This window comes from Tenacibaculum sp. SZ-18, assembly GCF_002813915.1.
Lineage (GTDB): Bacteria > Bacteroidota > Bacteroidia > Flavobacteriales > Flavobacteriaceae > Polaribacter.
In genome coordinates this window covers 950,417-1,008,087 of sequence record NZ_CP019335.1, presented here as the reverse complement: position 1 = coordinate 1,008,087, position 57,671 = coordinate 950,417, and the positions used below count along the sequence as shown (strand labels likewise).

Genomic DNA, 57,671 nt, shown 5'->3' with positions numbered 1-57,671 from the left:
ACGCAACCACAAGTTGGTTTTTCTTTAGGATTTATTTGAGGTTTATCGAAACCTAAACCTCTTCTATTTCTCAAATGAGAATAATATCTTTTGTTGAATTTATCAATAGTTTCTGGCTTTAAATATTGTACTCCACCATAATATCCATTTTGAAGATACATTTGCATGATTTTAGCGATATCATTTGCGTTTGCAAATAAACCTGCATGACCTCCAACTCCACCTTGCATTGCTGCTCCCATGTCATGCACATATCCACGTAATAATTGATTTCTATAATAATCATCTTTCTCAGTCGGTACAACTTCAGTCCAGCGAAACTTTTTCAATGGCAAATATGATGTTCTATTAAGTCCTAATGATCTATAAAACTCCTCTTCCACTATCTTATTTAAAGGTTTCTTATACTTCTCTTCAATAATTTCTTTCATAATATAATAGCCTAAATCACTATACTTATACCCAATTCTTTCTCGTAAATCAGAGTCTTTTATAAAAGATTTAATAGAATCTTTATAAGAGGTTTTTAAATATATATTTTTAGCCACTTTGATACTATAAGCCTTAGACTTTTTCTTACGATATAAATCTTTAGAAATTTTTCCAGTTACTGAATCTAATGTTTGAATATAAAATGGAATCCATGCTTTTAACTGACCACAGTGAGAAAGAATCTTTTTTAGATTTAAACCATCCTTATTACTCTTTTTATAATGTGGTAATAGATTGTCTAAATCAGAAAATAAAGAAAGTTTTTTATCTTCCTCTAGCTTCATCACTACAGGTAAAGTTGCTAGAATTTTTGTTAAAGATGCTAAATCATAAATATCAGAGTCTTTAATTTCTCTTCTTTTTAAATCAGTTTGATAACCAAAACTTCTTTGATAAACTACTTTTCCATGACGAGCAACAAGTACTTGCCCTCCCGGAGCCATTTTTTGATTCAAAATCGTGTCAATATAACGATCTATAGATTTTAGTTTTACTGATGACAATCCAACTTCTTCAGGAATTGAATATTCTAATCTTTTTAAAGACTTTAAACTAATTCCGTCTTCGGCTTCGAAATCCTCATTAATTGAAACCGGTAGTTTACCTTTAATATCAAAAGCCCCAAATAAAGCCTGAGCAGATAAATTCTGAGATAATTTACTATTTTGATAAGAAACAATTACACCATCTATATTTTTAAAGGTTTTAATTTGAAGCAAGCTATACGGACTCGCAAATACGTCTAAAATAATCTCATTATTCCTAGCTATCTCTTGTAACCAAACTAAATCTTTATTAGAAAATTTATAGTCTTTCCATGGGTTTTTATTTGATTTATGAAAACCCACTATTACTAAATTGTATTTCTTGAGTTTCTTTAACAACCCGCCTAAATTTTCCTCAGAAACTACGTCAACCTTCATATACTTTTTAAGAGTAGCGGCAAAATATTCTCCTTTATCATCCCCTAAACGAACATAAGCAACCTTCTTTTGTTCCAAGTGTTTCAAAGGAATAGTATTGAAATTGTTTTTAACTACAGTTATCGAATTTCTAATAAGTTTACGATGTAAAATATCGTCATAAATAGAATTTAAATCCTCTAATAAATTTTCTTCTTTTATTGGCTCAAAACTTTTTAATCCAACTAAATATTTAGCCTTTAAAATTTTACGAACAGAAAAATTCAAACGTTCTAGGGTTAATTCTCCATTCTCTAAAGAAGATTTAAACAATTCAACTGTCGTCGGGATATCTTGTGGAATTAATAAAATATCGTTTCCTGCTTTAAAAGCAGCTAGATTAATCTCTGCTGGAGTGGCATAATTCGCAGCTCCTTTCATATTTAAGCCATCTGTAAAAATCAATCCTTGGAAACCTAACTTGCCTTTTAATAAATCTGTAACTACCTTTTCTGATAATGAAGAAGGTAATTCTGAGTTTGTTTCTAGTGACGGAATACTCAAATGTGCTGTCATTACACTCGCAACCCCTGAGTTAAATTGTTTTTTAAAAGGATATAACTCTATCGAATCTATTCTTTTCTCAGAAAAGTTTATCGTAGGTAAAGTTAAATGTGAATCTGTAGCTGTATCTCCATGACCAGGGAAATGCTTTGCATTCGCAAGCACTCCAGCTTCTTGCATCCCTTTCGTGAATGCGATAGATTTATCTGCAACACTTTGTTTTGATTCTCCGAAAGATCTATTTCCAATAATTGGATTATTCGGATTTGTATTAATGTCTACAACTGGTGCAAAATTCACATGAATTCCAACTCTCTTACATTGTTCTCCAATACGTTTACCAACTTCCTCCAATAATTTATTGTCCTCAATAGCTCCCAAAGTCATATTCCAAGGAAAACGATAGGTGTTTTTCAAGCGCATATCTAATCCCCATTCACCATCAAAACCAATCATTAATGGAACTTTTGAGGTTAAATATTGATACTTATTTGTAAGTTGAACTTGTTTATTCGGTGTGCCTTTCATAAAAATTAAATTACCAACGTGATACTTGGTAATCATTTCTGAAATAAATTTTTCGTGTGAAGCATCTTTATTTGAATAAGCTTGAATCATGAATAACTGTCCGATTTTTTCTTCAGTACTCATGGAATCGATCAAACTATCTACCCATTCATTCTGAAGTAAATATTGCTCTGCTTTTAATGGATCAACTTCTTGAGCTTTCCCTACTATGACGAATAACGAAGCCAATAAAAATAGTAGTCTTTTATTCATAAAAATTTTACACACGTTTTTTTAAGAGAAACTTTCTCTAATTATTAAATTAAAATAGTAGGGATTATAATAAATAAAGCAATACTTACACCAAAAATCGGTTATGCCAACTTTCTTTAGCAGAAACTTCCCATTTGTTTTCAAAATCGTCTTTGGTACTTACCATATTATTGAAAACAATAGTTTCTGAATTAATTTTTTCAGCCTTTGCAAACTCTTGGAAATCGGATAATTTAACGATATTAATTCTTTCTCCATCTTTAAAAGATACATTCATTTTATCCATTAAATCAATAGAAAGTTCCTCTTCTATAGACTTAATAAAACGAACGGATGCATCAATTGAACATCCTGAAGCATTATTGAAACTTTCATCTAAAGCAATTACAAGAAACTGATTATACTTAATCATAAAAGATCCTCTCAAATCATCTCCATGTCTTGTCCATTGATCAATAAATATAATAGCTTTTGCTGAAATAGATTCTACTTCTTCTTGGGTAAATTCTCTATCAGACTGATATACCCAAACTCTTGAAGAATTTGGTAATTCGTTATATGATACGTACATATTATCTTATTATCTTAAATTAAATTTTTGTTGTAAAGCTTTTAGCTTTTCCTCATCTGTCATCGTGTCTGTTGCACTTTTTGCTCCAGACATTCTTTCTTTAATTTGGCGTAATACTTTTTTGGTATACAAAGGAAAATCAGCTTGTTGAATCCATGAATTATATCCAGGATTCTCCTTTAATACCTCTTCTACTTTTCTTCCTTTATACTTTCCAAAAGAGAAAATCTCATTTTGTTCGTCATCAAATAAAATGAATCCAGCAAAATCTGCTCTTTTTGTATGTGCTGAATACTCACTTAACGCATCAACAGAATTTTCAATATCATCATATTTGTCTAATTGCGCTTTTAAAATTTCATAAGTCGCCATGGTATCAGCTTCCGCAGAATGCGCATCTTCTAAATCTTTACCACAATAAAACTTATATCCTGCGCCTAACGTTCTTTGTTCTTTTTTATGGAAAATTACCTGTACATCTACAGCTTTTCTGTTTTCCATATCAAAATCAATTCCCGCTCTTAATAATTCCTCAGCTAAAAGTGGAATATCAAACCTATTGGAATTAAAACCGGCTAAATCAGCATCACCAATCATATTATGAATAGTTATTGCTAATTCTTTAAATGTTGGTTCATTCACTACTTTTTCATTTGTAATTCCGTGCACTTCAGTAACATGTGGTGGAATTTCAATTTCAGGATTCACTAACCAAGTTTTACTTTCTTGCGTTCCGTTAGGAAATATTTTTAAAATTGAGATCTCTACAATACGATCGTTTGCAATATTGATTCCCGTAGTTTCAAGATCAAAGAACACTAAAGGTTTTGTTAAGTTTAATTCCATTTAGGTAATTTATTCATTATTTAATTGAGCCTTAAACTCATCTATTTTCGACATCAATTTCGGTTCTAGAATCGGCTCTTGAAAATTATACTTTTTGAATTCCTCAAAAATGGTATTTGCTACAATAAATCGGGCAGTCGGTTTATCATCTGCCGGTACAACAAACCAAGGTGCATGTTCTGTAGAAGTTCTATTAATTGCATCTTCGTAACATTTTTGATATTCTTCCCAAAGTTTTCGTTCTTTCAAATCTCCTGCCGAAAATTTCCAGTTTTTCTCTGGAATATTTAATCTTCTCAACAATCTATTCTTTTGTTCATCTTTTGAAAGGTGCAAAAAGAACTTTAGGATAATCATTCCATTTGTTGCCAAATGTTTTTCAAACTGATTTATCCTATCCATTCTGTCATGATAAAACTCATCATTTAAGTCTTCTAAACTCTTAACACTAGGAATATTTTCTGAAAAAATATATTCTGGATGAACTCTAGTTACAAGAACATTTTCATAATGTGTTCTATTGAAAACCCCAACTTTTCCTTTTGCTGGAAGAGCAATATAATGCCTCCACAAAAAATCATGACTTAATTCCAGTTCAGTTGGAACCTTAAAACTATGAACCTCTACTCCACGAGCGTTGAATTGTTTAAACACCTCTCGAATTAAACTATCTTTACCGGAAGTATCCATTCCTTGTAAACAGATTAATGCACTGTATTTACCTTCAGCATACATAGTATTTTGTAAATCAGCGATTTTCTTTCTAACCTTCTTTAATTTCTTCTCTGCGTCTGCAATTGGTTCTTGCGTAGGAATTTTATGAAGTTCAACAGGTTGAGTAACCTTGTATTTATGTTTATCCATCTGCATTTTCAAATTATAGGACTAATGTAACAAAAATATTACTGAATTTCGAGAGTTTTGTAAGTCTTTAACAAGCATTCCTACTTACTATAAAAATAAATACATTATAGTTTGAATCGCATATTATTAATCGCCTTATTCACATCGTTTTCATTATTCTCTCAACATAAATCTGTTGTTGTTTTAGAACTTTTTACCTCTCAAGGATGTTCTAGTTGTCCACCAGCTGATATAGTTCTTAAAAAAATAAACGACAATATGGATTCTGAGTATGTAATCCCTATTGCCTATCATGTTGATTATTGGAATTACATTGGTTGGAAGGATCCTTTTTCAACTAAGGAGTTTACGGATATTCAGCGTTATTATGGTCAAAAGTTTAGAAGTAACTCAATTTATACTCCTCAATTAGTTATTAATGGAAACGAACACGTAGTAGGATCAAATGAAGTAACCATTCACAAAAAAATTAAAAGATATTTAAAGAAATCTTCAAATTTCAAATTAGATATTTCTGAAACAATCAAGGAAGAAAATGGTTTTACCATTTCATTTAACATTAATGGTAAAGTAAACAATTCCATCTTGGAAGCATTAATAGTGTTAGATGAAAAAACAACCAATGTTAAACGAGGAGAAAATAGAAACAGAACTATCGTCAATTCGAATATTGCTATTGCCAGAACTATTAAAAACATCAATAAAACCAGTGGAAGTATTCATATAAAAAGACCTAAAATCATTAGTAAAGACGATAAACTTAGATTAGTTTTAGTTTTAAAAGATGAAGATTTAACCGTTCAGACTGCCACACAAATTAAATTATAAACCAAGAAAAATTCATTGTTTTTTTCTTGTGCTTAATCGACTTTTAGAATGATTATTTTAAATCTTGAAATGATAATAAGTGTAACTTTCCGTGTAAAACATAACAAATGAAATCTACCGTAATTATAAAAGGAAGTTCTAATAAAGTTGGAAACACACAAAAAGTAATCGATTTTATAAACGAAAATAATCAGTTTGATGTGATAGAATTATTGGATTATAACATTGGTCATTTCGACTATAATTTCAAAAATGCAGAAGACGATTTTCTTCCGTTAATGGAAAGAATAATTGAAACTTACGATACCATAATTTTTGTAACGCCAGTTTACTGGTATACCATGAGTGGTTTAATGAAAGTTTTTTTTGATCGAATGTCTGACTTGCTACATTACAGGAAAGAATTAGGAAGGAAATTAAGAGGTAAAAATATGGCCATGATGAGCAATTCTGGTGAAAATGATCGTAGAATCGGATTTGAAATGCCCTTTATAGAAAGTGCGAAGTATTTAAGCATGAATTACCTTGGAGATTCGCACGCTTTTTTCTCTGGAAATGAACTGGCTGAAGATGCTAAAATCAAAATAAATGAATTTAAAAATAGTTTGATTTAATTATTAATCGTAATATTGCAATATATAAATTATTAAATGGGATTAACAAAGTCTGAAATATTTACAACAGAGCAGAATGAAATTGCCAGTATCGCTAAGGTTCTTGGTCATCCTGCTCGTATTGCAATTTTGGAATATTTAGCCGCCGCTAAAATCTGTATTTGTGGTGATTTAGTAAATGAAATTGGTTTAGCTCAACCAACAATATCACAACATTTAAAAGAGCTTAAAAAAATGGAAATTATAAAAGGAACCATTGAAGGAACAAGTATTTGCTACTGTTTAAATGAAGAAAAATGGAGTGAGATCAATTCCGTTTTAAAACAATTCCTTTCAATATTTTCCGACGCAAATAGTAATTGCTGCTAAAAAAATTTAAATTATTCAATCGTAATATTACAATGAACCAAAGATTAGAACAAACCATAAAAAACATTTCATCCTTACCTATTTCCGAAGAAAGAAAAGAAATATTGAAACCACTTCTCTCCTATTTACAAAAAAAGAGGAATAACGATGAGTCTATTCGTATCAATTATATATGCACTCATAATTCCAGAAGAAGTCATTTGGGACAAATTTGGATGCAAACACTTGCTAGTCATTTCAACATCGATACCATTACCACTTATTCAGGAGGAACTGAAGCTACTGCAATGGCAAAACCTATTGTTGAAACTTTAAAAAATCAAGGATTCGAAATTCAACAATTAAGTCAAGAACAAAATCCGGTTTACGCTATTAAATACGATCTTGAATCATTACCGGTAATTGGTTTTTCAAAAAAATATGATAACGAATTCAATCCAAATTCAGGTTTTGCTGCAATAATGACTTGTTCTGAAGCTGACGGAGGTTGTCCTTTTGTAGCCGGTTCAGAAATTAGAGTTCCTATTACGTATGAAGATCCAAAAATATCAGATAACACAGATAAACAAAGCGAAGTTTATTTAACAAGAAGTAATCAAATCGCATCAGAAATGTATTACGTTTTATCTCAATTAAATTAATTCATCATGAAATTATCAGAAATAAAAAAACATCTTACACAACTTAAGACTATTGAATTTAAATTGCCTAATGGTGATTTAGTTCCAGAACATTTCCATGTAACAGAAGTAGGTAAAGTTACCAAACACTTTATTGATTGTGGCGGCGTTTTAAGAAAAGAAGAAAGAGTCAACTTTCAATTGTGGAATGCAAATGATTACAATCATAGATTACATCCTGAAAAATTAGTTCATATAATTGAACTTTCGGAGAAAACGTTAAATCCTAAAGATGCTGAAATTGAAGTCGAATATCAAGGTGAAACTATTGGAAAATATAATTTAGATTTCGACGGAACATCTTTTTTACTTATAAATACAGCTACGGCTTGTTTAGCAATGGATCAATGCGGAGTTACACCTCAAGAAAAACCAAAAATCCGTCTTTCCAATTTACAAAGCCAAGGAACATCTTGTGAGCCGGGTTCTGGATGTTGCTAATTAACATCTAGATAAGCGCGTTAAAATTAATGATTCCATAAAAAATTACTTAAAAAACAACTATATTCGCGCTCAAATAACCCCTAAACAATACATATGAAAATGTATAAAAAGTTCTTTTTCTTTTTATGTTTAATCTCATCCACCCTATTTTTCTCTTGTGACGAATGTGATAATGAAAATCCAAGAGCACGAGTTTCAAATATGGGCTCTGACGACGTAAGTGTTCAAGTTAAGACAACTGGAGGAAACACAGAAAATATCAACAATATAGAACCTGGAAAAGCATCAGAATTTAAAAGTTACGCACCAGGAGAAGTAACATATACCATTGTTTTAAAAAGCAACGATGAAATTACAGAAACTGTTGAAATGGGATTCTGTGCTGATTATGAGATTATCATAACTGAAGACAATGAAATTATAACGACTTCCACGAATCGAGATTAATCCTCGTGTTAGTTAATAAAATAAAAAGCGCCAATTATGGCGCTTTTTTTATACTTCATTCTCAAATGAATATTCATTTTTTTTCTTAAACGGACGAATAATCAAACGAGTTTCTCTATCAAAACGAATATAATTATACACCCAATTTAAAAACACGACAGCTTTATTTCTAAAACCAATTAGTGAAAACAAGTGTACGAACATCCAAACAAACCAAGCAAACACTCCTTGAAATTTGAACTTTGGTAAGTCAACCACCGCCTTATTTCTTCCTATTGTTGCCATCGAACCTTTGTCATTATAAACAAAAGCTTCCATCTTCTTTCCTTTTAGTTCAGCTAAAATATTCTTTGCTAATAACTTTCCTTGTTGAATAGCTGGTTGCGCCATCATTGGATGACCATATGGATACTTCTCATTATTCATACAAGCAACGTCACCAATTGCAAAAATATTTTCATGAGGTAAAACTCTATTAAAATCATCAACTTTATAACGAGCTGCTCTTTCAACAATACACTCTTGCTCTAATCCATTAATAGCTTCTCCTTTTACACCAGCAGCCCAAATAACCGTGGATGATTGAAAATTATCTTCTCCATTCGTCGAAACCGTTTCTCCATCATAATCTAGAACACGAAGATTCTTCCATACATCAACTCCCAATTTTATCAAGAAATCTTCAGCTTTCTTTGAAGCCTCTTCACTCATTCCTTTCAATATACAATCAGCACTTTGAATCAGATTAATCTTCATTAATCTAATATCTAAATCTGGATAATCCTTTGGTAAAATTTCCTTTTTCATTTCTGCCAAAGCACCAGCGAGTTCAACTCCCGTTGGCCCACCTCCAACAATCACAAAATTCATTAACTTCTTTCTTTCTTCTAGATTAGAAGTCAATAAAGCTTCTTCAAAATTTTCTAAAATAAGACTTCTAATATTTAACGATTGAGGAATGGATTTCATTTCCATTGTATGTTTTTCAATATTGGTATTATCGAAAAAATTTGTTGTGGATCCTGTAGCAATAACCAAATAATCATAACATAAACTTCCAATAGAAGAACGAATCTCCTTTTTTTCAGCATCAATGTTTGTTACTTCAGCCAATCGAAAATAAAAGTTATCAATATCATTAAATCGTTTTCGTAACGGAAAAGCAATACTATCAGGTTCTAAACCACCTGTAGCAACTTGATATAATAAAGGTTGAAATGTATGATAATTGTGTTTATCTAAAAGAACTACTTGAAGATCTTCGTTCTCGAATCCTTTAGCCGCAGCTAATCCAGCAAAACCTCCTCCAATAATTACAACTCTTGGAAAACTGGTTTGAGGTATATTCATAGACCTAAAATTTTAGATTCACAAATTTACGAAAGTGTTTAAATATTTATGTTCTAAACTTTATTTATTCTAAAAGAGACATATAACGTTGTAGAGGGATTTTCTGTTTAAAAAAAACGTGTTTTCACTAGTTTTTAAAACATATAATTTTATAGATTTACCTTTGAAAAAAGATTTTTTTAAAATATTATGCTTAAGTTTTTTAAGAAAAAGAAACAGACAAATTTCAATATTAAATGTGCTACTGATTATGTGAAAATAAATGAGCACATGCTTGATTTTCCTTGTTCTAATGAAGATTTGACTAAAATTTTTGGTGAACCAACAAGAAAAATTAGTTCAAGTAATGAGTATCTTATCTGGGATGAATTTGGTTTTTTGTGTAGCGTAAATGATAATGATCAAATTTTATCACTTAGCGTTTATCAAGGAAACAATAATCCTAGTGAATACGTACCACAAACCAGTTTTTATGGAAAACTCTTTTTTGAAGAAGATGATATAACTTTCAACGAATTTAGTAAAATCGGTTTGGGAAAAATTGCTATTCATCGATTAGGAAGCGAAGCAGAAACTCGTTTCGGTTTTAGCATTGGTGTAAATAATGATTTTAAAGGTTAATTATCATTCTTAAGTTTCAATAACTCTCTTTCTAAGAATAATAATTTATTCTCAATATCGTCCCCCACTTCTGGCAAACGGCGAATGAAGGAATATTTTGTCTGCCATAGTTCTTTAATTTCTGTCCGTTCAAAAATCTTTTCCTCAATATTTTTGTGAGCGGCTTTTAATATAACTTTATCAGCAACAAAATAAATTTTCCTCAATACAACCTCTTTTTCCAAAACAATTATAACAACTTCTCCATTCCCAAAATTATCATATTCTTCCTCCGAAATTTTTTCAGCAACAACAATATCTTTTGGATACAAACCTTTATCATGATCGGTCATTTCTAAATTAACAACTGTAAAAGCTCGTACCAATTTATCTGACTCGACGGGAAGACTAATTTCTGGTAAATCATTTATAAAGGAAACATTATCGTAATATTCAGAATAAGACTTTATATTTCTTTCTGACACATATTTAATAGACATCATCGATTCTTTTTCTTCTAACTCATCACTTAAAAGTAATTCATCTTTAAAACGAAGCAATTCGTTTACCGTTAAATCCGATGTTAGCAAACTATCAATAGTAATGCTAAAATAATTAGCAATCTTTATAATAGTTTCTATTCGAGGTTCACTTCTACCTTCCTCATAAGCCCCTAAAGTCGCTCTTTTCAAGTCAAATAACTCTGCGAACGCTTTTTGACTTAAACCTTTAACTCCTCTAATTTTCTTTATATTTCTACCAAAAAAAGACATATTTGCTAATTTTATTTGCAATTTTAATTTTTATTCGTATATTTACACTAACAATATTAGCTAATAAAAATGAATATTGCTAATTTTTCTAGAAAAAGTACCACTAACTAATTAAACTAAATTATTATGATTCTATTAACTTTACATTGTGCAGTAATGATTACACAAACTATTTTTGCATAATTCAACAATCGAAACAACTATTAAACTATACTAATTGCTAATGAACATTCATTTTGAAAAAACCAAGAATTATTTATTAGAACTAAACTTTACTATCCGTAAAGAAATCGAATCTGAGGGGATTTTTGTTATTGAAAAAGAGAATTTTGGAATTAAAAACCTAATTATAGGAGTAGCTTATCCGATTTTGATTGTAGAGCAATTTATATTCAAAGTAAAAAAGCCAAACGAAGCAATGTTTAAAGCATTACTTCAAAAAAATAGAGATATAATTCATGGCGCTTTTGTGCTGGATGAAACAGGAGAACGTGTCATTTTTAGAGACACTTTACAATTAGAAAACTTAGACATAAATGAATTGGAAGCTACCTTAAATTCTTTGAGTTTATTGCTTAGTGAATATTCAAATGAAATTATAGAATTTTCAAAATATTAAAATACTATGAACTTTTTTAAAAGACTTTTTAAAATAGGACAAGCGGAAGCGAATGCTGCACTAGATAGCATGGAGGATCCTATTAAAATGACCGAACAAGGTATTCGGGATTTAAAAATTGATTTGGAAAAATCTTTAGAATCATTAGCTCAAGTAAAAGCATTAGCTATTAGAGCAAAAAATGATGTGGAAGAATACACTTCTAAAGCAAATGATTATCAGCAAAAAGCAATGCTAATTCTTACCAAAGCTAAAAATGGCGAATTAGCAATAGAAGAAGCTGATAAACTTGCAAAACAAGCTTTAGTTCGCAAAGAAGAGACAAATCAGCAATTAGAAAATGCTAAAAGTGAATCTGAAAACTTTGATGAATCCGTAGCGAAACTTGAAAGCTCAGTTCAGGAAATTAAAAACTCATTAAAAAAATGGGAGAATGAACTTAGAACTTTAAAAGCTAGACATAAAGTTGCTAAAGCCACTAAAAACTTAAACAAAGAAATGGCTGAAATCGATAGTTCTAGTACGGTTTCTATGTTAGAAAGAATGAAAAGTAAAATTGAACAAGAAGAAGCTCTAGCTGATGCATACGGAGATATGACTAAAGAAAATAAAACATTAGAACAAAAATTAGAAGAACTTACAAATACCACTGAGCAATCTGCTGAAGATGATTTAGCAGCGCTGAAAAAGGAAATGGGATTGAATGATTAATCAATAATGAATTACGAATTGTTAATTATTACCCTTAAATTTTTAATTAAAATTCGTAATTCATAATTTGCACCCTTAAAAATAAACTAGCTATGACATTAACCGATATTGTATTTTCTGATGTTAACATAACTCTGACAATACTTTTTATTATTCTATTGACCTATTGGCTTGTTACCATGATATCTGGAATCGATTTTGATCTTGATATGGATATTGATGTTGATATAGATGTGGATGTCGATGCGGATGTTGACATAGATGTAGATTCTAATGTAGGTACTGGATTAGAAGGTAGTGATATAGATTTCCATGATGTCGCAAATACCGAAATTAATAAAGAAGATATTGTTGGAAAAAGAAAAAAATCTTTAAAATGGTGGCAAGTCCTACTTATATATTTCAATTTTGTTGGACTTCCATTTATGTTCACTTTCACATCTTGGATCTTCATTTGGTGGCTTATAACAACAATTTCCACTACCATGACACATAGCTACAACAATACATTTGGATTTATTTTAATGCTTGGAGGATTTTTCCCATCACTCATCCTTACAAAAATATTTACAACTCCATTTAAAAATTTCTTTAAAAATTTAAATCAAGATGGAGACTCCGTAACAGAAATTATTGGAAGAAAAGGAATAAGTTTATCAACTATATCAGAAAATAAATTAGGTAGAGCCGCAGTAAAAGCTGATGGAAATACTCTAAACATAAATATTAAATCCTTAGACGGAAAAAAAATTGATTATAATTCACAAATATTAATCATTAAACAAAGTAAAAATAAACTTTATTACTATGCACAAGAATACTTAACAGATAGCATAGATATAAATTTTTAACAATTAAATTTACAAAACATAAAATCACTAAAAACTAATTAATTACTATGACAGATTCTATTATTCAATTATTAAGTGTAGGCCTTGGTATTGTCCTATTTATCGTTATTATATATTTTGCAATTATTGCAATGTTCTACAAAAAAGTTCCTCAAGGAGAAGCCTTAGTAAGAACAGGATTTAAAGGAACAAAAGTTGCCACCGATAGAGGTATGTATGTTGTGCCTGTTTTTCATCGGGTAGAAATTATGGATATTTCAGTTAAGAAAATCCAGATTGAACGTATTGGAGACGATGGTCTAGTATGTAAAGACAATATGAGAGCTGACATAAAAGTTGCTTTTTTTGTTAGAGTGAATAATGAAGTAGAATTCATAAAAATGGTAGCACAAACCATTGGTTGTGAGAGAGCCTCTGATATTCAAACTCTTGAAGAATTATTTGAAGCTAAATTCTCTGAAGCTTTAAAAACAGTTGGGAAAAAGTTTGACTTTACAGAATTATATGAGGCGAGACGTGAATTCAGAGATGAAATCGTTGATATTATTGGAACAGACCTTAATGGATATACTTTAGAAGATTGTGCTATTGATTACTTAGAGCAAACTCCTGTAACATTTTTAAAACCTGATAATATTCTTGATGCCGAAGGAATCAAAAAAATTACGGAATTAACTGCAGCTCAAAACATTCAAGCGAATTTGATTAAAAGAGATGAGGAAAAAGTAATACGCAAGCAAGATGTTGAAGCTCGTGAGGCAATTTTGGAACTTGACAAACAATTAGCTGAAAAACAAGAACAACAAAAACGTGAAATTGCCAACATTAAAGCTCGTGAAGAAGCTGAAATCTTAAAAGTAGCAGAAGAAGAGCGTTTAAAATCAGAAAGTGCTAGAATTGCAACCGAAGAAAAGGTACAAGTTGCTGAAGAAAACAAACAACGTCAAGTAATTGTTGCTGAGAAAAATAAATTACGTACTGAAGCTGTTGAAATCGAAAGAGTTGAAAAAGACAGAATGTTAGAGGCTACGGAACGTGAAAGAATTGTAACATTAGCTCAAATAGAAAAAGATAAAGTTGTTGAAGTAGAAAAGAAGAATATTCAAGATGTTATTCGTGATCGCGTTATGTTAGAAAAAGGTGTGGTTGAAGAGCGTGAAAACATGAAAGATATTGAAGCGTTTAAAACTGCCGATCGTCAGAAGCAAGTAAAAATTACTGTTGCTGAAGCAGAAGCTGAAGAATCTTTAATCAAAAGGATCAAACAAGCAGAAGCAGAAAAAGAAGCAGCGAAGCAAAAAGCTGAAGAAATTAATATTGAAGCACAAGCTCAAAAAGAAGCAAGTGAAAAAGAGGCTGAAGCTCGTAAAACTATAGCAGAAGCAAAAGCAAAAGAGGAAGCTACAATTGGTATGTCTGAAGCACAAGTTATGCACGCAAAAGCTGATGCTAACGAACGTCAAGGATTAGTTGAAGCAACTATTATCGAGAAAAAAGCAAAAGCAGAAGCTGCTGGAATCTTAGCGAAAGCTGAAGCTGTTAAAGAAGAAGGATTAGCAGAAGCTCAAGTAATCAAAGAAAAAGCGATTGCAGATGCTGCTGGAATTGAAGAAAAAGCTGAAGCAATGAAGAAACTTGATGGTGTTGGAAAAGAACACGAAGAATTCAAGTTACGTTTAGAGAAAGAATTACAAGTTGATTTAGCTCAAATTCAAATTCAGAAAGACATTGCAGATGCGCAAGCACAAGTTATCGGTGACGCATTAAGAGCTGCTAATATTGATATCGTAGGAGGTGAAACAATGTTCTTTGATCAAATTATTGGACAAATTACTAAGGCGAAAGGAATCGATAGATTAGTTCAACATAGCGATAACATTCAAGATGTAAAAGATGCTATTTTAGGAAGTGATGACGTGAAAGGAAATTTACTTGAAAAGGTAAAAGAATTTGCTACTAAATACGGAATCTCTACCGAAGACATCAAAAACTTAACTGTAGCAAATCTTTTAATGGATTTAAAAGACAGAGCTAACAATTCGGATGAAGAAGGATTATTTAGTAATCTTTTCAACCTTGCTAAAGGATTAGGATTATCTGATAAGAAATTATCTTAATACTCATAAAGAGCCTAGACAAATTGCTCTAGGCTTTTTCTTTTTTGTTTTGAGTGTATTGCACTCAATTTCCAAACTTTTAAGGAACATTCTTTGTTCCTTACATCTAACAATCCAGACGCTAAAAATATATGGAAAACCAAAACAATCAACAATTAGACGGAGGAACCTATGAAATCATTCAAGGTAGATTGCAAAAACAAAAGCAAGAACTACAAAGTAGATTACATAAGTTAAATGATGCTAGAAAACATGTTTTTGGTAATGTAGAAACCAAATTAATTGCTAACGATAGAATTAATACTGAAAATAACTGTATTGCCAGAGATATTGTGTCATTTGGTAATACTTCAATTTTCGGATATAACGTACACTTTGGATTACGAACAGACATCAAATTATCGGATGTATTTAGTGTTTATGAATTCAAAGAAAATCACTTTCATTTACAAACGCTCGACTTAATAAATGACGACCTTTTTATAAATGATTTCACCAACCTTTACAAGTACTATCGTAATACGATCTTCTCTAAGTTCGCCATTGTTGGAAACTACCTTCATATGGTATTTCAACTTAGCGAAAATACCAATGACATAAAAACCTTTAAATGGTTAATCAACGATAATTCACTTCAATATGTTGACAACCGAAGTGAACATGAATATAAATTTCCAACACAACACGAATTCCAGTGGCAAGAAGTTACTAGAGATATGCATCGCTATGGAACACATTCGCATATTTCAGTTCTGGATAAAGTTTTTGTTGAAACCATTGGAGGTGATTTAACCATTAAAATTGAGGACAATACAGACGATGGAAAAGGAATTTTATCTGAACCAGTTGAACATTATGACCAAACTTTAGATGATGGTCAGTTTAGATATGGAGATTTAGGTAATTTAACGACTTTAGAAATTAAACCTTTTCAGGAAGATCATCGTTATTTTGTTTATAATCATAAACTACAAGAAGTTCAAAGAATTGACAGTATAAAAGATACTGCTGTTCAACTTCCGGACGGACATGGAATTATTTTCCCAAATGGTTATTACTTACAAACCGGGGAATACAAAATCTTTGAAAGTGATGTAAAAGAAGTAAAATTTCAAAAGAAAGTTAGTTCTCCTAATGGCGAAGACTTTTTATATGTATTTTATGCTACCATTCGCGGTTTATACATTTTGATGTCATACAACATCATTGAACAAGAAGTAAAAACTCCAATAATATGTAATGGTTTCACCCTACTTGAAAATGGTGAATTATGTTACTTCCGTACAGAAAATGAACAAACAAAACATCATGTAGTGCAAATTTGGCAAACTCCTTATTTAAAAGGAAGTTTTATGCCGTCCCAACACACTGATACTTTATTATTTAAAATTGGGAATAAAGACATTGTAAGAGCCATGGCTGAATGTCATGAGTTAATTAACCTCTTAAACAAAGAGGATAATTATACTGGCTTATATAATGATATTGCAAAAATATCGAAAGATATAAATGACACTTATTATTGGCTTCCTGAAGAAGAAACGCATCAATTAAATGAACCAATTCTTCAAATTAATGAAGCCGCTAATGCTGCTATTGAAGAATTTGAAAAAGTAGTTCAATTAAAAAAACAGGCAGAAAAAGCTACTCAAGAAATCAATAAGAAATCTGATGAGCTTTTCAGTAAAATAAGAAGTACTTCTTTTAAATCTATTGATGACTTTGTTGGGTTGTTAAGTCAACTTAGAAGTTTACGTGGTGAAGTAATTAGTTTGCATGATGTTCGATATATTCAAAAAGAACATTTAGAAGCACTAGAAGAACAAGTTGCAGAACAAAATAACTTAATTTCGAAACGTTGTATTCAATTTTTACTGAATGATAAGGCACTAGCTCCTTATCATAAGAGAGTTTCAGAAAAAGAAAAAGCTTTACCTGAAATCAAAAAAGTCGTTGATGCAAAAGCTTTAGAAAAAGAAGTAAATCAAATTACTGCTGATTTGGAAATGTTAATTGATATCGTTTCAAATCTTGAAATTGAAGATACATCTCAGTCAACAAAAATAATTGATAACATTTCGTTGATTTTTGCCACGTTAAATCAATTAAAAGCAGGAATTAAAAACTCAATTAAGAGTCTTGGTAGTTCTGAAGCGAAAGCAGATTTTGTTGCGCAATTAAAATTGATTGATCAAAGTATCATCAACTATATTGACATGGCTACAACGCCAGAAAAATGCGATGAATTCTTAACTAAAACTGCCATTCAATTAGAAGAATTAGAAGGTAAATTTGCTGATTTCGAAGAATTTATTGGTCAAATTATTGAAAAACGTGAAGAAATTCACGCTGCTTTTGACACTAGAAAGAATAACTTAATTGAAAAAAGAAATAAAAAAGCCGTTGCTCTTCAAACTGCATCAGAGAGAATTTTAAAAGGAGTTGCAAAAAAAGCCCAGAGCTTCGATACGGTTGAAGATATTAACGGTTATTTTGCTGCTGACTTAATGATTAACAAGGTAAGAGACATTGTTAATCAATTAAAAGAATTAAATGATGCCGGAAAAGCTGAAGCAATAGAAACTCAATTAAAAGTTGCTAAAGAAGATGCACTAAGAAAATTAAAAGACAAGCAAGAATTATATGAGGATGGTGAAAATATAATCAAACTAGGAAAACATAAATTCGGCGTAAATAAACAAGTATTAGACTTAACCATTGTTTATAAAGATGAAGAGCTTTATTATCATTTAACAGGTACCGATTTTTATGATACCATTGATAATGAAATCTTACTACAATCAAAAAAATATTGGAATCAAGAGTTAGTTTCAGAAAACGGTGATGTTTACAGAGCAGCTTATTTAGCTTATAAAATTTTCAAGAGTAAACCTGAATCTGAATTATTAAATAAAACAGTAGAACAATTACTTGAAGTTGTACAAAAAGAAAGTAGTAACTTATATTCTGAAGGATATGTAAAAGGAGTTCATGATGTAGATGCTAGTCAAATATTACACACACTTGTTCATAAACATCATGAGTTAGGATTACTTACCTTCTCTCCTACTGTTAGAGGATATGCACAGTATTTTTGGAATTCTTTGGAAGAAGAACAACAAACATTACTTAATTCTAATATAAAAGCTTCTGGAGAAGTTTTAAGTGTTTTTCCAGATAGTGAATCGTATTCATTTATCATCGAAAACCTGAGTGAAACAATTGCAATTTTTGCAGAGAATTCTAAACTTTTCAGATCTGAAAATTCTACTGAAATTGCACACTATTTATTTGATGAACTGAAAGCGAATAACACGTTTCAATTAAGTACAGATGCCTTTAGCTTAAAAGAAGATTTTATCAAAACTTTGAAAAAACAAGATGCTTATCACAAGTTTAAGAGCGGGATTGATAAAATTGAAAACTATACAGATAAAATAAACTTAGCAAAACAATGGATTGCTTCTTTTCTTTCTACAAAAGATAAAAGCACACTATCATACATCGATGAAATGGTTTGTATTTCATTATTTGAACACGAATCAAATTCTGAAATTAAAGCAGTTCATCCAATAGAAAATATTGAAAACTTAAAAGGAGATCACAACTCTCTTGTTGAAGGAGTTTTTAAATTTAATTACCATGAATTTATGCAGAAACTTGAACATTTCGTTTCTGTAGAAGTTCCAAGCTATATTCAATATAAAGAAGCAAAACAAGAGGTAACAGATCGGCTAAAAGAAGATTTAAAGTTAGAAGAATTTAAACCTAGAGTTCTATCTTCTTTTGTTAGAAATAAATTAATTGATCAAGTTTACTTTCCTTTAATCGGAGATAATTTAGCGAAACAACTTGGAACAGTTGGTGACAACAAACGTACCGACAGAATGGGAATGTTATTATTAATTTCTCCTCCAGGTTATGGTAAAACCACTTTAATGGAATACATATCAAATCGATTAGGTTTGGTATTCATGAAAATTAATGGTCCTGCTATTGGTCATGAAGTAACTTCGGTCGATCCAATGTCCGCTAATAATTCAGCATCTAGAGAAGAATTAAAAAAGTTGAACTTGGCTTTTGAAATGGGCGATAATGTGATGTTATATTTAGACGATATACAACATTGTAATCCTGAATTTTTACAAAAGTTTATTTCATTATCTGATGGAACTCGTAAAGTTGAAGGTGTTTTTAACGGTAAACCGAAAACATACGACTTACGTGGCAAGAAATTCTGCGTAATCATGGCTGGAAATCCATATACAGAAAGTGGAGATCGTTTTCAAATTCCAGATATGTTAGCTAACCGTGCAGATATTTATAATTTAGGAGACATAATTGGAGATACAGCGCATTTATTCAAATTGAGTTTAATAGAAAACTCATTAACATCAAATCCTGTTTTACACCAATTAAGTAGTAAATATTTTGAAGATGTATATTCTTTAATTGATAAAGTTGAAAATAATACAGGTGATGTTGATTTGAAAGGAAATCACACGAAGCAGGAAATTCAAGATTACACATCTGTTTTAGAGAAAGTAATTACGGTTCGCGACACAGTTTTAAAAGTAAATCAAGCTTATATTCAATCTGCCGCAATGGAAGATCAATATAGAACCGAACCTTCTTTTAAATTACAAGGATCGTATCGTGATATGAATAAATTAGTTGCGAAAATTGTTCCTATTATGAACAATGATGAATTACAACGTTTACTATTATCGCATTACGAGAGTGAATCACAAACTTTAACCTCAGCAGCCGAAGGAAACTTATTGAAATATAAAGAGCTTATAAATAAACTTTCAGAAGAGGAAAGCGCTCGTTGGAATAATATTAAAGAAATCTTCTTGAAAAACAATAAACTGAAAGGCTTCGGAGACAAGAATGAAATGGCTCAAATATTAAGTCAAATGATGGCTTTCTCTGAAAACTTAGAAGGAATTAAAGAAGCACTTCAAAAAGGATTAGAAAAGTAAATATGGTTTCAGAAAACAGAAAAAAGCAATTGTTATACAATTGCTTTTTCCTTCTTATAGGATTTTTAATTATTTATGATTATTCGTATTACGATAAAATTAAACATGAGAAAATAACCAAAATTACTGTTCAAAGAGATGTCCCAAATCACTACAATAGATCTCACAATGAAACTAGGAAATACTCCTACGAAATTTATACTGAACATAATAATTTTTATTGCTCTTCAGACTTTGCTTTTTCCGTTAACGAACGAGAAGATATCATAATTTATGAATCTGCATTATTTGGTGAAGTGAATTATTATGAAGCAACCAAAAACGGTACAACAGAACATAATACTTTTAGAGAGTTTTATGGATTTCAATTTCCGTTATGCATGCTCATGGCCATTGTTATTAGTTATTTCTTTCTGAGTAAACTATATGTAATTGACCTTGTCGCTAAAGTTTTTCTGCTTGTTAACTTATTATATGTTATTTTCTGAAATTCCCCTACACTCCAAAAACAGTAATTATAACTTTTCTGTTTCCTCCATAATTTCTGTGTTCTCCTAAATAAATTCCTTGCCATGTTCCCAAATTCAATGTCCCATTCGTAATTGGAATCGTTACTTGACAACCAAGCATTGAAGATTTAATATGTGCTGGCATATCATCTGAACCTTCATAATCGTGTTTGAAATACGGCATATTTTCAGGGATCATTTTATTAATATGTGTTTCAAAATCCATACGCACCGTTGGATCAGCATTTTCATTGATAGTCAGACTTGCAGAAGTATGTTTAATAAAAGCTTGAAACTGTCCGATTGTTATATTTTCTATTTCAGGAACTATATTCTCTATAAGATGAGTAATTAAATGATACCCCCTTTCAAAACGAGGTAATGTAACTTCTTTCTGGTAAAATTTCATATCATAAAAATAAAAAACCTGAGGTAAATACACCTCAGGTTAAATATTTAAAATATGCTAAACATGATATAAAAAATAAGTCCATACAACACGAAAATTAAAATTTCGAGTTGGTACTTTTTAATCTTTCGCATATCTACATTTTAATAATTCTTCTTGATGCAACTCTTCCCTCCTCATTTGTTACCATTAACAAATAGACTCCATTTACTAATTCAGAAATATTCACCTTTGTCTCTTTTGTTTCAATAACTTTTTTACCTAGTAAACTATAAATTACCACTTTCTTAATTTGGTACTCATTGACTATTTCAATATTCAATATATCAGTAGCTGGAATTGGGTACACCTTTACTTCTTTGTTAAATTCTAAGTCAACTACGCTAGCAGTAACTGCACTGAACATTGCTGTAACTGTTTTATCAGCATCCATTGTAATCGTTAATGGATTTGTAGTTCCTGTTACATCTCCACTCCATCCATCAAATTGATAACCTGAAGCTGGTGTAGCTGTCAATTCAATTGAAGTTCCATCATTATAAATCCCATTAGTAAAATTTGGATTTGTAGAAACTGTTCCATTCACAGCATTTATTGTTAAATATCTCGGTAAATAACTCGTTGCTCCAAATTCATAAGCTCCTATATCAACAGTTGTATTATGGATTCTAACTTTACCCAATAAATCAGTTACAATTCCAGTAGGGATTTTTGTATTATCACCACTATCCACAGCAGGTGACACCGTCTGAAGGGTAAAATCTCCGTTTACTGCATCAGTAAATAAAGGATCAGAATTAGAGCTATTGATTACATTTCCCATTGGAATATTAGAAAAATTATTCTCGTCAATACTATTACTCACCGATATTCCTGGAGCTATACTTGAATCTGTTCTTCTACCAAAGGCAAGTGATGTATTACCACTATTATCTGTATTTCCCCAAAAAATATTATTTGCAATATTAATTGTTCCGAAGGTTCCATTTTCCTGACTTAAACCTACAGTAGCGAAGTCTGAACTCCCTGTTCCTTCATTTCTATTATTTACAAAAGTATTATTTACAATTGTAGGCGAAATAACACTTCCTGTATTAAAAGCTCTTAACCAAATAGCACTTAACCCTCTTCCTAAAGCTGAACCATTATCTTCTGTTCTATTGTTTTCAAATAGTGAATTCGAAATAGTAAAATTCATACTTGTATTATCTCCTGGAGTAGCAAATAATGCAGCAGCTACATTTGTACTAACATTGTTTTTGAAAATACATGAATCAACATTATAATTTTGTACTGAACTACCGGAAACACGAGAATATAAAGCTCCTCCGATGACACCTGCATTTTCCTCTAAACGAGAGTTTCTAATCGTAAATTTATCAATATTACTGGTTATGTATATTGCAGCACCTAGCCTGAAATCATTAGCGCCATTGGCATGTCCTCCAGAAATTGTAACTCCATCTAGTAAAACATTATCGCCTCTAATATCCACTACATGATAACTATTATCTGAACGATCTGGTTTATTTACAAAAATACTTCCGTTATCGTTTCCTTGAAGATCACCGCTTAAAATGGTTCTATTAACGTTATGAATCAAAGAATTATCTCTAGCTGATAAAGAGATCTCTGTTCCATCAAATCCACCATAAATTTTTACATTTTCAGTATTTATTGTAAATGGATTAGTTCTATCAGAAGAATCAGGCGTATAAGTTCCTTTTGCTATCCAAATTTCTTCTCCATCTAATGCTACAGTTAACGCATCTTGTATATCTGTATAAGCATTTGTCCAATCTGCCCCATCATTATTTCCTACTGCGCTTGCATTAACATATAATATACTAGTTCCGGAAATTTTTGCTTCAGACCATCCCAAATTTGGATCATTACAGTTTTGATTTTTAACATAAAAGAAGTATCTCACAGGATCTAAACCTGAAATTGATGTTGTACCCGACGGGTTCGCCGAAATAATTGTTGCATTACTAAAAGGTTCAGAACTCTTATGATAAGCTATATTAAAACTACCTGAGCCATTAATTACTAATTCTACGTTATTATTTGATGTACGTGTAATTGTAAAATCGGTAGTTGGGAAAATCAAACAGTCTTCATTTTCTCTATAAATATTTTGAATTTCAGCAGCAGATAAAATTCTATTATGAATTGCAAAATCATCAAAACTATCTGAATAATAGGTACTGCTAGAAAGTGAAGCTGAGCGAACTTGAAATAAGTATGAAGATAAATCTTCATCAAACGATATATTAGGATCAAAACTTAATACTGGACCAATATTTTCTGAGTTATCTAAAATCCCGTCTACATAAATCGAACTTGAAAAAACTGTTGTATTTTGATATACAGCAGAACCAGTAGAAGTGATATCAGCTCGAATAGTAATAGTTACATGATGCCACTGATCATCTGCTATATTAGTATTAGAAAAATTAGTACGCCTTATATATCTTCTTCCTCCTGAAACTATATTATCAATTCTTCCAAAAATATATTGAACCCCAATTTTTCCGTTTTTCAATATAATAGCTAAACCCTTCTCTCCACTTACCGGACTTGTTGAGAATTCTGCATTTGACTTATTAGATTTATCGTATAAATTTCTTGCATTACCATCATTTGTATTTGTCTTCATCCAAAAACTAAAACTTAAAGTATGATCGTCTCCAATTGATTGATACGAGGTAAAATTAGAACGACGTATTTTGGCAGACTGATCATTTTCAATAGCACTAACCGAACTTCCAAAACGATCATTAATACTTTTTGGTAAGGATCCAGCCGTATTAGTTAATGAAGCACCACTTGATACTTCATCGTTTAAACTTCCGTTGGTAAATTTATAATGAGAAATTAAACCGCTTGAGGGAACTTGGGCAGTAATTGATATTGTTATAAAGAATAACAATAATGAAAGTAATTTTTTAAACATAATAACATTCAATTAAATATATTTTACAGTGCAAAAGAATGTTATCGGTTATGTTCGATTTACTTATTACTTCCGAATGAACATTTATTGTTTCCTAAAGGACATTTATGAAGAAAAAATTGTCTCAAAAGAATCTTTATATCCTCGACTTACAGGTATTATCTCTCCTGTAGTTAGCTCAATTTGTTTTTCACGTTTCGAATACAATTCAATATGTTCTGTATTCACCATCCAAGATCTATGAACTCTCACAATGGTTCCATCATCTTGAAATAAACTTTCGTAGTGACTTAATTTTTTTGAGGCCACGTATTGCTTTCCTTCAATAGTTCGTATAATTGAATAAACTCTATCTGCCTGAATACAAATAATCGTGTTGATGTTCAGAATGACATAGTCGTTTTTATAAGGTATCGCAATCTTCTGCAGTTTTTTCTTATTCTCCTTTAGTAGTTGAATTCTATCATTCGACTTTCTAAAGTTCAAACTCTCTTCGACTTTTTTAACTGCGTTTTGCAATAATTCAATATCAATAGGTTTTAATAAATAATCAATTGCAGAAACCTGAAAAGCCTTAATAGCATAATGATCATAAGCTGTTATAAAAATAACATAAAAATTAACTTCCTTGAATTCTTTGAAAAGCTGAAAGCCATTCTTTTCTGGCATTTCAATATCTAAAAATACTAAATCAGGTTGATTCTTTTTTATAACATTGACAGCCTCATCTACGTTAGAGGCTTCACCAACTATATCTACCTCTTTACAAAAATCATCCAATAGATATCTTAAGTTTTCTCTAGCATTTAACTCGTCATCTACTAAAACTGCTTTTAAACTTTTCATCTTTTTACATTCAAAATGTTTATTACAAGCCAATCCCTAAATAAAATAAGGAATTTTAATAATCACTGTAGTTCCTGAATCTACCATTGGGTACTCGACTCCAATATCAGTATTATAATATTCACGCAAAAACGAAAGTCTTTCCCGAATTGATTCTGTAGAAAACGACTTCTTCTTTACCTGATTTCTTTTTTGAATTTGTTCAGCTTTTTCAATTCCAATTCCATTATCTGAAATTTTACTTACCAAAACTTTGTCTTCTAGGTAGAACTCGATTTCTAATTTTCGAATACCATCTTTTTTATGAAGTAAACCATGTTTAATTGCATTCTCTACATAAGGTTGAATAATCATTGTTGGAATTTTAACTTCCTCCACATTGTCACCTACATTGATATTATACTTTAATGTTTCCTTAAAACGTAGACTTTCTAAATCTAAATAACGTTTAATTAACGAAAGTTCCTTTTCAAAAACCACAAACGTTTTTGTACTTAAATGAAGATTCTCACGAATAAGCGTTGAAAATTTAGTCAAATAGTTATATGCCTCTTTTTTATCATTTTTTAAGATTAAATTCTGAATAGAATTCAACGCATTAAAAGTAAAATGGGGATTCATTTGAGATCGTAAAGTTTCTAGTTTAGTTGATACTAATTCTCGTTGTAATCTTTCTTTCTCTAATGCCGCTTTTTGAGTTTCTCTTATTGTTTTTATGCGTTGATTAAAGCGATACCAAACAATTAAAACTCCAGACAAAAAAATTAAAAACACAAACCACCATTCTTTATAAATTGGCAATGCTATTGAAAAAGTGACAGTCTTAGAAAACTCATTTTTTGGATCATCTATGGAAGTCGCTTTTAAAACAAATTTATACTCACCCGAAGCGAGATTATTAAATGTTATTTGGTTTATATTTTGATCTAATAAATTCCATTTTTCCTTCATTCCTTTGTCGATCAACTGATACCCATACTGAATATTTTCTTCTGCTAAAAACCCATTAATTTGAAAGTCGAACTGTATTTTATTCTCATCAGATTTCAACTTATAATTACTTTCAATTTTCTTATTTATATCATTTACAGAAATGTTAGTGAAATAAAATTTAAGTGTATTTGCTCTTTTAAATATCTTATCTCGATCAACCTTTATCACTCCCTTATTAGAACTAAAAAATAACTTGTCTTCAAAGGGGATAATATCAGTAATATCATAGGAATTTATGCCGTCCCTCCTTGTTAAGTTTCGAAACTTTCTAGTCTTTGTATTTAAAACCTGAATTCCATTAGTTGTAGATATCCATAAATTATCACCATCTCCTTTGATCTCTCTTGTTAGATTAGACAACAAACCATTACTCATGGTGTAATTAATCGATATACTATCATTTTGAATTCCGAGAATTCCATTTTTAAAAGTAGATAACCAAATTATCCCGTTTTTAGTTTCCCCAATATCAACTGTAAAAATGTCTTTTCCTTTATGTAAAAGATGTACCTCTTTGTTTTCTTTATCATAAATCCTAGTTCCATTTACAAATCCAACATATTTCTTATTATTCTTTTCACTGAAATGGGTCGTGTAAGCACGAATTTTCCCTAATAAAACTTCATTTATTTCTTTTGGCTTTAAAGAAATAAATGAAGCTTTATTGTAACATGCTAATAATATTTTGTTGGAAGAAACGAATGAAAAATCTTTAACACCTTTAAAGTAACTACTCTGGATTGGTTTACTGCTGTAATCGTTAATATCAATTAAGGCAGTATGAGATTTATAACCTACAAGTATACTATCTTTATTAATAGCTGAGATTGCAAAAATCTTTTGTTCTTTTAGATGTGGCAAGGTTTCACTTCTATTGGAATTAATGTTTACAATTTGAAGATTTCCTTTAGATGAACCGAAAATAATTTTATCATTCCCGATTTTGCTCATAGCAGTTATATTCGCTTCTTTAAAATCCAACTCAAGCTTTTTTAAATTAATATTTGGAACAATAAAAATCCCATTTCTTAAGGTTGTAAACCAATAGTTATTATTTCTATCTTTTATTATTTTGGTGATTGTTTTTCCCTTAAAAAAATGATCCTTAATTATCAACTCTTTATTTTGATAATCACAAACGTAAACTCCATCTTCTGTTCCTAACCATAATAAATCTTCATAGATGTAATAATCAATGATATTCTTAGAAAACTTTAATGCATCAGGTAACTTCACTCCTACTAGCTTATCATCCATTTCCATAACCATAGTATTTCTTTCTCTCGTTGTATTTGTGGTTAGTTGCTCATATCCTAAAAAGAAACGCTTTCTTTTAAATGGAATAAAACTCCAATAGATATTATAATAATCGGAATACAATTTATTTTTAAAAGACTTCTGGAGATTAAATGATTCACCATCATTTGATATAAATTTCTGTTCTTCTATAATGTGAAAGAGTGCATCATTCTCTTTATAAGTAGAAATTGTCTTTTTATTATCACTAATTTTTTTAATTGAATTTGCATCTTTCAAATCGACTAAAATAATCTCACGGTAATAATAAATAACGAGTTTATTCTTAAAGAAAATAAAATTGGTTAATTGACCCTTTGCTTCTTTTTTAAGATCCTTAAATAAATGAAGAGAATCATTTTCTAAATAAAAAAATTGTCCTGATATATTATTACACCAAACCCTACCTTCGTCGTCTAATTTTATACCGAAAACAGATAAACCTCTTTTATCTGGATGTGTGTAATTTTTAAATCTCTTACCATCATATCGAAACAATCCTTTATCAGCAGCCAACCAAATAAATCCTTCTTTATCTTCAACCGCTCCATAGAATTCAATATCTGGTAATCCATCTTTTTCTGTTAATTGAATTGAAACTGGATTTTGTGAAAATGTTTCTACAAAAAATAAGAATAAAATATAAAATAGATATCGTGTTACTTTATTCATAATTACCAAAACTACATTTTTTAGTTTGATTCGTTATGATGAAATTTTTATGTTCTAGTTTTCATTGATTTGTAATAATAAATGATTCAATCTTTCTTCCCTTGAATTAGCTTTAATAAATATATCTGGCGTCGTTTTCATTTCTTCATTTGCACTTCCATCTGAATTTAATCCCATTTCTCCGGTAAATCTAATCACAATACCACTATTAGGAAGTGTCAATAAAAGAGGATCAGTTCCAACTCCATCTCCATTAGTTCGCTCTCCTACAACTTTTCCTATTTTAGTTGTTTTAAAAAAATGAGCTAAAGCTTCAGCACTTGAATAAACATCTTTATCTACCACTAAAAATACATTCCCTTGATACTTTTCCTTAGACTTAGGAATTATTTTTGCTTCTGTTGAATAAATTAAATATTCATCCGATATTATTTCTTGAGGAACTTGATTTAAATCTAAATCTTCATAAGAGTAGATTTTCTCAAAATAACTTGGCTTAAATTCCCTTATCCTTTTAGAGTTTTTAAAAGCATAATTGACCGTATACTTTACGGTATCTTTAATCAAATAATTTACCATATTATCCGACCAATAACTTGTATCTCCTCCTTCATTGCCTTGAATATCGATGATTAAAGTAGAATAATTAATAAGTTTTTTTTGAAAAAACATTTTTAATCTTTTAGCATCTTCCTTTATTAAATCATAGCTAAAAGATCTGATTTTAATAATAGCAATAACATCTTGCTCTTCAATAGTTAAATTTGATTCTTGTTTTGTTTCGCCTAAATCTTCACTTATAGCTTCTATTTCATACAACTCTTTATCTATTAAGCTCCAATAATTAGTTTTAATAGTGTCTGTCTTTTCTAACTCTTCAATATAAGATTTGTAAAGTCCATACTCTCTAAAACCTATCTGATAAGCTTTCAAAAAATAATTGTAATTTAAAGTAGGATAAATGTCGGTATGATCATTATTTAAATCATCTAAAATGCTATTTAAAACTTTTAAAAAATCATTGTCATTTTTAGTTTTTAATATTTGATCTTGATAAATGTTTCTGCGAGATAACCAATCTATATTATTTAGTCTTTCATTAATATGAAAATATGGATAGGATTCTTCGAGTTCCTTATATAAAAAATCAAAATCTTCAAGTTTTTCTTGAGAAGTTAATTGCGACTTATCCTTTTCGCAACCTAAATTAAATATAACAACCAAGAGAAACACCATTAATTTCTTCATTATTAAAGTGATTATTTGAACTAATAAAATCTTAATAACTAAAAAATGAATCAACAAAAGCTTTATATGTTTCCCAATGATAAATTTATGCTTCCCAAAAGCTATTTTTTGTTCAAAAAAAAGATTGTTCTAAATTAGAACAATCTCTTTTTTTTGATGTTATAACAGTTGTGAATTACTTCACCTCTTCAAAATCTACATCTTCAACGTTGTCACTTTCAGTATCAGCTGAAGCGCCTGCGTCTGGACCTGGTTGTGCTCCTGCATCACCTCCTGCTTGCTGTTGTGCAGCATACATTTCTTCTGAAGCTGCTTTCCAAGCTTCATTGATTTTTTCCATTGCAGTATCTATAGCAGCTAAATCTTTACTCTCGTGAGCTTTCTTTAACTCTTCTAGAGCGCTTTCAATCGGAGCTTTTTTATCTGCTGATAATTTATCTCCAAACTCTTTTAATTGCTTTTCTGTTTGGAAAATCATAGAATCAGCACCATTGATTTTTTCAATCTCCTCTTTAGCTTTTGCATCGGCATCAGCATTAGCTTCTGCATCAGCTTTCATTCTCTGGATTTCCTCTTCTGTTAATCCTGAAGAAGCTTCGATACGAATATTTTGTTCTTTATTAGTTCCTTTATCTTTTGCAGAAACGTTGATAATTCCGTTTGCATCAATATCAAAAGTAACCTCTATTTGTGGAACTCCTCGTTGTGCTGGTGGAATTCCATCTAAATGGAAACGTCCAATTGTTTTATTATCTGCTGCCATTGCTCTTTCACCTTGTAATACGTGAATTTCTACGGATGGTTGGTTATCTGCAGCAGTAGAGAACACTTGAGATTTCTTTGTTGGAATTGTTGTATTCGCATCAATTAACTTCGTGAATACATTACCCATTGTTTCTATTCCTAACGATAATGGAGTAACATCTAATAAAAGAACATCTTTTACATCACCAGTTAAAACTCCACCTTGAATAGCTGCTCCTAAAGAAACAACCTCATCTGGGTTTACTCCTTTACTTGGGGCTTTTCCAAAAAACTTCTCAACAGCTTCTTGAATTGCTGGAATACGGGTTGAACCCCCTACTAAAATTACTTCATCAATATCAGAAGTGGATAAATCCGCATTTTTTAAAGCTGTTTGACATGGCTCGATAGTTCTTCTCACTAAATCATCAATTAACTGCTCAAACTTAGCTCTACTTAATGTTCTTACTAAGTGTTTAGGTCCTGAAGCCGTTGCCGTAATATATGGTAAGTTAATCTCAGTAGAAGTTGTACTAGATAACTCAATCTTAGCTTTTTCCGAAGCTTCTTTTAAACGTTGTAAAGCCATTGGATCTTGACGTAAGTCCATGTTTTCCTCAGCTTTAAACTCTTCAGCTAACCAATTAATAATTTTCTCATCAACATCATCTCCTCCTAAGTGAGTATCTCCATCTGTAGCTAACACTTCAAATACTCCATCTCCTAATTCTAAAATAGAAACATCATGTGTACCACCTCCAAAGTCAAATACAACAATTTTCTTATCTGAATCAGCTTTATCTAATCCATAGGCCAAAGCGGCAGCAGTTGGCTCATTAATTATACGACGAACTTTTAATCCTGCAATCTCTCCAGCTTCTTTTGTAGCTTGACGTTGAGCATCGTTGAAGTAAGCTGGTACTGTAATTACTGCTTCCGCAACATCCTGCCCTAAATAATCTTCTGCAGTCTTTTTCATTTTTTGTAACACCATTGCAGAAATTTCTTGTGGTGTATATAAACGATCATCAATTTTAACTCTTGGAGTATCGTTATCTCCTTTTACAACATCATAAGGCACTCTGTCTGCCTCTCTTTGAGACTCAGAGAACTTATTCCCCATAAAACGCTTAATAGAATAAACAGTTTTTGTAGGGTTTGTAACTGCTTGACGTTTAGCTGGGTCTCCAACCTTTCTTTCTCCTCCTTCAACAAAAGCGACTACAGAAGGGGTAGTTCTTTTTCCTTCAGAATTAGGAATTACTACTGGCTCGTTTCCTTCCATTACAGAAACACAAGAATTGGTAGTACCTAAATCTATTCCTATAATTTTACTCATAACTTTATTATCGTTTTTTATTTTATTCAAAAATTTTACGATTACAATTTGTCAAAGGTCATGCCAACACATTTTTAAATTAATTTTGACAGTTTTATGAGAAATTCAGTGACAAGCTGACAGTAAAACTTCATTTTAACTGAAATAATAATCATTTTTTATCTACACGATTTAAGATAGTGAGCGTAAACAGCTTTTATATTTTCGTAAGTATTTTGCAAAACTATCTCATTAATTTCTTCAGAATTAAAAAACTTAGCTTTAACAATTCCTTCTTTAAATAAAGGTTTTAGTTCTTCATCGGAACTTGTTTTCATCAAATACCAGTATGTTTTTTTCAATCTATCTCTTCCTTTAGAAGGGTACAAATGATAAGTATTCATAAGAAACTTATCAATTACAACTTTGGAAATCCCACATTCTTCTTTGACCTCTCTTATTGCGGTGTACTCAATATTTTCATTGAATTTTAATCTTCCTTTTGGTAAATCCCATTTTTTCGCTCTAAAAATAAAAAGTATTTCTTCCGTTGGGCTCATAACCAAACCTCCACCTGCTTTCTTTAAATGAAAATCTAAACAAAACTCTTTCCATACCTTACTAAGTAACGGTGTGTAAAGGTAAACTCCTTTGGAATTTCCTCTTTTCACATCTCTTATGAGTTCACTTAAGATAATATCTCTATAATTAAACATGGGATAATCTTCATTTTTTCTTAAAGAAGAAGTAAAGATTAAAGGTCTATCATTCACAAAAACTTTATACATTTGCGGTATGATTTTAAACAAAGATACTGCAAAAAAAACCGCTGAACTTTTATTACAGGTGAAAGCAATTAAATTAAGTCCGAATGAGCCTTTCACATGGGCCTCTGGATGGAAATCACCGATTTATTGTGATAATAGAGTTACATTATCTTATCCCCCTGTCCGTAATTTTTTAAAAGAGAAAATTGCAAAATTAGTTGAAGAAAAATATGGAAAACCAGATGTAATTGCTGGAGTGGCCACAGGAGCCATTGCCATTGGAGTTTTGGTTGCTCAAGAATTAGGAGTACCTTTTGTTTATGTGCGACCAGAACCTAAGAAGCACGGACGTAAAAACCAAATAGAAGGTCATTTAGAAAGCGGACAAAATGTAGTTGTTGTTGAAGATTTAATTAGTACCGGAAAAAGTAGCTTAAATGCAATTAAAGCACTAAAAGAATCAGGAGCAACAGTAAAGGGTATGGTTGCTATTTTTTCTTATGGATTTTCTATCGCTACGGAAGCTTTTGAAAAATTTCATTTAGACTTCACCACTCTAAGTAATTATGAAGAATTATTAGAACAAGCTTTAGAGAGCAATTACATTAACGAGAAAGAACTAATCACACTTGAAAGTTGGAGGATAAATCCTAGCGAGTGGAAACAATAAATAGGAAAACAAAACACTTAACAATGAACATAGAAGGAAATAATATCACTGTAAATAAATCTCAAAAAGATTTATTTAACTTCCTAACTCAACTTGAAAACTTCGAACAGTTAATGCCAATAAATACTGAAAAGTTTGAAGTAGATGGGGACTCTTTTATTTTCGGTTTAAAGGGAATGCCCGAAATCCGTTTAGTCATGAAAGAAAAAACTGAATTTTCTAATGTTACTTTAGGCGCTGCAAGTAGCAAATTACCTTTTACCTTAGCTGCTGACATCAAGGCTGTATCTGAAAATCAAAGTAAGGCTCAATTAAAATTTGATAGTAGTTTTAATCCTATGATGGCTATGATGGTAAAAAAACCATTAACAAGTTTTATTAACACACTTACTGAAAATTTAGAAAAATTATAATTAAGCAAATGAAACTTCTTTTAAAGCGAATTCCCTAATAGTTTCATCACTTAACTCAATTTGGAGCTTACCATTTGATGTGTTTACTCCAACTATTTTACCCATAAATAAAACATTTTGAGTGTCCTTAAACATACTTGGAATGTTTTTTTTATATAACACATTTAAATATGCAGATTCTAAAACTTCAAATTTTTTATCTTTCAAGATATTTATATTCATTCTTAATTTAGAAATAATTTGTTTCAACAATTTATCTAAATCAAAATTCTTATTTAACACCATTTTCAAAGATGCCGCATCTGCAAGCTCTTCTGGAAAACTTTCTTGATTTACATTTAAACCTATCCCAATAATTGAAGCTTTTATGGATTTTCCTTTTAAAATATTCTCAATTAATATCCCACAAACTTTCTTTTTCTCTGACAGAATGTCGTTAGGCCATTTAACTGCCAATTTTGGCAAATCATATCCAATCAATACTTCATACATTGATAAAGCCACTGCATAATTTAAAAAAGTTTGATCTCTAATTTCAAAATCATCAAACTTTACATATACACTAAACATAAGGTTTTTATAGGGTTGAGACACCCAAACGGTATTCATTTGACCTCTCCCTAAGGTTTGTTTTTCAGCCATCACAACAGTAAAGTCATCTAGACTAGAATCAACTGACAATTCTTTTAAAAATGAATTTGTTGAGGCAGTGGCATTGAGTTTGATTAAATGCATATATATTTATTATAAGAACTCGTATTAATAATACATAAATTACTCGCAAAAAAATAATAACTTTGCTAAAACTAAAAATTTTTAATGACAAAAAAACAAGCAAGTACAGACGAATTAATCGCTTCGATTATTAAGGGGATAGATGACGTAAAAGGTGAAAATATTCAACTTTTAGACTTGAGAGAAATTGAAAATACCGTTTGTGATTATTTTGTAATTTGCACAGGAAATTCAAATACACAAGTTAACGCTATATCTGGTTCGGTTCAAAAAGTAGTTAGTAAAGAACTTAAAGATAAACCTTTTAATGTTGAAGGTCAAGGAAACTCAGAATGGGTTTTAATGGATTATGTGAATGTTGTTGTTCATGTTTTTCAAAAACACGTTAGAGATTATTATGACATTGAAAGTCTTTGGGGGGATGCTAAAATTACCGAAATAAGCCCCGCATAATCCTTTATAATCCTTTATAATCCTTAAATTCTCCAAATTCTTATGAACGAAAAGAAAAAAAATAACCCGAAGTTTACACTAAATTCTTATTGGATTTACGTGCCTCTTATATTATTCTTCTTAGCAATGGGACTTTTCAACCAAGGAAACACCAATGCAAAAGAAATTACAAGTAATGATTTCACTGAAATGTTGAATGATAATGACATTGAAAAAATCATTATCTATAATAAATCTATCGCTGAAATTTACATCAAAAAAGATGTAGCGAAAGAGAAAGAAAAATATTCAAAAAACAAAAAGGAAAACTTATTTAGTCAAAGTACTAATGTGTTTGAATATTACGTTGGTGATTTACAAAATTTTGAAAATCAAATAAACGAGGCCAAACAAAAAAACAATTTAAGTTTGTCTTATAGGCATAAACCTAGAACAAGTATATTGGATACTATATTTAGTGCTTTACCTTTTATCCTTTTAATTGCTATCTGGTTGTTTTTTATGAGAAGAATGTCAGGTGCTGGGGGCGCTTCTGGTGGTGGCGGACAAATTTTTAATATAGGAAAATCTCGCGCTAAACTATTTGATGAAAACACCAAAGTTAAAACTACATTTAAAAATGTAGCTGGTTTAGAAGGAGCGAAAGAAGAAGTACAAGAAATTGTAGACTTCTTGAAAAACCCTGAAAAATACACAAAACTAGGTGGTAAAATTCCTAAAGGAGCTTTACTGGTAGGACCTCCTGGAACAGGTAAAACATTACTAGCTAAAGCTGTTGCTGGAGAAGCTGGTGTACCTTTCTTCTCTTTATCAGGATCTGATTTCGTTGAAATGTTTGTGGGAGTTGGAGCTTCTCGTGTAAGAGATTTATTCAAACAAGCAAAACAAAAATCACCTTCTATTATTTTCATTGATGAAATCGATGCAATTGGTCGTGCTCGTGGAAAAAATAGTATGACTGGTGGAAATGATGAACGTGAAAACACATTAAATCAGTTATTAACTGAAATGGATGGTTTTGGAACTGAATCTAATGTAATCGTATTAGCAGCAACTAACCGTGCTGAAATTTTAGATAAAGCATTAATGCGTGCTGGTAGATTTGATAGACAAATTTATGTTGATTTACCAGATTTACATGAGAGAAGAGAAATATTTGAAGTACATATTAAACCTTTAAAATTAGCTGATGATGTGAACTTAGAGTTCTTGGCGCAACAAACTCCAGGTTTCTCAGGAGCAGATATAGCAAATTTATGTAATGAAGCTGCTTTAATTGCCGCAAGAAATAATAAATCTGCAATTCATCACCAAGATTTCATGGATGCCGTTGATAGAATTGTTGGAGGTTTAGAAAAGAAAAATAAAGTAATTACTCCTAAGGAGAAAAAAGTAATAGCATATCACGAGGCTGGTCATGCTACGGTAAGCTGGATGTTAAAATATGCCGCGCCATTAGTAAAAGTCACAATTGTTCCGAGAGGACAATCACTTGGAGCAGCATGGTATTTACCAGAAGAAAGAAAGATTGTTCAAACAGAACAAATGCTTGATGAAATGTGTGCTACGATGGGTGGTAGAGCAGCTGAAAAGTTAATCTTTAATAAAATATCTACTGGTGCTTTAAGTGATCTCGAAAAAGTAACTAAACAAGCTCGTGCAATGGTTACTGTTTACGGATTAAATGAAGAAGTTGGTAACGTAACATATTATGATTCATCAGGAAACGATTCGTTCGTAAAGCCATACAGCGAACAAACTGCAAAAGTTATTGACGAGGAGATTTCAAAAATTATTGAAGGACAATACAACCGTGCTATCGAGATATTAGACCAAAATAGAGATAAGTTGGATATACTAGCCCAAAAACTTCTTGAAAAAGAAGTTATCTTTAAAGATGATTTGATAGAGATATTTGGGAAGAGACCTTTTGAAAAACAAAACACTCTTCCCAATCCAAAAGACACAAGTATAAACCAAGAATAAGAATCATAACTTTTTAATGAATTTTTTAAGAAAGTTCCTTGGCTCACAAAAAGTTTCTTCCAAAGAAAGTTTTATTAGGAAACAACCTGTAAAACTATCTTTGGATGATTTATTTGTAAATCATTTCATTAATAAGGGAGGTAAATTTTTATACTGTACAAAAATTGAGGAAGTGATTGAAAATTTACAGAATATTGTAATAGAAAATAATTGGAAAACGATTTCATGTAATGATTTAGATTTATTGAAATTGAGTAAAAAGTTAGACATTTCGATTCATGAATCTTTAAAAGATGGTTATCCGTTATTTATTTCTTGCGAACATTTAATTGCTAATACAGGAGAAATATTATTTTCTTCTAATCAAATTGGAAGCCACAAACTAGCAACATTATCGGATAACTTTATCGTTTACGCTACAACTAGTCAACTTGTTAAGAATATTAGTGAAGGACTAACCGGTATTAAAACTAATTTCAGAGGTAATATTCCAACAAATATTAGTTCTATTAAAAACTATTCTTTAGCGGTAAAAGATCCAGACGATATCTTAACTTACGGTAATATAACCTCAAAGAATCTATATCTTATACTATTTGAAGACTTATAGATATGAACAATTTTTCAACTAGAGTTATTTCAGCAATTGTTTATGCCGCGGTCTTTATTTTTGCAATTGTTTTTTCACCAGATACATTTGTTGGTTTAATTACGATTTTCGGAAGTGTATGTCTTTGGGAATTTTCAAAAATTATAAAAACCAAAAACCCAACTATTCCAATAGTAGCACTTATAACTTTAATAAGTTTTAATTTTTTGGAGATTTTAGCTACAGATAAAATCATATACCTTTTAACTTTTTGTTTACTTCATTCTGCCTTTTTAATTATTGATTTATACAGAAAAAACTATACAAAAAGAGATCCAGTGTTAAAAGGGTTTACAGCCATAAATTATATAGTTCTTCCATTCTTCTTTTTAGCGTTTTTACCATTTGTAAATAATCAATATCAACCTAATTTAATTATTTATATAATTCTTATAATATGGACAAATGATAGCTTCGCTTACATAGTTGGAAAAAACTTTGGAAAAACAAAATTGTTCAAACGTATTTCTCCTAAGAAAACGATTGAAGGTTTCATAGGAGGGTTTTTATTTTCCATTTTTGCAGGATTTTTAATAGGAAGATATTCTGAATTATTTTCTTTACAGAACTGGCTTATGATCGCTATAATTACATCAGTTTTAGGAACTTTTGGTGATTTGGTTGAAAGTAAATTTAAAAGACAAGCTAATGTTAAGGATAGTGGAACAATAATGCCTGGGCATGGTGGACTTTTGGACCGATTAGATAGCTTGTTTTTCCTTGCTCCCTTTGTATATTTGTATATACATTATTTAATGTAGGTATGATTTCTGAATTAGATAAAGAATTTAATGAAGCATTTAAAAAGGCATCAACCACAAAACAAAAGTTGGCTCCTGATGTTTTATTGCGTCTATATGCATATTATAAGCAAGCTATAAGAGGAGATAACTTTTCGTTTAATGCGAATGAAGATGATATAAAAAATGCTTTTAAGTTTAATGCCTGGGCTCAATTGAAAGGAATGACTGTTGATGAGGCTAAAAAGAGTTATATTAAATTGGTTAATTCAATCTTAAAATAAGATATAACAATTAAAAAACTCTAAAAAAATTCATATTCATGCGTACATTTGTTACGAAATCTCTAAATTAATTATAATGAAAAAAATTTTAACCATTCTTTTCACAGCATTCATTTCAACTTCAATGATTTCTTGTAAATCAGAAGAGAAAAAAGAAAAACAAAATGAACCTGAAACTGCAACAGTAGAAAAAACAGCTCCTTATTCATTAAAAACAGCGGAAAGTAATATCGGTTTCACAGCATACAAAACAACGGCTAAAGTTCCTGTAAATGGAATATTCAAAAAGATTGAAATTACTAAAGGAGGTGAAGGAGAATCTATAAAAGAAGCAATTAACGGCGCTGAATTTAATATCCCAATTAGCGGTTTGGAAACTAAAGACAATGGTAGAAATCTAAAGATTAGAAAGTTTTTCTTTGGAGTTATGGAAAATACGGTTTCATTAACAGGTAAATTGACATTAGATAATGATAGTATTGGTACGGCGGATTTTACTATGAATAATAAAACTCAAAAATTACCTTTTAGATATACAATCAATGGGAAAATTTTTAGTATGAAAACAATTATGAACATAGATGAATGGAATGCTAAAAATGCGGTAGATTCATTAAATGTTGTTTGTAAAGATTTACATTCTGGAGAAGACGGAGTTTCCAAAACTTGGAGTGAAGTTGCTATCAATGCAAGTACAACTTTTAATTAATAGAATATCATAAAAAGCCTCCATAATCTGAGGCTTTTTTTATGAAGCTATTCTAATATTTTATCAACTAAACTCTTCTTTTTTGTTTCATCATTTCCAAACAACCATCTTAATACATTATCTTCCCACATTTCGTTCTTCTGACTCTCAGTAATAATATCTCGGTTTATAGCTAAATCTAAAATTTTTCCTGGATATGATGATTGCTTATCACTTTCCATTTCTCCTAAAGGATATGGATCATCCAATCCTATTAAAATTTGATCTGTTCCTTGATTTTTAATTAATAATTCCAAAGAGCCAGTATCGTGAACTAATGTATCGAAAAAGATATTTTTATGTCCAACAGCCTTTCGAGGATGGATTTTTCCTTCAAACAAATCAGATCTACCATCAAATCCTTGAATCCTTCTACCCAAATTCATTTGTGCTAGTTGTCCACCGTGAGCAAAACAAACTCGCATATTTGGGAATTTTTCATAGTATCCATTTAAAGTTAGAAAATGGTAAGCATCTGCACACTGTGCCAACATCCAAATTAAATGAAAACGCCAGCTTGTATTTTCTAACTTAATGAACTTTTCTCCATCATAAGGATGAATTTCTACTGCTAAATTATACTTATTCGCTAATTCAAAAATTGGCTCATTTTCTTCATCAAAAATGCAACGCCATGTTCCGATTGTATCCATGTAGTGAGTTGGTAAACAAAGAAGATTCATCCCTAATTCTTCAACACATCTTTCAATTTCCCAACATGCTCCTCTAACAAAACCAGGATGCACGACAAACCCACATGTAAACTTATCTGGATGATCATGTTGTATTTGGGCGTTGAAATCATTTTGAAAACGTAAGGCTTGTTTCATCTCTTCAAGACGTAGACCATTACCATACAATTGAGAAAGATTTAAAACAACAGCATGATCAATTTCAAAATGTTCCATCCAAGCTAATTTTTCATTTAAAAAAAAGCTGGAATCCGTTACTGGTCTACTCCAATTCTTTTGAAGCATAAATTTTTTATCCTTGTCAACCCAAAAAATTCCTTTGTCTTTCATAAACTGAGGTATTTGTTCAGGATAAGGCAATAAATGAGAGTGACCGTTTATACGTAATTTACGTTTCATTAATTTATCAGTTTTTTAAGCAGATCATAGTTCCTTGTAGCGTAGCAAATATAGTTTCTTCTTTTTCATCTGTCATTTTAGCTTCACAAAAAACTAATGTCTTTCCGCTTTTTATTACAGTTCCTGTAGCAATAATTACATCTGACTTCGCTGGTCTCATCAGGTTCGTTTTAAATTCTACAGAAAGAACATCCGATCCTTTTGACATAGTTGATAAGGCAGCATAACCACAAGCTGAATCCATTAAACTTGTAAGTACTCCTGCGTGGAAAAAACCATGTTGTTGTAATAAACTTTCTTGTTTTTTACATCGGATTTTCACCAAACCTTCTTCCAAGTGAACAATTTCTGCTCCTAAGGTTTTCATAAAACCTTGTTTCTCGAAACTACCTTTTACTTCCTCTATCATTTAATTTTCTTCGGAGCTTCCATTACAGTTCCACAATTAGAGCAAGTACATTTTTCTTTATCCGAGTAATACTTATCAAAAATAATTGGCATGTCAGTTTCAATATTATCAAGCGCAAATTTCTCTCGATAAAGTGGAGTTCCACAATTTTCACAATACCACTCTAAAGCATCTAGCATTCCTTCAGACCTAGGATATTCAATTACTAATCCAACTGTGTTTTCTTTTCTTTGTGGTGAATGTGGTACTCTTGCTGGTAACAAATAAATATCTCCCTCATTGATTTTAACATCAACCATTTCACCTTTATCGTCAATAATTTTTAGAACCATGTCTCCTTCAACTTGATAAAAGAACTCAGGAGTTTCGTTATAATGATAATCTTTTCTACTGTTAGGACCGCCAACAACCATAACAATATACTCTCCATTATCCCAAACTTGTTTATTTCCTACTGGTGGCTTCAATAAATGACGATGTTCATCAATCCATTTTTTAAAATTAAGAGGCTGTACTAAATTCATATGCTAGTTTTTATGCGATATAAATTTAATAAAAGTGAAATAATACATGGCAAACCAAGCCAATTTAATTTGAAATTAGTTGATTCTAATTGTTTAAAATCAAAAAAATCATTCAATGAACAATAAATGGATTATATCTTAAATGAAAAATGAACACATCTTACCTATTTAATATAATCAGAATCTTTCTAATAATTTCCTTTGGTCTTTCATTATTTACAATTTTACAAACAACTAAATTGACATTGGAATTCTCCTGAATTTTGTTTAAACCATTAGGTATTATTATTGGTGTAATTTTATATTTAAATCGATATGGTTACGAAATCAAAGACTAGGATTTTATAAAATATTTATAACAAAAAACTATCACATAATGACATCACGATATTCAAAAAATCAAATTAATTGATGTTGTTAGTGTAATTGAAAATAAATACTAAAATAATTATAAAGACAAATCCCAATCAAATTATAACTATTAATATGACTATTTTAAAATCAAAAAAATAAAAATTAAGTGTAAAAATATCACTCAATACTTAACGGTTCATTAAGAAAACACATTAACATTATAGTGATTTTGTTCTTCCTCCATCAACAGGGACATTTATTCCGTTTATAAAACTTGCCCTTTCACTCGCTAGAAACACAATTGCGTTAGCAACCTCTTCAGGCTGAGCAAAACGTTTAGCAGGAGCTGCATTCTTCATAGTTTCAGTAACTTCTTTAACAGTCTTTCCTGTCTTTTTTGATTTATTATTGATAATTTCATTTAACCTCTCAGTAGCTGTTGCGCCTGGTAATACATTGTTAACTGTTATACCAAATTGCCCTAATTCGTTTGCCATGGTTTTGGACCAATTTGCAACTGCTCCACGAATTGTATTTGAAACGCCTAATCCATCCAGTGGTTGTTTTACAGAAGTAGAAATTACATTTATTACTCTTCCGTAGCGCTCCTTTTTCATAAATGGAACAACAGCTTGAACTAAAAGATGGTTACATTTTAAGTGCATTGTAAACGCTCTATCGAACTCTTCTAAATCAGCGAAAAAAACTGGACCACCTGCGGGTCCTCCTGTGTTATTAATCAAAATATGAAATTCACCATTTGAAGCTTTAATTTTCTCTTTTAACTCTTCTGGTTTAGTAAAATCAGCAACTATATAAGAATGGTTCTGATTTAAATTTGGTAATTCACTTAAAACAGCTTTAAGTTTCTCTTCATTTCTAGCTACCAAAGTAACGTTCACTCCTTCTTCTGCTAAACTAATTGCTGTTGCCTTTCCGATTCCTTGAGTGCTTCCACACACTAGGGCATTTTTTCCTTCAATATTTAATTCCATTTCTTAGCCGAAACCGGTTTAAATTTAAAACTATCTAAAATACTATTCGCTCTTTTCTTATAATCATCATAAGATTTCTGAAGTGCTGTAAATGTTAGGATATAGAGTTTATTTTCATTTAAATAGAAATGTTGCTTTACCTTTAAATATGCCGCAGAAATATTTACAGAGTATACGATCTCATGCCTTTTCTTAATCTTATCAAAAGTATTTACAGTCACTTTAGATGTTTTCATTACATTTCTAAGCTCAGCTTCAACCAATTCGATTTGTGACTCTAATGTTGTACCTTCTTTTACGTTTTGAATTACTAAACTAATATTTTCTCTAAAAGGATCTGCGGCCTGTTCTTTAGAGTAAAGTATAAACTGAATTCCATTTTTATTGGACTTTTTTAATTCCCAATCTTTAGGATATGCGATAAAATAATTATCACCTTTATAAATATCAATATCTTTTTGACCGATTAATGCTATTGAAATTATAAAAAACGTAAAAAATAATCTTTCTTTCATATAATAAATTATTTGTATTCTATACATATATTTTTAGGTTCCGAAAAAAAACGAAGAGCTTCGAAACCTCCTTCTCTACCTACTCCACTTGATTTAATTCCTCCAAAAGGAGTTCTTAAATCTCTCATTAACCAAGTGTTTACCCAAACAATTCCAGCTTGTATCTCCTGTGTCATTGTCATTGTTCTATTTAAATCGTTTGTCCATAATGTTGCCGACAAACCATAAGGAACGTCATTAGCCAAAGTTAAAGCTTCCTCTTCATTCTTGAAAGACATAATTGTCACAACTGGACCAAATATCTCCTCTTGATTCAATTTACACTTATTACTTTTTACTTCAATTATCGTTGGTTGTAAATAATATCCGTTTTCTCCTCCTTCCACATTCACTTCGTGACCTCCAAATAATATTTCTCCGCCTTCGGCTTCCGCGATGGCAATATAAGAATTTACTTTTTCTAGATGTGATTTCGAAACTAAAGCCCCAACATTCGTCTCTGGATCAACAGGAATACCAACTTTCAAGTTACTTACCTTTTTTATAAAATCGACCTTAAACCTATCAAATATTGACTCTTCAACAAAAATTCTGCTTCCGCATAAACAAATTTGTCCTTGATTAGCAAAGGAAGATTTTACTGTGGTTTCTAACATTTTATCATAATCACAATCAGCAAATATGATATTTGGATTTTTACCACCTAACTCCAGAGAAAGTTTTTTAAACATTGGTGCTGCAATTCTGGCTATACGTGCTCCTGTAGACGTTCCTCCTGTAAAAGAAATGGCCTTTATATTTGGATGTGAAACAATTGCTTGTCCAGTAGTACTTCCTAAACCATGAACAATATTTAATACTCCTTTAGGTAAACCTGCTTCATTACAAATTTCACCCAATAAAAAAGCTGTCATCGGAGTAACTTCACTTGGTTTTGCCACAACACAGTTTCCTGCTGCAATAGCCGGAGCTATTTTCCAAGTAAATAAGTATAATGGTAAATTCCATGGTGAAATACATCCAACAACTCCAATGGGATGACGTAATGTTAAATTTACAGCATTTAAACCAACACTTTCATGAGCTTCAGAAGCAAATTGCGTTATTGCATTAGCAAAGAATTGAAAATTTGAAGAAGCTCGAGGAATATCAACAGCTTTTGCCAGTGTTAATGGTTTTCCATTATCTTTTGATTCAGCTTTTGCTAAAAATTCTAATTTATCCTTTATAAGAAAAGAAATTTTGGACAAAATTGCACTTCTTTCATTTAAAGTAGTTTTCGACCAAGACGGAAAAGCATTTTTAGCAGCTTGATACGCCTTTTCTACATCCTCTTCTGAAGAATTTGGAATTTTCCCATAAACCTCACCAATAGATGGATTGTAATTGTCTATCCATTGATTTTTTATTGGATTTACGAACTCTCCGTTTATATAATTTTTAATATTCATTTAAATGATTTTCTTTTCTAACCATTCCATAGGAACATCAGTATTACAAAATTCTAAGTGAATAACTCTCCTATCAAAATTTGAAACAGATCTTTCCGAAGCATGCAGTAATAATGGTTTCATTATCATGACCCCACCTTCTTCAACCTCACATAAGAATTCTTTTTCATAATTATTAATTTTAAAAGATTCATCTATCCTTATAATTCCTTTACTATGACTTTTAGGAATTACCTTTAATGCTCCATTAGATTCATCAGTTCTATCCAAATGAATTCTCATTGTAACAGTATTATTAAGAATTTGTTTAGGTGGAATGACTCCTAGTTGGTTATCTTTTACTGTCCAATTTTGAAAACCTTCTTCGTTACTTTTATTTTTTACGCTAATACTTAAATCTTGATGATAACTAACAAACCAATTTGACATTTTAGGCTTATTAAAAAATATAGCTTTAGTTAAAAAATATTCCATTCCACATAAATCACTATAAAGTTCTTTAAAAACTTTATTTTGAAATATAAGATTAAGAATTTCTGGACATTTTTCTACTAATTGGCGAACTGCAAAACTCTTACCATTTTCTCCCAATGCCAAAATCATTTGATTCAATTCTGACTTGGAGAATATCCTTTCAGAAATTGAAAAACCATTGTATTGAAGTTCGTTTTTATGTAGATTATTATTTATCAATTATTGCTTTTTATAAGCTGTTACTTTTATTTCAACAACCAAATCAGGATGTGGTAATTGATGTACTGCAACTGTAGTTCTTGTTGGTCCGGTTTCTTTCTCAAAAAACTCTCCGTAAGCTTTATTATAACCTGCAAAATCATTCATATTCACTAGAAACGTCGTAACATCAACAACATCTTTTAAACTTGCTCCAATGGTTTGTAAATTTCGGTCAATATTTTTTAATACCTCTCTAGTTTGAATTTCGATATCCAATTTCTTCGTATTCATTTCATCAATCAACTCAACTCCTGCAATTGAATTATCAGGTCGTCTTGAACTGGTTCCAGAAACAAATATAAAATCCCCTACCACTTTAACATGTGGGTATGCTCCTCTTGGTGTTACCTTTTTTTCCATATTAGTTTACTTCTTTTGAGAGTTCCAACATTTTCAACGTAGTTTTTAAATTACGTGTAGTTGCTGCAACTTCTAATTTTTTCTCTATAATATTATTTGTTAGTTTAGTTTTCCCAAAGCCAGAAGGACAATAAAGATACACTACATCATTCACTATTTTATATTGATCATCATTGATTCCTTTCACTTCAATTTCCTCAAGACCGACTCCATTTTCTAAAAAACTAAAAGCCACTATTTTTTCATTTTCTAATGAAAACGGATAATTATCAATTGCCCTGTTCCATTCTTCAGGAGTTCTAATAATTACTGGAATACTATAACCAAATTTTGTGTTAATTGATTCATGAATACTTTGAGCTATTTCGCTCTTTGAAGAATTAGATTGTAATAAAATATTTCCGCTTTGAATGTAAGTTAAAACGTTTTTAAATTTCATTTTTTCTAACATCTCTCTCAAATCTTTCATTGGTAATTTATTCTTACCAGAAACATTGATTCCCCTTAATAAAACAATATATGTATTCATTATTTAAGTCCTGCTACTCTATCTTCTTCTAAAATATCGTTGGTTTCATCTTGAACTTTTTCAAGAACTGTTTTCAAATCTTCTAAAGACATATTTTCAGATGTTGAAACCGCTTCATCAGCTATTAAATTGAGTAAAGCTTTATCTTGAGCTCTACCTTTTTTCAAAGCCTCATTATATCCAATATTTTCGTTAAATGTAACCAGAGAATATTTAGAATAATAGTCTTTCGGAAAATGCTTTTCCAAGTCCATTTCTAAGATTCTCTTTTGCTTAAATAATGAATTTGCCACGTGATCTCTCATTTCATAATAATTATCTATGGCTAAATCCGCTATAGCATCGGTATCTTTCTTTCTAGTTTTTTGATATACCTTAAATACTTCATCCCAATCACCTTCAACTTCATCTAAAATAGCATCAAAAACACCGACATCTTCAAAAGAAGCATTCATTCCTTGACCGTAAAAAGGTACAATTGCATGCGCAGCATCGCCAATTAACAATGTTTTATTTTGATACACCCAAGGAGAACATTTTACAGTTCCTAACGGACCTGTTGGATTATTAAAAAACTCATCTTTAATATTTGGAATCAAAGCTAAAGCATCGGGAAACTGAGTTTCAAAAAACTCTGTTACTTTTTCCTCTGTTTTTAAATTTTCGAAATTATATTCACCTTCTTCATAACTTAAAAATAAAGTAACCGTAAAACTACCATCCAAGTTCGGTAAAGCAATTAACATATACTTTCCTCTTGGCCAAATATGTAAATGATCTTTACTAATTTGATGATTTCCATTTTTATCAGCTGGAATTTCTAACTCTTTATAACCATGAGATAAATATTCTTGACTGAAACTAAATAAAAACTTACGTTCTAGATAGTAACTTTTTCTTAGGATTGAACCCGCTCCATCAGCTCCAAAAATCACCTCAGCATCCACAGAAAACTCCTCTTCTGTATCGTAATTTTTAAAATGAGCAGTTGTATTTTCAATATCGATGGACAAACATTTGTTATTAAAATGAATATTTACATTTTCATGCTTCTCTGCTTCATCTAGCAAAAGCGAGTTTAAATCTTGTCGCGAAATAGAATTAATATACTCACCTTCTCTACCAGAATAATTTGAATTAAATGTATTCCCTTCGATATCATGAATTAATCTACCATACATAGGAATACATATTTCACGAGCCTTTTCCTCAACACCAGCTAATCTTAAAGCTTTAAATCCTCGATCAGACAATGCTAGATTAATAGAACGCCCCGCTGATATATCCACTCTTCTTAAATCAGGTCTGCTTTCGTAAACCTCGACCTGAAATCCGCGTTGAGCCAATCGTAATGCTAATAAACTTCCACACAATCCTGCTCCTACAATTAATATTTTATCTTGTTTATTCATTTACAATAATGTTTTTAAAATACTTACCATTCTATACACATCTTCGAAACTATTATACATTGGCACAGGTGCACAACGAATTACATCTGGTTCTCTCCAATCGGTAATAATATTATTTTCAGTAAGTTTTTGGTGTAAAGTTTTATCTGCTTTTTTTACTTGAATTGATAGTTGACAACCTCTTTCTTTAGGATTTGAAGGAGTAATTATCTTTATTCTGTCTGTATCTATTTCATTAATTAAATATTCAAAATAACCTGTCAACCTTTCAGATTTTTCTCTTAAAGCATTCATGCCAACTTTATCAAATATGTCCAAAGAAGAACGAATTGCTGCCATTGATAATATTGGTGGATTAGACAATTGCCAACCTTCTGCTCCAGGCATTACATCAAATGGTTGACGCATATTAAATCTAGTCTCTTTATTATGATTCCACCATCCTGCAAAACGAGGTAAATCCCTGTTATGTGCGTGCTTTTCGTGAACAAACAATGCAGATAAACTTCCTGGACCTGAATTTAAATATTTATAAGTGCACCAAGCCGCAAAATCTACTCCACTATCATGTAAATTTGGCTGAATATTTCCAGCTCCATGAGCCAAATCTATTCCCACTATACAATTTTTATCATGACCCAATTCTGCTATTTTTTTTAAATCTAAATATTGACCAGTATAGTAATTTACTCCTCCTATTAGGAGTAGCGCAATCTCATCACCTTGAGAATCTAAAATTTCTTCTAAATCGGTTATATTCAGTAATTCTTCACCTTCTCGTGGTTTCCATTCAACCAATCCTTCTTCTGGATCAATTCCATGAAACTTTAATTGAGACTGTACTGCATATCTATCCGAAGGAAAAGCATCGCTTTCAATTACGATTTTGAATTTCTTTTGAGTTGGTTGATAAAAAGAAACCATTAATAAATGTAGATTCGTTGTTAATGTATTCATTACAACTACCTCCAATGGTTTAGCTCCAACAATATTTGCCATTTTATCAGTTAAAAACTCATGGTATGGCATCCATGGATTCTTGGCTTCGAAATGTCCTTCTACACCGTATTTTGCCCAATCATTTAATTCTTGCTGAATATATATTTGTGTTTGTTTGGGTTGTAAACCTAAAGAATTTCCAGTAAAATATAACCAATCGTTACCATTTTCGTCTTTGGGAATATGGTACTCATTGCGTAAATAAGACAACGAATCTTCTTTATCGAGTTGCTTGGCAAATTCTATTACATTTTGGTAGTTCATCAAAAGTAAATTTTGATTCAAAGATAAAAAAAATAGCGTCTGTTCTCCTTATTATTTAACTTATAAACCATCTACACTTATGATCAAAATAAGGGCATGTATACCTAATTTTTAAACGTTGAAGGAAATGTTATTCAATAATTTAAGGTTTACTTTTATTTTTAGAAGAATTAAAAACTAACTCATGAAAACTAACCAAATAATAGCCATTCTTGGAATGGCTTTGATTATTACCTCCTGTACTGATCACAACAAAAAAAAGCATTACTCACATGCGGATAACCCTAAAGAGAGCTTTGAATATCCAGCAGATTCAACTTCTATAAATAAGTGGATTGCAGCGAATGATTTTAATGCTATGTACAAACATAGTTGGAACGTTTGGAAGCATTTGACCACACCAGTAACTGGAGGAGTTTTAAGATACCAAACATGGTCTAGCCCAAAGCAAATTTTACACAAGCTAAACAATCCTGGTAAAAATGCTGTTAAAGGTTTAGAGTTTAACAAGCCAAATCAATTTGGACATGCTAAATTAAAGCAAACAGATTTTGACGACACTAACATTGTTGAAGTTGTAGCTTACAATCCTTCAGCAGAGAAATATGCGATTGACAATAAAATATTTTATTTGTCTACTTTAAAAGCAATGCAAACTGGAGAATTTAGTCAGATTCCAGAATTTCCTAATGATGCTATTACAATTAAACCTGTTTACAAGGTTATAACTCAAAATAGTTTGAGTTCAGAAGGAATTTACACCATGGCAGCTTGGCACGGTCCAGAATATAAAGACCAGGGTTATCCTGAAACAGAATGGCAATCTTGTATTCATGTTGATACGAAGACTTCTGATAAATCAAATCCAAATGGTCGTTTAGACTATGATTGTAATTCTATTACACCTGGAAACACCTATTATTTAAATGATTTTATTCATTTTCCAATTGATAAGAGTTTAGCTGATTCTTATAACAAATCGAATAATATTACAGATGCTGCAAAACAAGCCAAAGAAGGTGATATTGCTTTATTAGTTGGTATGCACGTAGGAACAAAAGAAATTAAACGTTGGGTTTGGCAAACATTCTGGTGGTCTCCAACTCCTTTAACTCCATCAATTCCTAGTTCTGATGATATTGCTTCAGCAAAAAATGGAGTAGGTTTAGTTGGAGCTGCTAGCCATTATGCAATGGACATTGCTTATTCTATGGTTATTCCTGCTCAACCTTACGTAGGAGGAAAAAACGAAGGAGAATTAGTTATTGGATTTAACCCTTATTTAGAATCAGGTTTTGGAACTGGAGTATTTGATACTAAAACAAGTTATGTTTATAATAATGGAAATAAAATTGAAACAAACTTAGGAACCATGTCTAACTGTATGAGTTGTCATATGTCTGCAACTATCAATACAAAAATAAGTCTTAATTCAAAATTCTCTTCAGCTCCTTATGTTGGAGATACTTATTTAAGTTATAGAGATTCTATTTTCCAAAAAAGGTTGATGCTAGACTTTGCTTGGTCGATTCAAAGTAATATTGATACACTGAAATAAGGATTTGCTAACCAGACTTTTTTTGATATATTTTTGTGATTAAAAAAACCTCGATGATTTTAATATCAACGAGGTTTTTATATTTAACTAAGTTTATTCAATTAATATAACACTCTAAATCGAATAGTACCTTCAATATTTTTTAATTCTTGAATTACTTCTTGATTATAATCCTTATCAACATCGGTAATTACATAACCAACTTTTGAATCAGTTGATAAATACTGACCAACAATATTTAAGCCATACTCAGCAACTACTTTATTGATATTAGCCATAACACCCGATACATTTTTATGTATGTGTAAAAAACGATGAGCATTTTCCTGCTTTGGTAATCTAATATTAGGGAAGTTTACTGCATCAACAGTATTTCCTGAATTAATATATGCCATAATTTTACCAGGAACAAAATCTGCGATATCTCTTTGTGCCTCTTCCGTACTTCCACCAACATGTGGTGTTAAAATCACGTTCGATAATCCTTTTAAATCAGTATAAAACTCTCCATTCTTTCTTGGTTCTTCTGGATAAACGTCAACCGCTGCTCCTGCAAGTTTACCTGATTTTAGAGCTTCTGTTAACGCAGGAATATCTACTACGAATCCTCTTGATAAATTCACTAAATGAGCTCCGTCCTTCATTTGAGAAATTTCCTTTTCTCCTATGTAATTCTTATTTAATGAATTGTCATCTACGTGAAGCGTAACTACATCTGAAATAGCTAATAAATCCGATAATGAATTCATTTTTGTAGCATTACCTAATGCTAATTTATCTTCAACGTCGTAATAATAAACATCCATTCCTAAAGCTTCTGCTAAGACTGAAAGTTGTTTTCCGATATTTCCGTATCCAACGATTCCTAATTTCTTTCCACGAACTTCTCTTGAACCTTGAGCTGTTTTATTCCATTCTCCATTATGGATTTCAGTACTACGTTGAAAAACACTACGCATTAACATGATAATTTCACCAATAGCTAACTCAACAACTGAACGTGTATTACTATATGGAGCATTGAAAACTACAATTCCGTTTTCTTTACAAGCTTCTAAATCGATTTGTTTTGTTCCAATACAGAATGCTCCAACAGCTAATAACCTTGGTGCATTTTCAATTACTATTTTAGTTACCTGCGTTTTGGAACGAATTCCTAATACATGAACATCTTTTAACTTCTCAATTAATTCATCCTCTGGTAGACTTTTCGATACTGTTTCCACAGTAAATCCATCAGTAGAAAACTTTTCGTACGCATCAGCATGTATATTCTCTAATAATAACATTTTGATACGATTTTTTGGATAAGATATATTTCTTGGCAAATCGTTTATAAATAAAAAATCGTCTAAATTCGGTGTAATATAATCGGCATTTTGAATTGTTTTTTCCCGTTGTACATTTTCTGTATACGCGAAAAATTTATCAGCAACACCTGCTTCTTTTGTTACATAATCACTATAACCATCTCCAATCATTTGGATTTCTCCATCCAAACCCAAATTTTGTAAACATTCAATTTTTCCGTTATGAACAGCTAAAATATTATCTCTGTCGAAGCCAATAATACTTCCTTCATTACTGAATTCAAAAGTATTTGCAAAAACTCTTTCGGCAGGAATATTATATTCTGCAACAATAGGAACAATAAATTCTTTAAAACCAGCAGATATTACATAAATATTATTAGAATAAGATTCAAAAAATTCTTTGTTATTTTCAATGGATGATGAAACTCTTTTTCTTAATTCATCAATTAACAAATCTAAGTCGGATCGTTTTGCGTTCAATAATTTAATCCTGCGTTCTAAAGACTGTGTGAAAGAAATTTCACCATCGATTCCTAAATTTGTAATCTTAATAATTTCTTCTATGACTTCTTCCTTTTTAGGATTGTTTGCTAGCGTAATTTCCGCTAGAACATCTAACGCTTCAACTTTAGTAAGCGTGCTATCGAAATCAAAAATATAGTATTTACTCATGAGACTAGATTGTCGATTGAAACCCGAAAATTACAATCTATTTTTTTAGAATAAACATTTAAATCACTAAAATTTTAACTTTTAGCAGATTGATAATTTAAGTAGAGTATTATAAGATTTATCATAAAAAGACTCGATGATTTCTCATCGAGTTTCTATATTTAAAAAATTTAACTAACTATCTAATTAACTTCTTGTATTTAATTCGTTTGGGCATGATATCTCCACCTAAACGTTTCTTTTTGTTTTCCTCATATTCAGAGAAAGACCCTTCGAAGAAATATACTTGAGAATCTCCTTCAAAAGCTAAAATATGTGTACAAATTCGATCTAAGAACCAACGGTCGTGAGATATTACCACTGCACAACCTGCAAAGTTTTCTAAACCTTCTTCCAAAGCTCGAAGTGTATTTACATCTAAATCATTCGTAGGCTCATCTAAAAGTAAAACGTTTCCTTCTTCTTTTAGTGTCATTGCTAAATGTAAACGGTTTCGTTCTCCTCCTGAAAGTGTGTTTACTTTCTTGTTTTGCTCGCTACCAGAAAAATTAAATCTACTTAAATATGCGCGTGAATTCACTTGTTTTCCACCCATCATTACTAAATCTTGACCATCTGAGAAATTCTCCCAAATCGATTTATTAGGATCAATGTTAGCATGATTTTGATCAACGTACGCAATCTTTGCAGTTTCTCCAACTGAGAAAGTTCCTCCATCTGGAGTTTCTTCGCCCATAATCATTCTGAAGATAGTTGTTTTACCAGCACCATTCGGACCGATAATTCCAACAATTCCTGCTTGAGGTAAATTGAATTCTAAATTTTCATATAATAACTTCTCACCAAAAGCTTTAGAAACACCAGAAGCCTCAATCACATTATTTCCTAAACGTGGCCCGTTTGGAATATAAATTTCAAGCTTTTCTTCAGTTTGCTTTTGATCTTGATTCATTAACTTATCATAGTTCTTTAGACGAGCTTTTGATTTTGCTTGACGACCTTTAGGTGCCATACGAACCCATTCTAATTCTCGTTCTAAAGTTTTTTGACGTTTAGATGCTGATTTACTTTCTTGCTCTAAACGTTTAGCCTTTTGATCTAACCAAGAAGAATAGTTTCCTTTCCATGGAATTCCTTCACCTCTATCTAATTCTAAAATCCATCCAGCAACATTATCTAAGAAATAACGGTCGTGCGTTACAGCGATAACTGTACCTTTATATTGCGCTAAATGATGTTCTAACCAGTGAACTGACTCAGCATCTAAGTGGTTGGTAGGCTCATCTAATAATAAAATATCTGGTTCTTGTAATAATAGTCTACATAAAGCAACTCTACGTCTTTCTCCTCCTGATAATACTCCAATTTTCTTATCTGGTTCTGGAGTACGCAAAGCATCCATTGCAATTTCTAGTTTGGTATCCAACTCCCAAGCGTTTGAAGCATCAATTTTATCTTGAAGCTCAGCTTGACGATCCATCAACTTTTGCATTTTATCAGCATCTGAATACACTTCTTCTAAACCAAACATATCATTGATTTTATTGTATTCATCTAATACAGCTACTACATCAGCTACTCCTTCTTTTACTATTTCTAATACTGTTTTATCTTCATCTAGTTGAGGCTCTTGCTCTAAATATCCCACTTTATATCCTGGAGAAAACACTACATCTCCTTGGTAGTTTTTTTCAACTCCTGCAATAATTTTTAATAAAGTAGATTTACCAGAACCATTTAAACCTAAGATTCCGATTTTTGCTCCATAAAAGAAGCTTAAATAAATATTTTTTAAAACTTGTTTTCCAGTAGATTGATAGGTTTTTGAAACCCTGTTCATGGAAAAAATGATTTTCTTATCGTCAGACATTTTTGATTAGTTAGTTTATTAAATTAAAATAAGTAATAGTGAGTTATACGCGTCCTTTTAGTGCGTTAAATACCCAAGCAATTGAGAAGAATCCTAAAGCAACTGCTCCGAAACCATAACCTGCAATTTCATCATATTTGAAAACCGCCAAAGCCACTAAAAGAATCCCCATTAAAATCATGATTAATGTTGCGTAACCCAACACTGTATTTTTGTTCATTGCCATAATTTCTAATTTAGTACCACAAATATCGATAATTAATCAATATATTCTGAGTTATTCTTAAAAATTTAAAGGACTACAATCTAAAGACAAGTATCGTTTCTCAAATAAATTAATTGCCAAAATCAACTAATGCGAGTGATAAAAACCAGTAAAATTTGTATTTGATTTGAAATCGATAGAATAAACAAAGTTTAAGTTTTTATAATCTTTTCCTCTAGACATAGTAACAGACATCCGATTTAATCGAGCATTTAAAAACGATTTGTATGAAGCTCATTACGAAATACAATACTTAATCAATAGCGGCTTATGATAAAAATTCGCATTAAAAAACATATTAATTCCCATATCTTCATTTATTCTCAAAAATTGTAAAGGCTATGCATTAAAGTATTAGCCTCCAAAACCCTGAATAACAAAATAAACCTCACTATCTCAGCCAAATGTAATTCCTATTTTTTCACAAAGCTGTTTAAAAAATGAAATTTTGCTAAAGTTATATATCTAGGAATGAAAAAACTAATAACGGTCAGATATACAGTACATGGTTCGCTTATAATAAAAACCAATATGAATTTGTCGTTGATTGTGATTAGAAAACAAATCCATCAAACCCGATAAAAGAATTTGATGGATATGTTAATATTAATCCTGTAAAAATGGTCATGTAGCTATAAGCCTGCTGCTAATCTACTTCCTTGATCTATTGCTCTTTTTGCGTCAAGTTCTGCAGCTACATCTGCTCCTCCAATTACATGAACATTTACTCCTTTAGCTTTTAACGGCTCTAATAATTCTTTAAACGGTAATTGTCCAGCACAAATTATTACATTATCTACAGAAAGTACTTTTTGCTCTTCATTTTGAGTATAATGTAATCCTTCATCATCGATATTAGTATACTGTACTTCGTTGATGAACTGTACGTTTTTCTTTTTAAGATTTGCTCGATGAATCCAGCCTGTAGTTTTACCTAAGTTACCACCAAATTTACCTTTACTTCTTTTGAACATAAAGATTTCTCTTGATGCTGGATGAATATGTTTTTCTACTCCTTCTATTCCACTTCTGGCTTCTAAACTTTTATCTATACCCCATTCTTCTAACCATGCATCAATGTTTTGAGAAGTACTTTCACCCTCATGAGTTAAGTATTCAGAAAGATCAAAACCAATTCCTCCTGCTCCGATAACCGCAACTCTTTTACCAACTGGTTTCTTTAATTTTAATACATCAATATAATTTAAAACTTTCTCATGTTCGATTCCGTTAATTCTTGGTACGCGAGGTGAAATTCCTGTTGCTAAAATAATTTCATCAAAATCTCCTTGCATCAAATCTTCTGCAGAAACTCTTGTATTTAATTTAAGATGTACGTTATGTAATTCTATTTGCTTTCCGAAATAACGAATCGTTTCATAAAACTCCTCTTTACCTGGAATTTGTTTCGCTATATTAAACTGTCCACCAATTTCAGAATCTCCATCGTATAAAGTAACATCATGACCTCTTTGTGCAGCGACAGTGGAAGCGGCTAAACCGGCAGGACCAGCGCCTACAACTGCTATCTTTTTCTTTTTATCAGTTGGTAAATAATTTAATTCCGTTTCATGACAAGCACGTGGATTTACCAAACAACTTGCTACTTTTTGTTCAAAAACGTGATCTAAACAAGCTTGATTACACGCGATACAGGTATTTATTTCGTCATCTTTTTCTTGCTCTGCTTTATTAACCCATTCGGGATCTGCTAAAAACGGACGTGCCATTGATATCATATCTGCATCTCCTTCTGATAAAACACGCTCTGCTGTTTCCGGCATATTAATACGATTGGAAGTAACTAATGGAATTGAGACCTCTTCCTTCATCTTTTTAGTAACCCAAGTAAAAGCAGCTCTAGGAACAGAAGTTGCAATAGTTGGAATTCTTGCCTCGTGCCATCCAATTCCTGTATTGATAATTGTTGCACCCGCTTTCTCAATTTCTTTTGCTAAAATTACAATCTCATCCCAAGAACTTCCATTTTCTACTAAATCCAACATCGATAAACGATAGATGATTATGAAATTGTCTCCTACTTTTTCACGTGTTTGTTTCACTATCTCAATAGGTAAACGCATTCTGTTTTTGTAGCTTCCACCCCAATCATCGTTACGTTTGTTAGTTCTCGTTGCAATGAACTGGTTGATTAAATAACCTTCAGAGCCCATAATTTCAATTCCATCATAACCTGCTTCTTGAGCTAACGATGCTGAACGTACAAAATCTTTAATCGTTCTTTTAATACCAGATTCTTTAAGCTTAAATGGTTTGAATTGATTAATTGGTGCTTTTATAGCAGAGGGTCCTACATTCAGAGGATGGTAACCATAACGTCCTGCATGCAATATTTGCATACAAATTTTCCCACCTTCTTTGTGAACTGCTTCTGTAATTACTTTATGATGTTTCGCATGCTTTTTCGTGCTCATTCTGGCAGAAAAAGGACCTGTCCAGCCTTGAATATTAGGAGCAATTCCTCCAGTCACGATAAGCCCAACACCTCCTTTGGCTCTTTCAGCATAAAAAGCGGCAATTTTATCATACCCATTTTTCTCCTCTTCCAATCCTGTATGCATTGATCCCATTAAGATTCTATTTTTCAAAGTAGTAAAACCTAAATCTAATGGTTCGAAAATATTTTTGTACTTCGTCATCTAGTTTGTTGTTTTTAAATTTTATTATGCATGCATAATATCTGCAAGATAATTCTATTTTCTTAAAATAAAAATCATTAATACTATTTATAAGCAATTTTTTAAGGCTTTTATTATGAATTCGCCGTAAATTTGTTCCTATCATATTTCAATCAAATGAAAAATATAAAAACCCTATTACTACTTAACTTACTACTTTTAGATTTATTAATTTCCGCACAGTCTGCACCAATTGCTATTGACGGAATTTTTGATGATTGGACTTCAAACTTATCTACTTACACTGATACAAACGAAGTATTAGATGGAGTTAACTTATTAGAATTTCAAGTTACCAATGATGAAAATTACTTATATTTAAGAATTAAGGCAGATCGAGAATTCGACCTAACTGAAGGAAGTCCCATTCTACATAATTTCTATATCTATTTAGACACGGACAATGATTCTAGTACTGGATTTAGTGTTCGTGATGATTATGGTGCAGAATTAGGAATTGAATTTGCCAATAGAATAGTATACAATAATTTCACTAGTAGTTCTGATCCACAAGTCAGATTCTCTGATATTGAATTCAGGTCAGCACCAACAGTTACATCAGACGAATTTGAAATTGCTATTGGAAGAAATGTAATTCCTGATGGAACAAACCAATTATTTTCGGGAAACACTATAAAAATATTATTTAGAAATCGAGAAAACTTTGATTGGCTACCAAATTTAAATAACGTATTTACATATACTTTCGATGAAACTCCAACGACACCCTACACTCCAATTACATTTGAAAAAACAAACAATTCACACATTCGAATTGTAGCATATAACACCAAACTTAATTCACTTTTAAAC

General features: G+C 31.0%; 52 protein-coding genes (2 of these 52 running past the window's edge). 23 read left to right on the top strand and 29 right to left on the bottom strand.

Features of this window, described 5'->3' with window-relative positions; translation table 11 throughout:
* From BTO06_RS04615 to BTO06_RS04600, 4 genes are all read right to left on the bottom strand, one after another.
* Window positions 1–2,738, bottom strand: partial view of a glycoside hydrolase family 3 N-terminal domain-containing protein gene (locus tag BTO06_RS04615; RefSeq protein ID WP_100924181.1) — the 5' portion only. The gene continues 184 nt to the left of window position 1, outside the view; the window shows 2,738 of its 2,922 coding nt (coding positions 1–2,738); its start codon is at window positions 2,736–2,738; its stop codon lies beyond the left edge, outside the window.
* A gap of 85 nt (window positions 2,739–2,823) precedes the next feature.
* Window positions 2,824–3,309, bottom strand: coding sequence for an ABC transporter ATPase (locus tag BTO06_RS04610; protein WP_100924180.1), 486 nt, complete (start codon window positions 3,307–3,309; stop codon window positions 2,824–2,826).
* A gap of 9 nt (window positions 3,310–3,318) precedes the next feature.
* Window positions 3,319–4,155, bottom strand: a complete 837-nt coding sequence (locus BTO06_RS04605; RefSeq protein ID WP_100924179.1) for a 3'-5' exonuclease — start codon at window positions 4,153–4,155, stop codon at window positions 3,319–3,321.
* A gap of 9 nt (window positions 4,156–4,164) precedes the next feature.
* The gene (locus BTO06_RS04600) at window positions 4,165–5,019 is read right to left on the bottom strand and encodes a PPK2 family polyphosphate kinase (protein ID WP_100926711.1); all 855 of its coding nucleotides are present in this window, start codon (window positions 5,017–5,019) and stop codon (window positions 4,165–4,167) included.
* 111 nt (window positions 5,020–5,130) lie between these two features.
* On the opposite strand from BTO06_RS04600, the gene BTO06_RS04595 reads away from it, so the two are divergent.
* From BTO06_RS04595 to BTO06_RS04570, 6 genes are all read left to right on the top strand, one after another.
* Window positions 5,131–5,847, top strand: coding sequence for a DUF1223 domain-containing protein (locus BTO06_RS04595; RefSeq protein WP_157811735.1), 717 nt, complete (start codon window positions 5,131–5,133; stop codon window positions 5,845–5,847).
* 107 nt (window positions 5,848–5,954) lie between these two features.
* The gene (locus BTO06_RS04590) at window positions 5,955–6,461 is read left to right on the top strand and encodes a flavodoxin family protein (protein ID WP_100924177.1); all 507 of its coding nucleotides are present in this window, start codon (window positions 5,955–5,957) and stop codon (window positions 6,459–6,461) included.
* Window positions 6,462–6,497: 36 nt separating this feature from the next.
* Entirely contained in the window at window positions 6,498–6,830 is a 333-nt protein-coding gene (locus tag BTO06_RS04585) for an ArsR/SmtB family transcription factor (RefSeq protein WP_100924176.1), read from the top strand.
* A gap of 32 nt (window positions 6,831–6,862) precedes the next feature.
* Entirely contained in the window at window positions 6,863–7,471 is a 609-nt protein-coding gene (locus BTO06_RS04580) for an arsenate-mycothiol transferase ArsC (RefSeq protein ID WP_100924175.1), read from the top strand.
* A gap of 6 nt (window positions 7,472–7,477) precedes the next feature.
* Window positions 7,478–7,951, top strand: a complete 474-nt coding sequence (locus BTO06_RS04575) for a DUF6428 family protein (protein WP_100924174.1) — start codon at window positions 7,478–7,480, stop codon at window positions 7,949–7,951.
* Between the two features lie 96 nt (window positions 7,952–8,047).
* Window positions 8,048–8,401, top strand: coding sequence for a hypothetical protein (locus BTO06_RS04570; RefSeq protein ID WP_157811734.1), 354 nt, complete (start codon window positions 8,048–8,050; stop codon window positions 8,399–8,401).
* A 48-nt stretch (window positions 8,402–8,449) separates the two neighbouring features.
* Here the strand turns inward: BTO06_RS04570 and BTO06_RS04565 are convergent, their stop codons facing one another.
* A complete protein-coding gene (locus tag BTO06_RS04565; RefSeq protein ID WP_100924172.1) occupies window positions 8,450–9,751 on the bottom strand; it encodes an NAD(P)/FAD-dependent oxidoreductase in 1,302 nt (433 codons plus the stop codon).
* 189 nt (window positions 9,752–9,940) lie between these two features.
* On the opposite strand from BTO06_RS04565, the gene BTO06_RS04560 reads away from it, so the two are divergent.
* The gene (locus BTO06_RS04560; RefSeq protein WP_100924171.1) at window positions 9,941–10,372 is read left to right on the top strand and encodes a DUF7738 domain-containing protein; all 432 of its coding nucleotides are present in this window, start codon (window positions 9,941–9,943) and stop codon (window positions 10,370–10,372) included.
* On the opposite strand, the gene BTO06_RS04555 is transcribed toward BTO06_RS04560, so the two are convergent.
* Complete coding sequence (locus BTO06_RS04555; RefSeq protein ID WP_100924170.1) at window positions 10,369–11,124, bottom strand: helix-turn-helix domain-containing protein; 756 nt, start codon at window positions 11,122–11,124, stop codon at window positions 10,369–10,371. The two genes, BTO06_RS04560 and BTO06_RS04555, sit on opposite strands and share 4 nt — an antisense overlap.
* A gap of 223 nt (window positions 11,125–11,347) precedes the next feature.
* Here BTO06_RS04555 and BTO06_RS04550 point away from each other — a divergent pair, with 223 nt between their 5' ends.
* The 6 genes from BTO06_RS04550 (at window position 11,348) to BTO06_RS04525 (ending at window position 20,895) form a co-directional block, all read left to right on the top strand.
* A complete protein-coding gene (locus tag BTO06_RS04550) occupies window positions 11,348–11,743 on the top strand; it encodes a YbjN domain-containing protein (RefSeq protein ID WP_100924169.1) in 396 nt (131 codons plus the stop codon).
* 6 nt (window positions 11,744–11,749) lie between these two features.
* Complete coding sequence (locus BTO06_RS04545) at window positions 11,750–12,454, top strand: PspA/IM30 family protein (RefSeq protein ID WP_100924168.1); 705 nt, start codon at window positions 11,750–11,752, stop codon at window positions 12,452–12,454.
* A 92-nt stretch (window positions 12,455–12,546) separates the two neighbouring features.
* Entirely contained in the window at window positions 12,547–13,305 is a 759-nt protein-coding gene (locus tag BTO06_RS04540; protein ID WP_100924167.1) for an OB-fold-containig protein, read from the top strand.
* Between the two features lie 47 nt (window positions 13,306–13,352).
* Window positions 13,353–15,422, top strand: coding sequence for a flotillin family protein (locus BTO06_RS04535; protein ID WP_100924166.1), 2,070 nt, complete (start codon window positions 13,353–13,355; stop codon window positions 15,420–15,422).
* 131 nt (window positions 15,423–15,553) lie between these two features.
* Complete coding sequence (locus BTO06_RS04530) at window positions 15,554–20,407, top strand: DNA repair ATPase (protein ID WP_100924165.1); 4,854 nt, start codon at window positions 15,554–15,556, stop codon at window positions 20,405–20,407.
* A 2-nt stretch (window positions 20,408–20,409) separates the two neighbouring features.
* Window positions 20,410–20,895: a hypothetical protein gene (locus tag BTO06_RS04525; RefSeq protein WP_100924164.1), complete on the top strand. Its 486-nt coding sequence runs from the start codon at window positions 20,410–20,412 to the stop codon at window positions 20,893–20,895.
* 7 nt (window positions 20,896–20,902) lie between these two features.
* On the opposite strand, the gene BTO06_RS04520 is transcribed toward BTO06_RS04525, so the two are convergent.
* From BTO06_RS04520 to BTO06_RS04490, 7 genes are all read right to left on the bottom strand, one after another.
* Window positions 20,903–21,325: a secondary thiamine-phosphate synthase enzyme YjbQ gene (locus BTO06_RS04520; protein ID WP_100924163.1), complete on the bottom strand. Its 423-nt coding sequence runs from the start codon at window positions 21,323–21,325 to the stop codon at window positions 20,903–20,905.
* 136 nt (window positions 21,326–21,461) lie between these two features.
* A complete protein-coding gene (locus BTO06_RS04515; protein ID WP_100924162.1) occupies window positions 21,462–24,281 on the bottom strand; it encodes an InlB B-repeat-containing protein in 2,820 nt (939 codons plus the stop codon).
* A gap of 105 nt (window positions 24,282–24,386) precedes the next feature.
* Window positions 24,387–25,127, bottom strand: coding sequence for a LytR/AlgR family response regulator transcription factor (locus BTO06_RS04510; RefSeq protein ID WP_100924161.1), 741 nt, complete (start codon window positions 25,125–25,127; stop codon window positions 24,387–24,389).
* Between the two features lie 36 nt (window positions 25,128–25,163).
* Window positions 25,164–28,088: a sensor histidine kinase gene (locus BTO06_RS04505; protein WP_100924160.1), complete on the bottom strand. Its 2,925-nt coding sequence runs from the start codon at window positions 28,086–28,088 to the stop codon at window positions 25,164–25,166.
* 54 nt (window positions 28,089–28,142) lie between these two features.
* On the bottom strand, window positions 28,143–29,336 hold the full coding sequence (locus tag BTO06_RS04500; RefSeq protein WP_100924159.1) for a S41 family peptidase: 1,194 nt from the start codon (window positions 29,334–29,336) through the stop codon (window positions 28,143–28,145).
* 175 nt (window positions 29,337–29,511) lie between these two features.
* Window positions 29,512–31,419, bottom strand: a complete 1,908-nt coding sequence (gene dnaK, locus BTO06_RS04495; RefSeq protein WP_100926710.1) for a molecular chaperone DnaK — start codon at window positions 31,417–31,419, stop codon at window positions 29,512–29,514.
* A gap of 158 nt (window positions 31,420–31,577) precedes the next feature.
* Window positions 31,578–32,186, bottom strand: a complete 609-nt coding sequence (locus BTO06_RS04490) for an NUDIX hydrolase (protein WP_100924158.1) — start codon at window positions 32,184–32,186, stop codon at window positions 31,578–31,580.
* Window positions 32,187–32,193: 7 nt separating this feature from the next.
* Between BTO06_RS04490 and pyrE the strand changes: the two genes are divergently transcribed.
* On the top strand, window positions 32,194–32,835 hold the full coding sequence (pyrE, locus tag BTO06_RS04485) for an orotate phosphoribosyltransferase (RefSeq protein WP_100924157.1): 642 nt from the start codon (window positions 32,194–32,196) through the stop codon (window positions 32,833–32,835).
* A 23-nt stretch (window positions 32,836–32,858) separates the two neighbouring features.
* A complete protein-coding gene (locus BTO06_RS04480; protein WP_100926709.1) occupies window positions 32,859–33,248 on the top strand; it encodes an orotate phosphoribosyltransferase in 390 nt (129 codons plus the stop codon).
* Here BTO06_RS04480 and BTO06_RS04475 read toward each other — a convergent pair whose 3' ends face one another.
* A complete protein-coding gene (locus BTO06_RS04475) occupies window positions 33,249–33,983 on the bottom strand; it encodes a biotin--[acetyl-CoA-carboxylase] ligase (protein WP_100924156.1) in 735 nt (244 codons plus the stop codon).
* 84 nt (window positions 33,984–34,067) lie between these two features.
* On the opposite strand from BTO06_RS04475, the gene rsfS reads away from it, so the two are divergent.
* From rsfS to BTO06_RS04445, 6 genes are all read left to right on the top strand, one after another.
* Complete coding sequence (rsfS, locus tag BTO06_RS04470) at window positions 34,068–34,436, top strand: ribosome silencing factor (RefSeq protein ID WP_100924155.1); 369 nt, start codon at window positions 34,068–34,070, stop codon at window positions 34,434–34,436.
* A gap of 42 nt (window positions 34,437–34,478) precedes the next feature.
* On the top strand, window positions 34,479–36,422 hold the full coding sequence (gene ftsH / locus BTO06_RS04465; protein ID WP_100924154.1) for an ATP-dependent zinc metalloprotease FtsH: 1,944 nt from the start codon (window positions 34,479–34,481) through the stop codon (window positions 36,420–36,422).
* A 16-nt stretch (window positions 36,423–36,438) separates the two neighbouring features.
* Entirely contained in the window at window positions 36,439–37,032 is a 594-nt protein-coding gene (locus BTO06_RS04460; protein WP_100924153.1) for an LUD domain-containing protein, read from the top strand.
* Between the two features lie 2 nt (window positions 37,033–37,034).
* Window positions 37,035–37,832, top strand: coding sequence for a phosphatidate cytidylyltransferase (locus BTO06_RS04455; protein ID WP_100924152.1), 798 nt, complete (start codon window positions 37,035–37,037; stop codon window positions 37,830–37,832).
* Between the two features lie 2 nt (window positions 37,833–37,834).
* Window positions 37,835–38,095 carry an acyl-CoA-binding protein gene (locus tag BTO06_RS04450; RefSeq protein WP_100924151.1) on the top strand — a complete coding sequence of 87 codons (261 nt, stop codon included), beginning with the start codon at window positions 37,835–37,837 and terminating at the stop codon, window positions 38,093–38,095.
* A 76-nt stretch (window positions 38,096–38,171) separates the two neighbouring features.
* Window positions 38,172–38,804: a YceI family protein gene (locus BTO06_RS04445; RefSeq protein ID WP_100924150.1), complete on the top strand. Its 633-nt coding sequence runs from the start codon at window positions 38,172–38,174 to the stop codon at window positions 38,802–38,804.
* Between the two features lie 47 nt (window positions 38,805–38,851).
* Here the strand turns inward: BTO06_RS04445 and BTO06_RS04440 are convergent, their stop codons facing one another.
* From BTO06_RS04440 to kynU, 11 genes are all read right to left on the bottom strand, one after another.
* On the bottom strand, window positions 38,852–39,934 hold the full coding sequence (locus BTO06_RS04440; RefSeq protein ID WP_100924149.1) for an amidohydrolase family protein: 1,083 nt from the start codon (window positions 39,932–39,934) through the stop codon (window positions 38,852–38,854).
* A gap of 7 nt (window positions 39,935–39,941) precedes the next feature.
* Complete coding sequence (locus tag BTO06_RS04435; RefSeq protein WP_100924148.1) at window positions 39,942–40,343, bottom strand: PaaI family thioesterase; 402 nt, start codon at window positions 40,341–40,343, stop codon at window positions 39,942–39,944.
* Window positions 40,340–40,867 (bottom strand): 3-hydroxyanthranilate 3,4-dioxygenase, encoded by a 528-nt coding sequence (locus BTO06_RS04430; protein WP_100924147.1) that lies wholly within the window; start codon window positions 40,865–40,867, stop codon window positions 40,340–40,342. Before BTO06_RS04430 ends, BTO06_RS04435 begins: the two co-directional genes overlap by 4 nt.
* 572 nt (window positions 40,868–41,439) lie before the next feature.
* Complete coding sequence (locus BTO06_RS04425) at window positions 41,440–42,216, bottom strand: SDR family oxidoreductase (protein WP_100924146.1); 777 nt, start codon at window positions 42,214–42,216, stop codon at window positions 41,440–41,442.
* Window positions 42,207–42,731 carry a PsbP-related protein gene (locus tag BTO06_RS04420; RefSeq protein ID WP_157811733.1) on the bottom strand — a complete coding sequence of 175 codons (525 nt, stop codon included), beginning with the start codon at window positions 42,729–42,731 and terminating at the stop codon, window positions 42,207–42,209. The genes BTO06_RS04425 and BTO06_RS04420 overlap by 10 nt, the downstream gene beginning before the upstream one ends.
* A gap of 8 nt (window positions 42,732–42,739) precedes the next feature.
* Window positions 42,740–44,182 carry an aldehyde dehydrogenase gene (locus BTO06_RS04415; RefSeq protein ID WP_100924144.1) on the bottom strand — a complete coding sequence of 481 codons (1,443 nt, stop codon included), beginning with the start codon at window positions 44,180–44,182 and terminating at the stop codon, window positions 42,740–42,742.
* Entirely contained in the window at window positions 44,183–44,875 is a 693-nt protein-coding gene (locus BTO06_RS04410) for a phytanoyl-CoA dioxygenase family protein (RefSeq protein WP_232731512.1), read from the bottom strand.
* Entirely contained in the window at window positions 44,876–45,277 is a 402-nt protein-coding gene (locus BTO06_RS04405) for a RidA family protein (RefSeq protein ID WP_100924143.1), read from the bottom strand.
* Between the two features lies 1 nt (window position 45,278).
* Window positions 45,279–45,806, bottom strand: coding sequence for a DUF1697 domain-containing protein (locus BTO06_RS04400; protein WP_100924142.1), 528 nt, complete (start codon window positions 45,804–45,806; stop codon window positions 45,279–45,281).
* Window positions 45,806–47,218 carry an FAD-dependent oxidoreductase gene (locus BTO06_RS04395; RefSeq protein ID WP_100924141.1) on the bottom strand — a complete coding sequence of 471 codons (1,413 nt, stop codon included), beginning with the start codon at window positions 47,216–47,218 and terminating at the stop codon, window positions 45,806–45,808. Before BTO06_RS04395 ends, BTO06_RS04400 begins: the two co-directional genes overlap by 1 nt.
* Complete coding sequence (kynU, locus tag BTO06_RS04390) at window positions 47,219–48,481, bottom strand: kynureninase (RefSeq protein ID WP_100924140.1); 1,263 nt, start codon at window positions 48,479–48,481, stop codon at window positions 47,219–47,221.
* Window positions 48,482–48,665: 184 nt separating this feature from the next.
* Between kynU and BTO06_RS04385 the strand changes: the two genes are divergently transcribed.
* Window positions 48,666–50,039, top strand: coding sequence for a hypothetical protein (locus BTO06_RS04385; protein ID WP_100924139.1), 1,374 nt, complete (start codon window positions 48,666–48,668; stop codon window positions 50,037–50,039).
* Between the two features lie 101 nt (window positions 50,040–50,140).
* On the opposite strand, the gene serA is transcribed toward BTO06_RS04385, so the two are convergent.
* The 4 genes from serA to BTO06_RS04365 all read right to left on the bottom strand — a co-directional run bounded on the left by serA (window position 50,141) and on the right by BTO06_RS04365 (window position 56,819).
* The gene (gene serA, locus BTO06_RS04380) at window positions 50,141–52,024 is read right to left on the bottom strand and encodes a phosphoglycerate dehydrogenase (protein ID WP_100924138.1); all 1,884 of its coding nucleotides are present in this window, start codon (window positions 52,022–52,024) and stop codon (window positions 50,141–50,143) included.
* Window positions 52,025–52,202: 178 nt separating this feature from the next.
* Complete coding sequence (ettA, locus tag BTO06_RS04375; protein ID WP_100924137.1) at window positions 52,203–53,894, bottom strand: energy-dependent translational throttle protein EttA; 1,692 nt, start codon at window positions 53,892–53,894, stop codon at window positions 52,203–52,205.
* 43 nt (window positions 53,895–53,937) lie between these two features.
* Window positions 53,938–54,114 (bottom strand): CAL67264 family membrane protein, encoded by a 177-nt coding sequence (locus BTO06_RS18655; RefSeq protein ID WP_232731542.1) that lies wholly within the window; start codon window positions 54,112–54,114, stop codon window positions 53,938–53,940.
* Between the two features lie 677 nt (window positions 54,115–54,791).
* Complete coding sequence (locus tag BTO06_RS04365; RefSeq protein ID WP_100924135.1) at window positions 54,792–56,819, bottom strand: NADPH-dependent 2,4-dienoyl-CoA reductase; 2,028 nt, start codon at window positions 56,817–56,819, stop codon at window positions 54,792–54,794.
* A 156-nt stretch (window positions 56,820–56,975) separates the two neighbouring features.
* Here BTO06_RS04365 and BTO06_RS04360 point away from each other — a divergent pair, with 156 nt between their 5' ends.
* On the top strand, window positions 56,976–57,671 hold the 5' portion of the coding sequence (locus tag BTO06_RS04360) for a T9SS type A sorting domain-containing protein (protein ID WP_100924134.1). It continues 1,038 nt past the right edge of the window; only the first 696 of its 1,734 coding nucleotides appear in the window; its start codon is at window positions 56,976–56,978; its stop codon lies off the right edge, out of view.

Coding starts and splice junctions, on each gene's coding strand:
- BTO06_RS04515 (WP_100924162.1), bottom strand. CDS start 24,281: ATGTTTAAAAAATTACTTTCATTATTGTTATTCTTTATAACAATATCA.
- BTO06_RS04605 (WP_100924179.1), bottom strand. CDS start 4,155: ATGGAATTAAACTTAACAAAACCTTTAGTGTTCTTTGATCTTGAAACT.
- BTO06_RS04510 (WP_100924161.1), bottom strand. CDS start 25,127: ATGAAAAGTTTAAAAGCAGTTTTAGTAGATGACGAGTTAAATGCTAGA.
- BTO06_RS04435 (WP_100924148.1), bottom strand. CDS start 40,343: ATGATAGAGGAAGTAAAAGGTAGTTTCGAGAAACAAGGTTTTATGAAA.
- BTO06_RS04415 (WP_100924144.1), bottom strand. CDS start 44,182: ATGAATATTAAAAATTATATAAACGGAGAGTTCGTAAATCCAATAAAA.
- BTO06_RS18655 (WP_232731542.1), bottom strand. CDS start 54,114: ATGAACAAAAATACAGTGTTGGGTTACGCAACATTAATCATGATTTTA.
- BTO06_RS04525 (WP_100924164.1), top strand. CDS start 20,410: ATGGTTTCAGAAAACAGAAAAAAGCAATTGTTATACAATTGCTTTTTC.
- BTO06_RS04530 (WP_100924165.1), top strand. CDS start 15,554: ATGGAAAACCAAAACAATCAACAATTAGACGGAGGAACCTATGAAATC.
- BTO06_RS04420 (WP_157811733.1), bottom strand. CDS start 42,731: ATGAAAGAAAGATTATTTTTTACGTTTTTTATAATTTCAATAGCATTA.
- BTO06_RS04565 (WP_100924172.1), bottom strand. CDS start 9,751: ATGAATATACCTCAAACCAGTTTTCCAAGAGTTGTAATTATTGGAGGA.
- BTO06_RS04475 (WP_100924156.1), bottom strand. CDS start 33,983: ATGCATTTAATCAAACTCAATGCCACTGCCTCAACAAATTCATTTTTA.
- BTO06_RS04545 (WP_100924168.1), top strand. CDS start 11,750: ATGAACTTTTTTAAAAGACTTTTTAAAATAGGACAAGCGGAAGCGAAT.
- BTO06_RS04430 (WP_100924147.1), bottom strand. CDS start 40,867: ATGAATTTAGTACAGCCTCTTAATTTTAAAAAATGGATTGATGAACAT.
- dnaK (WP_100926710.1), bottom strand. CDS start 31,419: ATGAGTAAAATTATAGGAATAGATTTAGGTACTACCAATTCTTGTGTT.
- BTO06_RS04445 (WP_100924150.1), top strand. CDS start 38,172: ATGAAAAAAATTTTAACCATTCTTTTCACAGCATTCATTTCAACTTCA.
- BTO06_RS04540 (WP_100924167.1), top strand. CDS start 12,547: ATGACATTAACCGATATTGTATTTTCTGATGTTAACATAACTCTGACA.
- BTO06_RS04520 (WP_100924163.1), bottom strand. CDS start 21,325: ATGAAATTTTACCAGAAAGAAGTTACATTACCTCGTTTTGAAAGGGGG.
- BTO06_RS04400 (WP_100924142.1), bottom strand. CDS start 45,806: ATGAATACATATATTGTTTTATTAAGGGGAATCAATGTTTCTGGTAAG.
- BTO06_RS04385 (WP_100924139.1), top strand. CDS start 48,666: ATGAAAACTAACCAAATAATAGCCATTCTTGGAATGGCTTTGATTATT.
- BTO06_RS04450 (WP_100924151.1), top strand. CDS start 37,835: ATGATTTCTGAATTAGATAAAGAATTTAATGAAGCATTTAAAAAGGCA.
- BTO06_RS04600 (WP_100926711.1), bottom strand. CDS start 5,019: ATGGATAAACATAAATACAAGGTTACTCAACCTGTTGAACTTCATAAA.
- BTO06_RS04455 (WP_100924152.1), top strand. CDS start 37,035: ATGAACAATTTTTCAACTAGAGTTATTTCAGCAATTGTTTATGCCGCG.
- kynU (WP_100924140.1), bottom strand. CDS start 48,481: ATGAACTACCAAAATGTAATAGAATTTGCCAAGCAACTCGATAAAGAA.
- BTO06_RS04505 (WP_100924160.1), bottom strand. CDS start 28,088: ATGAATAAAGTAACACGATATCTATTTTATATTTTATTCTTATTTTTT.
- BTO06_RS04550 (WP_100924169.1), top strand. CDS start 11,348: ATGAACATTCATTTTGAAAAAACCAAGAATTATTTATTAGAACTAAAC.
- BTO06_RS04500 (WP_100924159.1), bottom strand. CDS start 29,336: ATGAAGAAATTAATGGTGTTTCTCTTGGTTGTTATATTTAATTTAGGT.
- BTO06_RS04440 (WP_100924149.1), bottom strand. CDS start 39,934: ATGAAACGTAAATTACGTATAAACGGTCACTCTCATTTATTGCCTTAT.
- serA (WP_100924138.1), bottom strand. CDS start 52,024: ATGAGTAAATACTATATTTTTGATTTCGATAGCACGCTTACTAAAGTT.
- BTO06_RS04580 (WP_100924175.1), top strand. CDS start 6,863: ATGAACCAAAGATTAGAACAAACCATAAAAAACATTTCATCCTTACCT.
- BTO06_RS04365 (WP_100924135.1), bottom strand. CDS start 56,819: ATGACGAAGTACAAAAATATTTTCGAACCATTAGATTTAGGTTTTACT.
- BTO06_RS04480 (WP_100926709.1), top strand. CDS start 32,859: ATGAACATAGAAGGAAATAATATCACTGTAAATAAATCTCAAAAAGAT.
- BTO06_RS04575 (WP_100924174.1), top strand. CDS start 7,478: ATGAAATTATCAGAAATAAAAAAACATCTTACACAACTTAAGACTATT.
- BTO06_RS04555 (WP_100924170.1), bottom strand. CDS start 11,124: ATGTCTTTTTTTGGTAGAAATATAAAGAAAATTAGAGGAGTTAAAGGT.
- ftsH (WP_100924154.1), top strand. CDS start 34,479: ATGAACGAAAAGAAAAAAAATAACCCGAAGTTTACACTAAATTCTTAT.
- BTO06_RS04610 (WP_100924180.1), bottom strand. CDS start 3,309: ATGTACGTATCATATAACGAATTACCAAATTCTTCAAGAGTTTGGGTA.
- ettA (WP_100924137.1), bottom strand. CDS start 53,894: ATGTCTGACGATAAGAAAATCATTTTTTCCATGAACAGGGTTTCAAAA.
- rsfS (WP_100924155.1), top strand. CDS start 34,068: ATGACAAAAAAACAAGCAAGTACAGACGAATTAATCGCTTCGATTATT.
- BTO06_RS04490 (WP_100924158.1), bottom strand. CDS start 32,186: ATGTATAAAGTTTTTGTGAATGATAGACCTTTAATCTTTACTTCTTCT.
- BTO06_RS04395 (WP_100924141.1), bottom strand. CDS start 47,218: ATGAATAAACAAGATAAAATATTAATTGTAGGAGCAGGATTGTGTGGA.
- BTO06_RS04585 (WP_100924176.1), top strand. CDS start 6,498: ATGGGATTAACAAAGTCTGAAATATTTACAACAGAGCAGAATGAAATT.
- pyrE (WP_100924157.1), top strand. CDS start 32,194: ATGATTTTAAACAAAGATACTGCAAAAAAAACCGCTGAACTTTTATTA.
- BTO06_RS04405 (WP_100924143.1), bottom strand. CDS start 45,277: ATGGAAAAAAAGGTAACACCAAGAGGAGCATACCCACATGTTAAAGTG.
- BTO06_RS04590 (WP_100924177.1), top strand. CDS start 5,955: ATGAAATCTACCGTAATTATAAAAGGAAGTTCTAATAAAGTTGGAAAC.
- BTO06_RS04460 (WP_100924153.1), top strand. CDS start 36,439: ATGAATTTTTTAAGAAAGTTCCTTGGCTCACAAAAAGTTTCTTCCAAA.
- BTO06_RS04570 (WP_157811734.1), top strand. CDS start 8,048: ATGAAAATGTATAAAAAGTTCTTTTTCTTTTTATGTTTAATCTCATCC.
- BTO06_RS04535 (WP_100924166.1), top strand. CDS start 13,353: ATGACAGATTCTATTATTCAATTATTAAGTGTAGGCCTTGGTATTGTC.
- BTO06_RS04425 (WP_100924146.1), bottom strand. CDS start 42,216: ATGGAATTAAATATTGAAGGAAAAAATGCCCTAGTGTGTGGAAGCACT.
- BTO06_RS04560 (WP_100924171.1), top strand. CDS start 9,941: ATGCTTAAGTTTTTTAAGAAAAAGAAACAGACAAATTTCAATATTAAA.